This window comes from Methylobacterium guangdongense (assembly GCF_038442355.1).
GTDB classification, from domain to species: Bacteria; Pseudomonadota; Alphaproteobacteria; order Rhizobiales; family Beijerinckiaceae; genus Methylobacterium; species Methylobacterium guangdongense.
This window is the reverse complement of sequence record NZ_JBBXMX010000013.1, coordinates 1-56221: the sequence shown is the minus strand read 5'-3', so window position 1 is coordinate 56221 and position 56221 is coordinate 1. Positions and strand designations below refer to the sequence as shown.

Annotated in this window: 51 protein-coding genes and 1 pseudogene (1 of these 52 cut by a window edge); 28 read left to right on the top strand and 24 right to left on the bottom strand. The window is 70.4% G+C overall.

The genetic code is table 11. The features are described from left to right. Positions 1–916, bottom strand: the start of a protein-coding gene (gene ileS, locus AAHG09_RS21780) for an isoleucine--tRNA ligase (RefSeq protein ID WP_342109585.1). Its footprint begins 2051 nt before the window's first position; 916 of the gene's 2967 nt are visible here — the first part of the coding sequence; the start codon lies at positions 914–916; its stop codon lies beyond the left edge, outside the window. A gap of 336 nt (positions 917–1252) precedes the next feature. On the opposite strand from ileS, the gene AAHG09_RS21775 reads away from it, so the two are divergent. Further along, on the top strand, positions 1253–1522 hold the full coding sequence (locus AAHG09_RS21775; protein WP_342109584.1) for a hypothetical protein: 270 nt from the start codon (positions 1253–1255) through the stop codon (positions 1520–1522). A gap of 19 nt (positions 1523–1541) precedes the next feature. Here AAHG09_RS21775 and AAHG09_RS21770 read toward each other — a convergent pair whose 3' ends face one another. The 3 genes from AAHG09_RS21770 to AAHG09_RS21760 all read right to left on the bottom strand — a co-directional run bounded on the left by AAHG09_RS21770 (position 1542) and on the right by AAHG09_RS21760 (position 4261). After that, positions 1542–2489: a DMT family transporter gene (locus AAHG09_RS21770; RefSeq protein WP_342109583.1), complete on the bottom strand. Its 948-nt coding sequence runs from the start codon at positions 2487–2489 to the stop codon at positions 1542–1544. A 146-nt stretch (positions 2490–2635) separates the two neighbouring features. Further along, positions 2636–3004 carry a hypothetical protein gene (locus AAHG09_RS21765; RefSeq protein WP_342109582.1) on the bottom strand — a complete coding sequence of 123 codons (369 nt, stop codon included), beginning with the start codon at positions 3002–3004 and terminating at the stop codon, positions 2636–2638. Between the two features lie 414 nt (positions 3005–3418). Continuing rightward, the gene (locus AAHG09_RS21760) at positions 3419–4261 is read right to left on the bottom strand and encodes a DUF1932 domain-containing protein (RefSeq protein ID WP_342109581.1); all 843 of its coding nucleotides are present in this window, start codon (positions 4259–4261) and stop codon (positions 3419–3421) included. An 88-nt stretch (positions 4262–4349) separates the two neighbouring features. On the opposite strand from AAHG09_RS21760, the gene AAHG09_RS21755 reads away from it, so the two are divergent. Together AAHG09_RS21755 and AAHG09_RS21750 are read left to right on the top strand one after the other, a co-directional pair. Next, the gene (locus tag AAHG09_RS21755) at positions 4350–4571 is read left to right on the top strand and encodes an antitoxin MazE-like protein (RefSeq protein WP_342109580.1); all 222 of its coding nucleotides are present in this window, start codon (positions 4350–4352) and stop codon (positions 4569–4571) included. Next, positions 4568–4894: pseudogene (locus tag AAHG09_RS21750) on the top strand (type II toxin-antitoxin system PemK/MazF family toxin). Before AAHG09_RS21755 ends, AAHG09_RS21750 begins: the two are co-directional and overlap by 4 nt. Positions 4895–4973: 79 nt before the next feature. Here AAHG09_RS21750 and AAHG09_RS21745 read toward each other — a convergent pair. Beyond that, complete coding sequence (locus tag AAHG09_RS21745) at positions 4974–6176, bottom strand: pyridoxal phosphate-dependent aminotransferase (RefSeq protein ID WP_342109579.1); 1203 nt, start codon at positions 6174–6176, stop codon at positions 4974–4976. A 160-nt stretch (positions 6177–6336) separates the two neighbouring features. On the opposite strand from AAHG09_RS21745, the gene AAHG09_RS21740 reads away from it, so the two are divergent. The 4 genes from AAHG09_RS21740 to AAHG09_RS21725 all read left to right on the top strand — a co-directional run bounded on the left by AAHG09_RS21740 (position 6337) and on the right by AAHG09_RS21725 (position 9187). Further along, a complete protein-coding gene (locus tag AAHG09_RS21740; RefSeq protein ID WP_342109693.1) occupies positions 6337–6627 on the top strand; it encodes a ribbon-helix-helix domain-containing protein in 291 nt (96 codons plus the stop codon). After that, positions 6614–6949 carry a type II toxin-antitoxin system RelE/ParE family toxin gene (locus AAHG09_RS21735; protein WP_342109578.1) on the top strand — a complete coding sequence of 112 codons (336 nt, stop codon included), beginning with the start codon at positions 6614–6616 and terminating at the stop codon, positions 6947–6949. Before AAHG09_RS21740 ends, AAHG09_RS21735 begins: the two co-directional genes overlap by 14 nt. Positions 6950–7016: 67 nt before the next feature. Then, entirely contained in the window at positions 7017–8039 is a 1023-nt protein-coding gene (locus tag AAHG09_RS21730) for an LLM class flavin-dependent oxidoreductase (protein WP_342109577.1), read from the top strand. Between the two features lie 107 nt (positions 8040–8146). Beyond that, a complete protein-coding gene (locus tag AAHG09_RS21725; protein ID WP_342109576.1) occupies positions 8147–9187 on the top strand; it encodes a fumarylacetoacetate hydrolase family protein in 1041 nt (346 codons plus the stop codon). Between the two features lie 238 nt (positions 9188–9425). Here the strand turns inward: AAHG09_RS21725 and cysN are convergent, their stop codons facing one another. From cysN to AAHG09_RS21710, 3 genes are read right to left on the bottom strand one after another with little or no spacing between them, the layout of a single operon-like run. Then, a complete protein-coding gene (gene cysN, locus AAHG09_RS21720) occupies positions 9426–10832 on the bottom strand; it encodes a sulfate adenylyltransferase subunit CysN (RefSeq protein WP_342109575.1) in 1407 nt (468 codons plus the stop codon). Continuing rightward, positions 10832–11782, bottom strand: a complete 951-nt coding sequence (gene cysD, locus AAHG09_RS21715; protein WP_342109574.1) for a sulfate adenylyltransferase subunit CysD — start codon at positions 11780–11782, stop codon at positions 10832–10834. Before cysD ends, cysN begins: the two co-directional genes overlap by 1 nt. Next, entirely contained in the window at positions 11779–12603 is an 825-nt protein-coding gene (locus AAHG09_RS21710; RefSeq protein ID WP_342109573.1) for a phosphoadenylyl-sulfate reductase, read from the bottom strand. Before AAHG09_RS21710 ends, cysD begins: the two co-directional genes overlap by 4 nt. A gap of 265 nt (positions 12604–12868) precedes the next feature. Between AAHG09_RS21710 and AAHG09_RS21705 the strand changes: the two genes are divergently transcribed. The 4 genes from AAHG09_RS21705 to AAHG09_RS21690 all read left to right on the top strand — a co-directional run bounded on the left by AAHG09_RS21705 (position 12869) and on the right by AAHG09_RS21690 (position 19871). Next, positions 12869–13384 carry an Lrp/AsnC family transcriptional regulator gene (locus tag AAHG09_RS21705; protein WP_161393443.1) on the top strand — a complete coding sequence of 172 codons (516 nt, stop codon included), beginning with the start codon at positions 12869–12871 and terminating at the stop codon, positions 13382–13384. A 111-nt stretch (positions 13385–13495) separates the two neighbouring features. Further along, entirely contained in the window at positions 13496–15265 is a 1770-nt protein-coding gene (locus AAHG09_RS21700) for a diflavin oxidoreductase (RefSeq protein WP_342109572.1), read from the top strand. A gap of 270 nt (positions 15266–15535) precedes the next feature. Beyond that, positions 15536–17374, top strand: a complete 1839-nt coding sequence (locus tag AAHG09_RS21695; RefSeq protein ID WP_342109571.1) for an NADPH-dependent assimilatory sulfite reductase hemoprotein subunit — start codon at positions 15536–15538, stop codon at positions 17372–17374. Positions 17375–17687: 313 nt separating this feature from the next. Beyond that, entirely contained in the window at positions 17688–19871 is a 2184-nt protein-coding gene (locus tag AAHG09_RS21690; RefSeq protein ID WP_412760071.1) for a TonB-dependent siderophore receptor, read from the top strand. A gap of 91 nt (positions 19872–19962) precedes the next feature. Here AAHG09_RS21690 and AAHG09_RS21685 read toward each other — a convergent pair whose 3' ends face one another. The 4 genes from AAHG09_RS21685 to AAHG09_RS21670 form a co-directional block, all read right to left on the bottom strand. Then, positions 19963–20199: a hypothetical protein gene (locus tag AAHG09_RS21685; RefSeq protein ID WP_342109569.1), complete on the bottom strand. Its 237-nt coding sequence runs from the start codon at positions 20197–20199 to the stop codon at positions 19963–19965. 73 nt (positions 20200–20272) lie between these two features. Next, positions 20273–20518, bottom strand: coding sequence for a hypothetical protein (locus tag AAHG09_RS21680; protein WP_342109568.1), 246 nt, complete (start codon positions 20516–20518; stop codon positions 20273–20275). Positions 20519–20609: 91 nt separating this feature from the next. Further along, positions 20610–21425: a glycosyltransferase gene (locus AAHG09_RS21675; RefSeq protein ID WP_342109567.1), complete on the bottom strand. Its 816-nt coding sequence runs from the start codon at positions 21423–21425 to the stop codon at positions 20610–20612. Then, positions 21422–22585: a glycosyltransferase gene (locus AAHG09_RS21670; RefSeq protein WP_342109566.1), complete on the bottom strand. Its 1164-nt coding sequence runs from the start codon at positions 22583–22585 to the stop codon at positions 21422–21424. Before AAHG09_RS21670 ends, AAHG09_RS21675 begins: the two co-directional genes overlap by 4 nt. A 118-nt stretch (positions 22586–22703) precedes the next feature. On the opposite strand from AAHG09_RS21670, the gene AAHG09_RS21665 reads away from it, so the two are divergent. The 5 genes from AAHG09_RS21665 to AAHG09_RS21645 all read left to right on the top strand — a co-directional run bounded on the left by AAHG09_RS21665 (position 22704) and on the right by AAHG09_RS21645 (position 26587). After that, positions 22704–23561, top strand: coding sequence for a transporter substrate-binding domain-containing protein (locus tag AAHG09_RS21665; protein WP_412760070.1), 858 nt, complete (start codon positions 22704–22706; stop codon positions 23559–23561). A 79-nt stretch (positions 23562–23640) separates the two neighbouring features. After that, positions 23641–23868 (top strand): hypothetical protein, encoded by a 228-nt coding sequence (locus AAHG09_RS21660; protein WP_342109565.1) that lies wholly within the window; start codon positions 23641–23643, stop codon positions 23866–23868. Then, the gene (locus tag AAHG09_RS21655) at positions 23865–24143 is read left to right on the top strand and encodes a type II toxin-antitoxin system RelE/ParE family toxin (RefSeq protein ID WP_342109564.1); all 279 of its coding nucleotides are present in this window, start codon (positions 23865–23867) and stop codon (positions 24141–24143) included. Before AAHG09_RS21660 ends, AAHG09_RS21655 begins: the two co-directional genes overlap by 4 nt. Positions 24144–24271: 128 nt before the next feature. After that, on the top strand, positions 24272–25972 hold the full coding sequence (locus AAHG09_RS21650; protein ID WP_342109563.1) for a lysine--tRNA ligase: 1701 nt from the start codon (positions 24272–24274) through the stop codon (positions 25970–25972). A 3-nt stretch (positions 25973–25975) separates the two neighbouring features. Beyond that, positions 25976–26587 (top strand): pyridoxamine 5'-phosphate oxidase family protein, encoded by a 612-nt coding sequence (locus AAHG09_RS21645; RefSeq protein WP_342109562.1) that lies wholly within the window; start codon positions 25976–25978, stop codon positions 26585–26587. Between the two features lie 192 nt (positions 26588–26779). Here AAHG09_RS21645 and AAHG09_RS21640 read toward each other — a convergent pair whose 3' ends face one another. The 3 genes from AAHG09_RS21640 to AAHG09_RS21630 are packed head-to-tail and all read right to left on the bottom strand — an operon-like array spanning position 26780 to position 33505. Beyond that, complete coding sequence (locus AAHG09_RS21640) at positions 26780–27679, bottom strand: transglutaminase family protein (RefSeq protein WP_342109561.1); 900 nt, start codon at positions 27677–27679, stop codon at positions 26780–26782. Beyond that, entirely contained in the window at positions 27676–30213 is a 2538-nt protein-coding gene (locus AAHG09_RS21635; protein WP_342109560.1) for a circularly permuted type 2 ATP-grasp protein, read from the bottom strand. Before AAHG09_RS21635 ends, AAHG09_RS21640 begins: the two co-directional genes overlap by 4 nt. A gap of 13 nt (positions 30214–30226) precedes the next feature. Then, complete coding sequence (locus AAHG09_RS21630) at positions 30227–33505, bottom strand: transglutaminase family protein (protein ID WP_342109559.1); 3279 nt, start codon at positions 33503–33505, stop codon at positions 30227–30229. A 192-nt stretch (positions 33506–33697) separates the two neighbouring features. On the opposite strand from AAHG09_RS21630, the gene AAHG09_RS21625 reads away from it, so the two are divergent. Then, complete coding sequence (locus AAHG09_RS21625) at positions 33698–34882, top strand: zinc-binding metallopeptidase family protein (protein ID WP_342109558.1); 1185 nt, start codon at positions 33698–33700, stop codon at positions 34880–34882. Positions 34883–35428: 546 nt separating this feature from the next. Here AAHG09_RS21625 and mntR read toward each other — a convergent pair. After that, positions 35429–35890, bottom strand: coding sequence for a manganese-binding transcriptional regulator MntR (gene mntR, locus AAHG09_RS21620; protein ID WP_342109557.1), 462 nt, complete (start codon positions 35888–35890; stop codon positions 35429–35431). A 158-nt stretch (positions 35891–36048) separates the two neighbouring features. On the opposite strand from mntR, the gene AAHG09_RS21615 reads away from it, so the two are divergent. Then, on the top strand, positions 36049–37377 hold the full coding sequence (locus tag AAHG09_RS21615) for an Nramp family divalent metal transporter (RefSeq protein WP_342109556.1): 1329 nt from the start codon (positions 36049–36051) through the stop codon (positions 37375–37377). 119 nt (positions 37378–37496) lie between these two features. Next, complete coding sequence (locus AAHG09_RS21610) at positions 37497–37748, top strand: hypothetical protein (protein WP_342109555.1); 252 nt, start codon at positions 37497–37499, stop codon at positions 37746–37748. 604 nt (positions 37749–38352) lie between these two features. Here the strand turns inward: AAHG09_RS21610 and AAHG09_RS21605 are convergent. Next, positions 38353–38607, bottom strand: coding sequence for a type II toxin-antitoxin system prevent-host-death family antitoxin (locus AAHG09_RS21605; protein WP_342109554.1), 255 nt, complete (start codon positions 38605–38607; stop codon positions 38353–38355). Between the two features lie 79 nt (positions 38608–38686). Next, complete coding sequence (locus AAHG09_RS21600; RefSeq protein ID WP_342109553.1) at positions 38687–40375, bottom strand: thiamine pyrophosphate-binding protein; 1689 nt, start codon at positions 40373–40375, stop codon at positions 38687–38689. A gap of 252 nt (positions 40376–40627) precedes the next feature. Between AAHG09_RS21600 and AAHG09_RS21595 the strand changes: the two genes are divergently transcribed. The 3 genes from AAHG09_RS21595 to AAHG09_RS21585 all read left to right on the top strand — a co-directional run bounded on the left by AAHG09_RS21595 (position 40628) and on the right by AAHG09_RS21585 (position 43129). Beyond that, complete coding sequence (locus AAHG09_RS21595) at positions 40628–41776, top strand: acyl-CoA dehydrogenase family protein (RefSeq protein WP_342109691.1); 1149 nt, start codon at positions 40628–40630, stop codon at positions 41774–41776. Continuing rightward, on the top strand, positions 41773–42372 hold the full coding sequence (locus AAHG09_RS21590) for a cytochrome b (RefSeq protein WP_342109552.1): 600 nt from the start codon (positions 41773–41775) through the stop codon (positions 42370–42372). Before AAHG09_RS21595 ends, AAHG09_RS21590 begins: the two co-directional genes overlap by 4 nt. 466 nt (positions 42373–42838) lie before the next feature. Beyond that, a complete protein-coding gene (locus AAHG09_RS21585) occupies positions 42839–43129 on the top strand; it encodes a hypothetical protein (protein ID WP_342109551.1) in 291 nt (96 codons plus the stop codon). 380 nt (positions 43130–43509) lie between these two features. Here the strand turns inward: AAHG09_RS21585 and AAHG09_RS21580 are convergent, their stop codons facing one another. Together AAHG09_RS21580 and AAHG09_RS21575 are read right to left on the bottom strand one after the other, a co-directional pair. Then, positions 43510–43890: a VOC family protein gene (locus tag AAHG09_RS21580; protein WP_342109550.1), complete on the bottom strand. Its 381-nt coding sequence runs from the start codon at positions 43888–43890 to the stop codon at positions 43510–43512. 197 nt (positions 43891–44087) lie between these two features. After that, on the bottom strand, positions 44088–44306 hold the full coding sequence (locus AAHG09_RS21575) for a hypothetical protein (protein ID WP_342109549.1): 219 nt from the start codon (positions 44304–44306) through the stop codon (positions 44088–44090). Between the two features lie 273 nt (positions 44307–44579). On the opposite strand from AAHG09_RS21575, the gene AAHG09_RS21570 reads away from it, so the two are divergent. Next, complete coding sequence (locus AAHG09_RS21570; RefSeq protein WP_342109548.1) at positions 44580–46277, top strand: dihydroxy-acid dehydratase; 1698 nt, start codon at positions 44580–44582, stop codon at positions 46275–46277. A 313-nt stretch (positions 46278–46590) separates the two neighbouring features. Here the strand turns inward: AAHG09_RS21570 and AAHG09_RS21565 are convergent, their stop codons facing one another. Further along, on the bottom strand, positions 46591–47934 hold the full coding sequence (locus AAHG09_RS21565; RefSeq protein ID WP_342109547.1) for a dicarboxylate/amino acid:cation symporter: 1344 nt from the start codon (positions 47932–47934) through the stop codon (positions 46591–46593). 295 nt (positions 47935–48229) lie between these two features. Here AAHG09_RS21565 and AAHG09_RS21560 point away from each other — a divergent pair, with 295 nt between their 5' ends. From AAHG09_RS21560 to AAHG09_RS21545, 4 genes are all read left to right on the top strand, one after another. Next, positions 48230–50116: an ATP-binding protein gene (locus AAHG09_RS21560; RefSeq protein WP_342109546.1), complete on the top strand. Its 1887-nt coding sequence runs from the start codon at positions 48230–48232 to the stop codon at positions 50114–50116. Next, a complete protein-coding gene (locus AAHG09_RS21555; RefSeq protein WP_342109545.1) occupies positions 50113–51465 on the top strand; it encodes a sigma-54-dependent transcriptional regulator in 1353 nt (450 codons plus the stop codon). The genes AAHG09_RS21560 and AAHG09_RS21555 overlap by 4 nt, the downstream gene beginning before the upstream one ends. A 246-nt stretch (positions 51466–51711) precedes the next feature. Beyond that, positions 51712–52290 (top strand): hypothetical protein, encoded by a 579-nt coding sequence (locus AAHG09_RS21550; protein WP_342109544.1) that lies wholly within the window; start codon positions 51712–51714, stop codon positions 52288–52290. 286 nt (positions 52291–52576) lie between these two features. Then, entirely contained in the window at positions 52577–53581 is a 1005-nt protein-coding gene (locus AAHG09_RS21545; RefSeq protein ID WP_342109690.1) for a cation diffusion facilitator family transporter, read from the top strand. Positions 53582–53651: 70 nt separating this feature from the next. On the opposite strand, the gene AAHG09_RS21540 is transcribed toward AAHG09_RS21545, so the two are convergent. Beyond that, complete coding sequence (locus AAHG09_RS21540; RefSeq protein WP_342109689.1) at positions 53652–54281, bottom strand: PilZ domain-containing protein; 630 nt, start codon at positions 54279–54281, stop codon at positions 53652–53654. 436 nt (positions 54282–54717) lie between these two features. Here AAHG09_RS21540 and AAHG09_RS21535 point away from each other — a divergent pair, with 436 nt between their 5' ends. Beyond that, on the top strand, positions 54718–55011 hold the full coding sequence (locus AAHG09_RS21535; protein WP_342109543.1) for a hypothetical protein: 294 nt from the start codon (positions 54718–54720) through the stop codon (positions 55009–55011). 21 nt (positions 55012–55032) lie between these two features. Here the strand turns inward: AAHG09_RS21535 and AAHG09_RS21530 are convergent, their stop codons facing one another. Beyond that, positions 55033–55311 carry a 3',5'-cyclic-nucleotide phosphodiesterase gene (locus AAHG09_RS21530; RefSeq protein ID WP_412760069.1) on the bottom strand — a complete coding sequence of 93 codons (279 nt, stop codon included), beginning with the start codon at positions 55309–55311 and terminating at the stop codon, positions 55033–55035. A gap of 102 nt (positions 55312–55413) precedes the next feature. Further along, positions 55414–55653, bottom strand: coding sequence for a 3',5'-cyclic-nucleotide phosphodiesterase (locus AAHG09_RS21525; RefSeq protein WP_342109542.1), 240 nt, complete (start codon positions 55651–55653; stop codon positions 55414–55416). Positions 55654–56221: the final 568 nt, after the last annotated feature.

The window sequence follows — 56221 nt, the reverse complement described above, 5'->3', positions numbered from 1 at the left end:
CGCGCTCGAACGCCTCGACCCGGGCGGCCTTGGACACCGTGGCGGCGAGGCTGTCGGCGAGCACATAGGTCTGGCCGGGCACCGCCCAGTTGTCGGCCGGCGCCTCCGTGACCCGGTACAGGCCGTAGGCGATCTTCTTGGAGTAGGCGACGGCGCGGTTGCCGGGGATCGTCCACGGCGTCGTGGTCCAGATCACCACCCGGGCCTGGGCGAGGTCACCCTCGGCGCCGGACACGATCGGAAACGCACAGAAAATCGTGTCGCTGACGTGCTCCTCGTACTCGACCTCGGCTTCAGCGAGCGCGGTCTTCTCCACCACCGACCACATCACCGGCTTCGAGCCCCGGTAGAGCTGGCCGCTCATCGAGAACTTCATCAGCTCGTCGGCGATCACGGCTTCCGCCGGGTACGCCATGGTGGCGTAGGGATGGTCCCAGTCGCCGGTGACGCCGAGCCGCTTGAATTCCTCCCGCTGCACGTCGAGCCACTGGGCCGCGAAGGTCCGGCATTCCTGCCGGAACTCGATCACCGGCACGTCGTCCTTGTTGCGGCCCTTGGCGCGGTACTGCTCCTCGATCTTCCACTCGATCGGCAGGCCGTGGCAGTCCCAGCCCGGGACGTAATTGGCGTCGAAGCCGAGGGCCCCCTGCGAGCGCACCACCACGTCCTTGAGGATCTTGTTGAGCGCCGTGCCGATGTGGATGTTGCCGTTGGCGTAGGGCGGGCCGTCGTGCAGCACGAATTTCGGCCGGCCCTCCCCGCGGGCGCGCAGCTTGCCGTAGAGGTCCATCTGCTTCCAGCGCTCGAGGAAGAGCGGCTCACGGACCGGCAGGCCGGCGCGCATCGGGAACTCGGTCTGCGGCAGGAACAGGGTCTTGGAATAGTCGCGGGCGGGCGCGGTCTCGGGGGTGGTCATCGGATCTCGCATCGGCGGTCGGGCCGGCAGCGTCGGGCCGGCGGAATCGGGGCGGGCGGCAGGAGGATCCCGGACCTCCGCGCGGCCACGCTAGAGCGGGCCCTCAGGCGGAGGCCGGGCCGGTAATTCGAATCGGGCGGCGGACGCCGCGCAGGGCGCGCGAAGCGGGCATGAAGCGTTCTCTATCAGCCGCCCCGGCCCGAGGCCAGCGGCAGCGCGGATCACGCGCCCGTGACCTGGGATGGGACCAATCGGCGCCTGGATCGTTGACCACCACACCCTCCGTCCGCCGAGGCGGCGCGGAGCCGACCCAGATCCAAGCCCGGGAGTAGCCCTATGAAGAAGCTTCTGATCACGACCCTCGCCCTTGCGCCCATCGCCTTCGCGGGCGCCGCGCAGGCTCAGGGGACGGCGCGTGGCGCCCAGCGCGGCGCCGAGGACGGGGCCGCGGCGGCCGGCCCGGTGGGCGGTGTCGTCGGCGGCGCCGTTGGCGCGGCCACCGGCACGGTCGGCGGCGTGCTCGGCACCGATCCGGATCCGGCCCGCCGCGCCCGCGAGGATCGACGCGAGGAGCGGATGGAGCGCCGGGAGCGGACGGGCCGCTAAGCCGACAGGGCCGGTCGCCTCAGGCGGCCGGCCGCGCCTCCCGGCGGATCGTCTCCTGCGCCAGGAGGTAGAGCCCCGAGCCGACCACGATCATGGCGCCCGCCACGGTCCAGCGGCTCGGCAGGTCGCCGAACAGCAGGAAGCCGAAGGTCACCGACCAGAGCAGCTGCGTGTAGATGAACGGCGACAGCACGTTGGCCGGTGCGCGGGCATGGGCCAGCACCAGCAGCCAGTGGCCGAGCGTCCCGAACAGCGCGACGCCGATGAGCAGCGCCCAGTGGGTCAGGTTGGCCGGGTTCGTCCAGATCCAGGGCAGGAGCGGGGCCATCAGACCGAGGCCCGCGAGCCCCGTGTAGAACATGGTCGTGGCGGTCGAATCGTAGGCCGCGAGCTTGCGCGTGATGATCGCGTAGAAGGCGTAGACGATCACGTTGGCGACGCAGAGCAGAGCGGCCGGATGCATCCCGCCGACGCCGGGCCGGACGATCACCAGCACGCCGAGAAAGCCGACGCCGATCGCCATCAGCCGCGCCCGCGACGACCACTCGCCGAGCAGCGGCCCCGCGAGCAAAGCCACGGTGAGCGGCGCGGCGAACTGGATGGAGATTGTCTCGGCCATCTGCAGGTAGCGCAGGGCGAGGAAGTTGAGCGCCGTCGAGGCGAAGAGCAGCAGCGAGCGGATGATCTGCAGCGGCAGGCGCCGGCTCTTGACCACGCCCGGGGTGCGCACCGGGTTGATGAACAGTGAGATCATGGCGACGCTCGCCGCGTAGCGCATGAAGGTGGTGACCAGCGGATCGACGCCGCCCCGCGCCAGGGTCTTGGCGCAGGCATCGAGCCCGGCGAAGAACGCCACCGCCCCGCACATCAGCGCGATGCCGACGAGCCGCCGCCGTCCCGCCAAATCGGCCTCCGGGGCGGCGCGCGCGCTGTCATCGGTAACGGATGTCGCGAGCCGCGTGCCCATGCCTGCCAAACCTCGTGGAGGCCGACACTCCTGCCACGCTCGGGCCTGTCCGGGTATCGGCCGGCGCGCAGGGGAACCATGCAGCCGGCACGGTCCCCGCGCCGGTGCCGGCACGGTCCCCGCGCCGGGGCGGCTCAGCCCGCGGATCAGTGCTTGGCCGCAGCCTTCTCGACCGAGGCGGTCTTGGTGGTGGCCTTGGCCGCCGGCTTGGCGGCTTTCCTGGGCGGCGCCGCACCCGCCATCAGGGCGGCGAGATGGCTCTGGTCGAGCCCCGAAGCCGGGCCGGGGCCGGCGGCAGGGGCCGGGACCGCCGGGGCGGGCGCCAGGCTCGCGGCCGCGAGCGGAGGCTCGACCCGGCGCGGCGCGATCGATCCCGTGGCGACCGGATCGGGCACAGCGGCCGCGGCGACCGAGATGGCGGAGTCCCGCTGCACGCGCAGGGTCCAGTGGGCGGCGGTGGAGAGCGCGGCGACCGCCAGGATCGCCTTGATTCCGCTGGTGAGCAGGGCTCGCATGGTCTCAGGCCCGAATGAACGCGGTTACGCCGGACCGGATCCCCGGCCCCGCTGCATCATCGCGCGGGAGCGTGAACGAACCCGCAATCGGGTGGGGCGGCACCGTCCCGGAACGGGTCAGATGCATCCTGTGGCGGGGGATCGGGAGCGGGCGATATGTGGGCCTTGCGCCGGATCCGCGGTTCCTGTTCCCCGCGTGCCCGACACTCCTGCAGCGACTCGGCCCACTGAGCCTCACAGGAGCGGCCCAGAGAACTGGTCCGGACCATCCCGTCACTGCCGACCCCGCTGCCATGCAGGCCCGAGCGGGCTCGCGAAACCTTCAGGCGCATCGGCGGCCGGGGACAGCCCGTGTAGAGGGTGACAGTCGAGCCGGCAACAGAGGCGAGGCCGTTTCGAGGGCCCCCGCGGCGATCAGCGCGCCGCGGCCTCCGCGGCGAAGCGTATCAGCGCGGCGCTGTCGGCCTCCCCCGCCTCCGCGGCGAGGTGCCGGTAGAGGGCGGCATAGCCGGTGAAGACCTGACGGCCGGCCGCGTCCGGCCCGAGGAAATCGGCGATCTCCCCCATCTCGGGGGCCCAGCGATAGGCCTTGGGTGCCATGTCGGGCAGGCCCTTGGCGAAGCGGGCGAGGAGCGACGGGTCGTTTTCGGCGAGTTCGGCGAGCAAAGCCGCGCCGGCCCCGGCGCGCTCGGCGGCCAGGATCATGATCGCGGCGAGCGCGGTGAGACCCTTGTTGAGGCCGGCATAGCTCATCTTGAGGCTGGAAGCCGCGCCGACCTCGCCGGGACAGACACGCAGGTCGAGGCCGAGGTCGCTCAGGACCAGCGCCGGGGCGGTGTCGGCCCCGGAGACGTAGACGCGCGGCCCCTTCGTGCCGGGCTTCGGCGGCAGGCCGAGGATCGCCCCGTCGAGGAACGGCGCGCCGGTGGCCGCGACGATCTCTGCGATGCGTCCGAGCGTCTCCGGGCTGACCGCGTTGGCGTCGATATAGACCGGCTTTTTCGGGGCCGCCGCTAGGGCCGGCGCGAGCCTTCGGACCAAGTCCTCCGCGTCGGCGGGCGGCACGATCGAGAGCAGGAGATCTGCGGCGGCGAGGTCGGAATCCGCGGCGTGGACCATGCCGGCGGCCTCGGCCCGGGCGCGGCTCGCCGCCCCGCGCCCGTCGAGGGAGGTCAGGACGCGGGCGCCGTGCTCGGCAAGCCGAGCCCCGATGGCGCTGCCCATGGCGCCGGGGGCGATCACCGCGATGGTGGGCATGGCGAGACTCTCCAAGGCACGTGATCCCACCATAGTAGTCAGCAGGGCCGGCAGAGCCCAGGATGCCAAACGATCGGATTCCCCGCCCATGACTCAGACCAAGCCAAGGGAAGGGTCGCCGAAGAACTTGCGCTATCGCCGCGTGCCGCAACGCGACGGCATGAAGCTCATATGCCTCTGGGTGCCTGATCCGGCGAGGCCGGACTTCATCGAGGAGGCCGCCCGGCAAGCCGCAATTCTGAGGGGGGCCCCCGAGGAAGCCGAAGCTCTCGACTTCATCGAATCCGCGTTCGACTGGCCCGAACCGTGACGCGCGGTGACATCGTCACCGTCTCCCCGCCAGGGGCTTACGGCAAGCCGCGTCCTGCCGTCGTCGTGCAATCCGACTGACTCACAGGGACCGATAGCATCCTTGTCTGCCTCATCACGAGCACGCTCCGCGACGCACCGCTCTTCCGGCTGACCGTCGAGCCGAGCCCCGCCAACGGCTTGCGCAGCACTTCGCAGATCATGGTCGACAAAGTTATCGCGCTGCCACGGGCGAAATGCGGTGCCCTCATCGGCCGACTTGAACGCGACACCCTCGCAGCCCTGAGCCGGATGCTCGCCATCGTGCTCGGCCTTGCCGACTGATACAGCGATCTGGTTCCGCACGCTCGATCCCGCGGGCGTGGAACGCTCCGCGGGATGACCGACAGCAGGGCTCCTGCTCCTACCGCAGCGAGCCGCAGAACCGCTGGATGCGCCGGCAGGCCTCCTCCAGCACCGCGTTCGAAGTGGCGTAGGAGATGCGCAGGTTCGGCCCGAGCCCGAAGGCCGAGCCGTGGACCGCCGCCACGCCCTCGGCCTGGAGCAGTTCCGTGACGAAATCCTCGTCGGTCTCGATCGTCTTGCCGGCTTCCGTGGTCTTGCCGATCAGCGCCGCGCAGGACGGGTAGACGTAGAACGCCCCCTCCGGCGTCGGGCAGGTCAGGCCGTTGGTCTGGTTGAGCATCGACACGACGAGGTCGCGCCGGCCCTGGAAGGCCGCGCGGAACTTCGCCAAGTGATCCTGCGGCCCGTCGAGGGCGGCCACCGCGGCCCATTGCGCGATCGTGCTGGCGCCCGACGTCTGCTGGCCCTGGACGAAGTCCATCGCCTTGATGAGCTTCTCCGGCCCCGCCGCGTAGCCGATCCGCCAGCCGGTCATGGCGTAGCCCTTCGAGACGCCGTTCATGGTCAGCGTCCGCTCGATCAGCTGCGGCTCGACCTGGGCCGGCGTGACGAATTCGAAGTCGCCGTAGGTCAGGTGCTCGTAGATGTCGTCGGTGAGAATGTGCACGTCCGGATAGCGCAGCAGCACGTCGGTCAGCGCCTTCATCTCGGCGCGGGAATAGGCGGCCCCCGACGGGTTCGAGGGCGAGTTGAGGACGATCCACTTGGTCTTCGGCGTCAGGACCCGGTCGAGCTCCTCCGGCTGGAGCTTGAAGCCATGGTCCATGTCGGTGTCGGCGAAGACCGGCGTGCCGCCGCACAGGCCGACCATCTCCGGGTAGGACACCCAGTAGGGGCGGGGGATCACCACCTCGTCGCCCGGGTTCAGGGTGGCCAGGAACGCGTTGTACAGCACCTGCTTGCCGCCGGTGCCCACGATGGTCTGCGAGACCTTGTAGTCGAGCCCGTTCTCGCGCTTGAACTTGCGCACGATCGCCTCGCGCAGGGGCACGATGCCGGAGACCGGCGGGTAGCGGGTCTCGTTGCGGTGGATCGCCTCGATCGCCGCCTGCTTGATGTGCTCGGGCGTGTCGAAATCCGGCTCGCCCACCGACAGGCTGATGACGTCGACGCCGGAGGCCTTCAGGTCCCGGGCCTTCTGGGTCATTACGATGGTCGCGGACGGCTTCACCCGCGAGAGGACGTCGGCGAGGAAGGCCATGGCGTTCGGTGCTCCGGATTTTCGAGGTCGGGCGCCGCCTCTTCGCGGCGCGGCGGACCCTAGGCCCGGGACGGTGAGCCGGCAAGCGTGAGACGCCGCGGCGGCGCGCGGGACCCCGTTTTCTGCTATGCTCGCGCGAGTCGTGATGAAACGAAAGACCCTGCCGATGGGCGAGACCATCAGCATCACCCTGGCGCCGGACACGCTCCGGGCCGTGCGCGAGAGCGTCGAGGCCGGCGAGTACGCTTCGGTGGACGCCCTGCTCGACGAGGCCGTGCACGCCCTGCAACGCCAGCGCCGGGAGACGGCCGAGCGGCTCGATGACATCCGCGCGCGCATCCGGCGATCGTTGGACGATCCGCGGCCTTCGTTGAGCATCGAGGAGGTCGAGGCGCACATCGACGCCCTGCATGCCCAGACTCTCAAGGCTCACCAGGATGCAGCCCGTTGAGGTCGTCTTCGGAGCGGAAGCCGAGACCGACCTGCTTCAGATCTATCGCTGGGTCTATGATGCGAGCCGCGATCCGAACGTAGCCGGCCAATTTCTGGACAGGCTCGTCAGCCGGTGTGAGCGCATCGGCGATGCGCCCCGTGGCAGGCGCCCGCGCCACGATCTGGAACCGGGCCTCCGAACCGTGCCGTTCGAGCGATCCGCCGTCATCGCCTATCGGGTCGAAGCCGACCGGGTGACGATCACCAACGTGTTCTACGGCGGCCGCGATTTCGAGGCGCTGTATCAGACCGCTCGTCCGGACGATGAACCCGCACCATGACGCGTCTGGACGGGTGCGGATCGCCATGCCCTCGCGCCGGCCGGCTCACACCCCCATCTCTCCCGGCATGACACCGCTCTCCGTCCTCGACCTCTCCTTCGTCAGCGCCGACTCGACCCCGGCGCAGGCGCTGCACGACACCCTGGCGCTCGCCCGGCACGTCGACGGCCTCGGCTACCGGCGCTACTGGCTGGCCGAGCATCACGCGCTCCCCAACGTCGCGAGCCCCGCCCCCGAGATCATGATCGGCCAGATCGCCGCCGCGACCCGCAACCTGCGGGTCGGCTCGGGCGGGATCATGCTGCCGAACCACGCGCCGCTGATGGTGGCCGAGCGCTTCCGCGTGCTGGAGGCCCTGTTCCCGGGCCGGATCGATCTCGGCCTCGGCCGGGCGCCCGGCACGGACGGCCTCACCGCGCGGGCGCTGCGCCGCCGGGAAGCCCCGGGGGAGGGCGGGGACGACTTCCTCGACCGCCTGCAGGAATTGCTGTTCTGGGACGGCGGCTTCCCGGAGGGGCACCCGTTCGCCCGGATCACGGCGAGCCCGGCGGACGTCCCGCTACCGCCGATCTTCCTGCTCGGCTCCTCCGATTACAGCGCCCGGCTCGCCGCCGAGATCGGCTGCGGCTTCGGCTTCGCGCAGCACTTCTCCGGCATGCCGGCCGAGCCGCCGATGCTGGATTACCGGAACCGGTTCCAGCCGACGCGGCTCGGCACGCAACCCCACGCGATCCTGGCGGTGGCGGCGATCTGCGCCGCCACGGATGCGGAGGCCGAGCGCTTGGCGGCCAGCGCTCGCTTGGCGACGCTGCGTCGGGAGCGCGGCGAGTACCGGCCGCTGCCGAGCCTCGCCGAGGCGCTGGCCTATCCGTATTCGGACTTGGAGCGGATGCAGATCGCGCGCGGCCGTGACCGCCTGCATGTCGGCGGCCCCGAAACCCTGCGGGCGCAGCTCGCCGACATCATCCGGCGGACGCAGGCCGACGAGCTGATGATCGTCTCGGCCATCCCCGATCAGGCGGCACGCCACGAATCCTACGCGCTGCTGGCGCAGGTCTGGGGCCTCGGCGCGACCTCACAGGCGGCCTGAGCCGTCACCCGCCGCCCGCCGCGGGTGCTGGCGGCGGCGGCGCCGGCCGTGCAGGCTCCCCCCGGTTCACGCCCGCGACCAGACGGGCCGACCGGAGGAGAAGCAGCATGGGCAACCGACGCGAATTCCTGACCGCTACTGCCGCGGGCCTTGCCGCCGCCGCGGCGCCGGCCCGGGCCGCCGAGGAGCGCACGGCGGCTCCGAAGACCGCGCCCAATACCGCGCCTGCGGCGGCACCACCCGTCGGCATGCCCCGCGACATGGTCCTCCTCAACATGCGCCGCAGCGACGGCTACGCCCTGGGCGTGAAGACGAAGGACGGCGTCCTCGACGTCGCCGCCGCCGGCCGGGCGCTCGGGATGCCGGTCCCCGCCGACATGGACGACCTCCTCCAGAACGGGCGCGGCCCGGCCCTGCGCGCCCTGATCGACGCGGTCGAGGCCGCCCCCGACGGGCGCTTCGTGCTGGCGGAATCCGGCATCGCCTACGCGCCGGTGGTCACGCGGCCCGAGAAGATCATCATGATGGGCTTCAACTACCGCCACCACGCGGAGGAGACCGGCACACCGATCCCCAAGGACCCGCCGCTGTTCAACAAGTACAACAACGCCCTGAACCACCATGGCGGCACGATCACGCTGCCGACCCAGGCGGCGCGGGAATTCGACTACGAGACCGAGCTGGTGATGGTGTTCGGCCGCGAGTGCCGGAACGTCTCCGAAGCGGACGCCCTCGACTATCTCGCCGGCTACTGCACGGGCAACGATTTCAGCGCCCGGGACCTCCAGACGCTGACCTCGCAGTTCATGATCGGCAAGACCTCGGACGGATTCGCGCCGCTCGGCCCCTATCTGGTGACCGCCGACCGGGTGAAGGACCCGAACAACCTCAAGCTCAAGACGCTGGTCAACGGCCAGGTGCGCCAGGATTGGAGCACCAACGACATGATCTTCAATTGCCGCCAGCTGATCAGCTTCGCGTCCAAGGTGATGACGCTCAGGCCAGGCGACATCTTCTACACGGGCACGCCGCAGGGGGTGATCTTCGACGAGAAGACGCCGCGCAAGGACCGGGCGTGGCTGAAGCCCGGCGACGAGGTGGTGTCGGAGCTGGAAGGGCTCGGGGAGTTGCGCTTCAGGCTGGTCTGATCGCGTTGCGCGACGGCGCGGTCCGCTGCGCCTACACGGGCGCGGCAAGCGACCGGCCCCCTCTCCCGTGCGGGAGAGGGTTGGGGTGAGGGACGAGACGCCACAGGATCGAGCCCGTCCTTGCCGCGCAGTCAGGTCGAGCCGTCTCCGGACAGACCCGATCCCTCACCCTGTCCCTCTCCCGCACGGGAGAGGGGACCCGCGCCCGATCCTGAAGCAGTCGCGCGCCCGGCCGGCCTCAACGCCCGAACAGGCGACCGAGCCGGGCGAGGAAGCCGCCGCCTTCCGCAGGTTTCGCATCGGGCGTCGCCGGCTTGGCCGCTTCCGTCTTCGGCGCCAGGACCAGCCCGAGCGCCGCCGTGTCGGTGGTCTCGCGGTCGATCAGGATCAGGCTGCCGGTCTCGCGGTTCTCCGCGTAGGCATCCACCGCCACCGGCCTGTCGAGGCGAAGCGCCACGTCGGCAATGTCGTTGGCCGACAGGCGCTCGGCCGGGCCGGGCCTGCCGGTCTCCGGGTCGATGCGCGAGATGATCCGCTCCACCGTCGCGGTGACCGTGGCGGTGCCGATCTTGGCGAACAGGCTGGCACCCGGGTTGAGATCGGTCTCGGCCGCCCAGAATAGGCGGGCGTCGAGGGTCTCGGTGACCCGCATCGGCGCGTCGGTGGCCACGATCACCTGACCGCGGGAGGCGTCGATCTGGTCGGCCATCACCAGGGTGACCGACTCGTCCTCGCCGGCCTCGGGCAGGTCGCCGTCGGCGGTGTAGATCCGCGCCACCGTGGAGGTCCGGCCGGAGGGCTGGACCGTCACCGAATCGCCCGGCCGCACCCGGCCGCTGGCGATCCGGCCGCTATAGCCGCGGAACTCGGAATTGGGCCGGTTGACCCACTGCACCGCCATGCGGAACGGGGCGTTCAGCGCCTCGGCGCGGACCGGCACGGTCTCCAGGTAGGCGAGCAGGGGGCCGCCCGTGTACCAGGGCGCCGCGATGCCCGGCTCCACGACGTTGTCGCCGTTCTTGGCCGAGAGCGGGATCGCCTTGACCTCGGCGAAGTTCAGATCCCGGGCGAAGTCGGAGAAGCCCGCGACGATGCCGTCGAAGGTGCCCTGCGCCCAGCCGGCGAGATCCATCTTGTTGACCGCCAGCACGACCCGGCGGATCCCGAGATTCGAGACCAGCAGCGCGTGGCGACGGGTCTGGCGGGTCAGGCCCTGGCGGGCATCGACCAGGATCACCGCCACGTCCGCCGTCGAGGCGCCGGTGGCCATGTTGCGGGTGTACTGCTCGTGGCCGGGGGTGTCGGCCACGATGAACGAGCGCCTGTCGGTGGAGAAGAACCGGTAGGCGACGTCGATGGTGATGCCCTGCTCGCGCTCGGCCTGGAGGCCGTCCACCAGCAGCGCGAGATCCACCTCCGCGCCCTGCGTCCCGTGCTTGCGGGAATCCCGCTGGAGCGCCGAGATCTGGTCGTCGAAGATCTGCTTGGTGTCGTGCAGGAGCCGGCCGATCAGGGTCGACTTGCCGTCATCCACCGAGCCGCAGGCGATGAAGCGCAGCACCGCCTTGTTGCGATGGGCGGTGAGGAAGGCCGCATAGCCGGCCGCGCGCTCACCGAAGGCGTTGGGGGCCTGATGCACCGTCATCAGAAGTAACCTTCCTGCTTCTTGCGCTCCATGGCGCCCGCGCCGTCCTTGTCGATCACCCGGCCCTGGCGCTCCGAGGTGCGCGCCGCCAGCGTCTCGCCGATGATCTCGGGCAAGGTGGCGGCGTCGCTCTCCACCGCGCCGGTCAGCGGGTAGCAGCCGAGGGTGCGGAAGCGGACGAGGCGCTGCTGCGGGGTCTCGCCGGGGGCGAGCGGCAGGCGCTCGTCATCGACCATGATGAGCTGGCCGTCCCGCTCCACCACCGGCCGTTCCTGGGCGAAGTAGAGCGGTACGATCGGAATGTTTTCCTGCTCGATGTAGAGCCAGATGTCGAGCTCGGTCCAGTTCGACAGCGGGAAGACCCGCAGGGACTCGCCGCGCTTCTTCTTGAGGTTGTAGAGGTGCCAGGGCTCGGCGCGCTGGCGCTTCGGGTCCCAGCGGTGCTGCGCGGTGCGCAACGAGATGATCCGCTCCTTGGCGCGGCTCGCCTCCTCGTCGCGGCGGGCGCCGCCGAAGGCCGCGTCGAACTTGTGCTTGTCGAGGGCCTGCCGCAGGGCCTGCGTCTTCATCACGTCGGTGTGGACCTCGGAGCCGTGGCTCACCGGGCCGACACCGCGGGCGAGCCCGTCCGGGTTGGTGTGGATCAGGAGATCGAGGCCGAGTTCCTTGGCGCGGGCATCGCGGAAGGCGATCATCTCGCGGAACTTCCACGTGGTGTCGACGTGGAGCAGCGGAAACGGCAGGCGCCCGGGCGCGAAGGCCTTGAGGGCCAGGTGCAGCAGGACCGAGGAATCCTTGCCGATCGAGTAGAGCATCACCGGGTTCTCGGTCTCGGCGACCGTCTCCCGGAAGATGTGGATGGCCTCGGCCTCCAGCCGCTTGAGGTGGCTGAGGCGGTCGGCGGGGGAGGGGGCGCTCGGCTGCACGGCAGCGGCGAGGGCGGCGCTCATCGGGCGAACTCCGGCTGGCGATGGGTGTCGGTCTGGATGGTCTCGAACGCGGCGGGCTCCTGACCCGGCTGCACCGACGCCCCGGGACGTCCGACATGCAGGCCGCATTCCTTCTTGTCTTCCTGCTCCCACCACCAGCGGCCGGCGCGCTCGGGCTCGCCGAGCTTCACCGCGCGGGTGCAGGGGGCGCAGCCGATCGACGGGAAGCCGCGATCGTGCAGGACGTTGTAGGGCACGAAGTTGTCTCGAATGAATCCGTCGATCTGCGCCCGGGTCCAGTCGGCGAGCGGGTTCAGCTTGATCAGGCCGCGCGCGGCGTCGAATTCGGCCAGCGGCGTCTCGGCGCGGTTGGCCGACTGGCCGGCGCGCAGCCCGGTGAGCCAGCCGCTCGCCCCCTCGAGGGCGCGGCCCAGCGGCTCGACCTTGCGGAAGCCGCAGCAGGCCTGCCGGGCGGCGACCGAGCGCCGGAAACCGTTGATGCCCTCGTTGCGCACGAAATCCTCCGCGGCCGCGCGCTCGGGCGCGTAGGCGGCGATGCGGATCCCGTAGGCCGATTCGGTCTCGGCCCAGGTGTCGTAGGTCTCGGCGAACAGGCGGCCGGTATCGAGGGTGACGATCTCGACGCGGGCCTTCGCCTGCCCCTCAACGAGCTTGGCCATCGCCAGGGCGTGGGTCAGCGCCTGATCCTCGACGCCCAGGCTCGTGGTGAACACGAGCCGGCCGGGAATCTCGGCGGCGATCAGGTGGAGGCGGCTGGTCAGGTCGAGCCCGGACAGCCGCTCCGCGAGGGCTTCGGCCGTCTGTCGGTCCGGACGGGTCATCGAGACGGTCCCGGGTTTGAACGTGGATCCTGGGCCGGCGCGTGCCGGACCCTGTTGTCGAACGGTCGAGATGTTCGCTATACCGAACGAAGTCAAGGCGCTTCGGTTCGCGTGTCGGGTCTGGAAGCGGGGTTCGGCGTGCGGTTGCGCACAGGCCCCGCCGGGTCCGATGGCGTCCCGGATGAAAGAATCTTCTTAACGCCCCCTGAGAGACCCTGTACCGGATGCGGGCGGGCCCGCCCGGACGGATCCTATGGAGACAGTCTTGGACGCGATCGATCTCAAGATTCTCGCCCTGCTGCAGACGGACGCGACGCTCTCCATCGCGGCGATCGGGGAGCGCGTGGGCCTGTCCCAGACCCCGTGCTGGAAGCGCATTCAGAAGCTGGAGGCCGACGGCGTGATCGACCGGCGCGTGGCGGTGCTCGATCCGGTAAAGCTCGGCCTCGGGCTGACGGTCTTCGTCTCCATCGAGACGGCCGACCACTCCCAGGACTGGCTGCAGCGCTTCGCCGCAACCGTTTCGGCCATGCCGGAGGTTCTGGAATTCTACCGCATGGCCGGCGACGTGGATTACATGCTGCGCGTCGTGGTCGCCGACATGCAGGCCTATGACAGCTTCTACAAGCACCTGATCGCCGTGCTGCCCCTGAAGAACGTCACTTCGCGCTTCGCCATGGAGAAGGTGAAATCCACAACGGCCCTGCCGCTCCCGGCGCCCCCGAAGAACGGGCGGCACCTGCCGGGGACCGGCCCCGTCCTCGCGGTCGTCGGAGAATAGTTTTCTCTTCTGCCGCGCCGCAACGAACGAGATGTCCTACGCTCCGCCCGTTCTGCAAAACGAACGTTTTTCGATTGACACGGGCCCTCCCGGCCCCGACATGGTCAGGTAATGTCCCGCCCCAATCTCCTCCCGCGCACCGCCCCGTTCGGGGATGGCGAGCGCGCCAGCCTCGACGCGGTGCTCGGCACTGCCAGCCCCACGCAGCGCGCGTGGCTCGCCGGCTTTCTGGCGGGCCTCGACGCCGCGGGCGGCCAGCCCGCCGCCGTCCCGGCCGCCCCGCCCAAGGCCGCCGCGCCGCTCACCGTGATCTACGCCAGCGAATCGGGGAATTCCGAGGCGCTGGCCGGCAACGTCGCCAAGCTCGCGCGCAAGCAGGGCTTCAAGCCGAAGGTCGTGGATTTTGCCGATCTCGACCTCGCGACCCTGCCCAAGGCCGGCAAGCTGATCGCCATCGCGGCGACCTGGGGCGAGGGCGAGCCGCCGGCCCGGGCCGTGCGGGCCTATGGCGAGCTGATGGGGGAGGGCGCCCCGCGCCTCGACGGCGTGGAGTTCGCGGTCCTGTCCCTCGGCGACACCTCCTACGCGGAGTTCTGCGCCATCGGGAAGGCGCTCGACGCGCGCTTCGAGGCGTTGGGGGCTAAGCGCGCCGCCGAGCGCGCCGACCTCGACCTCGACTTCGAGAAGCCCGCCGCCGACTGGATCAAGGGCACGCTCAAGGCGCTGGCCCCGGCGGACACGTCCGACAACGTCGTGGCGGTGGATTTCGCCCGCGCCGCCCCGGGCGAGGACGACGAGGCCGAGCCGAGCCGCGAGCCCCTGGTGGTCGAGGTCGTCGAGCACGTGAACCTCAACTCCTCGCGCTCCGACAAGGAGACGATCCACCTCGCGCTCGCCTTCGAGGACGGGGCGCCGGCCTACGAGCCGGGCGACTCGCTCGAGATCTTCCCCGAGAACGATCCGCAGCTCGTGGACGAGATCCTGAACGCCGCGGGCCTCTCGGGCGACGAGGCCCTGCGCAAGGCCCTGCTCGCCGAGCGGGACATCACCACGCTCTCGGCCGCCACGATCGAGCGGTTCGTGAAGGCCACCGGCCACACGGAGGCGCAGACGCTGATCGACAGCGGCGAGGCCAAGGCCTGGATCGAGGGCCGGCACCTGATCGACCTGCTGACGGCGTACCCGGCCAAGCTCACGCCCGAGCACCTGAACACGATCACCCGGCCGCTGCCGCCGCGGGCCTACTCGATCGCCTCCTCGCGCAAGGAGGTGGGCGACGAGGTCCACCTCGCCATCGTGGCGGTGCGCTACGAGGCCCACGGCCGCGCCCGCTCAGGCGTCGCCTCGGTCCACGTGGCCGACCGGATCCGCGACGGCGCCAAGCTGCGGGTGCGGCTGAAGCCGAACCGCCACTTCCGCCTGCCGCAGGATCCGGCCACCGACATCATCATGGTCGGCCCCGGCACCGGCGTCGCACCGTTCCGCGCCTTCGTGCAGGAGCGCCGGGCGATCGAGGCCCCCGGCCGGTCCTGGCTGTTCTTCGGCGACCGGCACTTCCTCCACGACTTCCTGTACCAGCTCGAATGGCAGGATGCCCTGGAGGACCGGTCGCTCACCAAGATCGACGTGGCCTTCTCGCGGGATCAGCCGGAAAAGATCTACGTGCAGGACCGGATCGTCCAGAACGCGAAGGAGCTGGTCTCCTGGCTGGACGGCGGCGCCCATTTCTACGTCTGCGGCGATGCCAAGCACATGGCCAAGGACGTGCGGGCCGCGGTGGTGAAGGCCTACGAGACCGTCAAATCCTTGAGCGCCGCCGAGGCCGAGGCGCAGGTCGCGGCTTTGGAGCGCAGCCACCGCTACCAGCAGGACGTTTACTAGGGCAGCTCCCCCGCGGGTGCGGGGGACGCCGGACTTTTACGGAGCCGGATCGGGCGCGGGTCCCCTCTCCCGTGCGGGAGAGGGACAGGGTGAGGGATCAGGTCTGTCCGGAGAGGGCACATCCCTCACCCGGCTTTCTGCGAAAGCAGACCTCTCCCGCACGGGAGAGGGGGCCGGTCGCGGATCCCGTTGATGTCCTGCACCGGCTTCGCTCCGCTCGACGCCTTCCCCATGGGAAGGGAGACGCGTTCAGACAGACGGATTCACCCCATGGACGACCACAGCCCCCGCGACACCGCCGAGACCCCGGCCTCCGCTCCGGCCAAGCGCGTCTACGAGACCCCGCCGACCGAGCGGCCGATCACCGACGCCGAGGCCGCCCGCGCGGCCCAGCTCGCCGCCAACGAGCACATCAAGATCGCCAGCGGCTACCTGCGCGGCACCCTGGCGGACGGGCTCCTGAAGCACGCCACCGGGGCGATCTCGGAGGATGACGGGCAGCTCGTGAAGTTCCACGGGATGTACATGCAGGACGACCGCGACCTGCGCCCCGAGCGGACCAAGAAGAAGCTCGACAAGGCCTACAGCTTCATGATCCGCCTGCGCATCGCGGGCGGCGTCATCACGCCGAAGCAGTGGCTGGCCCTGGACCATATCGCAGTCACCTATGCGGGCAGCGCCCTGCGGGCGACCACGCGCCAGACCTTCCAGTATCACGGCGTGATCAAGGCGAACCTGAAGCGCACGATGGCGGCGATCGACGCCGCGCTCCTCGACACGATCGCGGCCTGCGGCGACGTCAACCGCAACGTCATGGCGGCGACGAACCCCGCGCAGGTCGGCGCCCACAAGGCCGCCTACCAGCTCGCCAAGGACATCTCCGACTCGCTGCTGCCCAAGACCAGCGCGTGGCGCGAGATCTGGCTCGACGGCGAGCGGGTGGTCGGCGGCGAGGACGCGGCCGAAATCGAGCCGGTCTACGGCCGCACCTACCTGCCGCGGAAGTTCAAGACCGTCATCGCGGTGCCGCCCTCCAACGAGGTCGACATCTTCGCCCACGATCTCGGCTTCATCGCGATCCTCGACAAGAAGAACCAAGTCACCGGCTGGAACGTCACGGTCGGCGGCGGCATGGGCATGACCCACGGCGAGCCCGACACCTTCCCGCGCACCGCCGACGTGATGGGCTTCGTGGCCCCCGAGGACGCCATCAAGGTCGCGGAGGCGGTGATGACCGTCCAGCGCGACTGGGGTAACCGCAAGAACCGCAAGAACGCCCGGCTCAAGTACACGATCGAGCGCTACGGCCTCGACGCCTTCCGGGCCGAGGTGGAGAAGCGGATCGGCAAGCCGCTCGGCGCGCAAAAGCCCTTCGCGTTCACCGACAACGGCGACCGCTACGGCTGGGTCGCGGGCGACGACGGGCGCTTCCACCTCACCCTCTACGTGCCGTCCGGCCGGATCAAGGACATCGTGGACGGGCCGCAATTCCTGACGGGCCTGCGCCGCATCGCCGAGGTCCACCAGGGCGATTTCCGCCTCACCGGCAACCAGAACGTCATCATCGCCAACGTCCCGGCCGAGAAGCGCGCCGAGATCGACGGGCTGGTCGACCAATACGGCCTGACCCGGGGTGCGAGCGCGCTGCGGCGCAATTCGCTGGCCTGCGTCGCCCTGCCGACCTGCGGCCTCGCGCTCGCCGAGAGCGAGCGCTACCTGCCCGACCTGATGACCGAGCTGGAGGCGAGCCTCGCGTCCCACGGGTTGGCCGAGGAGCCGATCACGATCCGCTCCACCGGCTGCCCGAACGGCTGCGCCCGGCCGTTCATCTCCGAGATCGGCCTCGTGGGCCGCGGCCCCGAGCGCTACCACCTCTATCTCGGCGCCGCCCATGACGGCTCGCGGCTCAGCAAGCTCTACAAGGAGGACGTGGCGGCCTCCGAGATCCGCAACACCCTCGACCCGCTCTTCGCCGACTACGCGAAGGACCGGCAGCCGGGCGAGCATTTCGGCGACTACCTGATCCGGGCCGGGCACGTGGCGCGGACCTCCAACGGCCCGGACTTCCACGCGCGCACCGGCGCCCTCAAGCCGGCTGTGCAAGGTTAATTCGAGTCTGCACGGGCGGCACGTTGCGCCGCCCGTGCAGAGAACGCGCCGCCGTCATCGGACGATCCTGACGATTGAGCACGGGCCGACGCGTTGCAGGTGTAGATCTCCAGCATTGCTGCACTTTCCGGTCGCCAGCACCCGGAAACATTAAATTATTCCAATGTGATCATGTGACCACACCGCCACGTTCGGGAAGTTCCGACCGAATCTGGGCGGTGCTGTGTGCGCACGCATTGAAAAAGCAGAGCCCTTCCCCTCAAGGATCCGTGCGCCATGGCGGTGCGGATCTTCTTGAGAGCGATTATAAACGATGTCGGGGCACGGGGGCCGCAGCCTTTTCAGCACTTCGAACGCGCGCAGCAACAGTCTAACCCTCTATACTGCACTGACGACATCACTGCTTGTGGTCTCGACGACTCTGGCCAATGCAGAAAATGCCAGCGCAGTCGAGGATGTCACCCTCTCGGAACTGAGCGTCACCGGAAACGGCCCCGCGGTCGAGCGGGCCGGTGGCCCGGTGATCGGCTATCGGGCCACGCGTTCGGCCACCGCGACCCGTACCGACACGCCCCTGCGCGACACGCCGCAATCGGTGCAGGTGGTGCCGCGGGACGTGCTGGTCGATCAGCAGGACATCCGCTTGAGCGACGCGTTGCGGAACGTCAGCAGCGTCCAGCCCGGCGGCACGATCCAGGGGCGGAGCGACACCTTCATCATCCGCGGGTTCAGGACCCAGACCTACGCCATCGACGGCGTGCTCCTGAACCAAGCCGGCAACTTCTCCGCGGTGACCCGCGATCTGGCGGACGTGGAGCGGATCGAGGTGCTGAAGGGTCCGGCCTCGGTGCTTTACGGGCGCGGCGATCCCGGCGGCCTCATCAACATCGTGACCCGGCAGCCGACCTTCGCGCCCTCCGGCGACATCAACCTGCAGGGTGGCAGCTTCGGCTTCCGGCGGGTGCAGGGCTCGGTGTCGAGTGCGATCGAGGGGGTGGAGGGCCTGGCCGCCCGCCTGAGCTTCGCCGGCGAATCGGATCCGACATTCCGCAACTTCTACGGACGGGACAACGCGCGGACCTTCGTGGCCCCGGCCTTCACCTGGAATCCGGGTCCGGACACGCGCGTCACGTTCCTCGGCGAGTTCACGCGAGTCGATAACCAGTACGACGAGGGGCTGATCGCCCGGAACGGTCGCGTGCCGCTCGACAACATCGCGCGCTACTACGGCGAGCCGTTCTCCCGCTACAACGGCAACGCCAATTTCGGCCTGCTCAAGGTCGAGCACGATCTCAACGCCAACATCACCCTGCGCGAGGTGCTCAACGCCCAATGGGGCGGGTTCGACTTCCTGGCGACCCGCGCCACCGGCCTCACGAATCGGAACACGCAGGTGACCCGGCGCGAGACCGCGGGCTACTCGACCTACGCGGCCGTCGACAGCCAGACCGAGATGATCGCCAAGTTCGACCTGCTCGGCTTCCGGCACACGGTGCTCACCGGGGTCGAGTACACCAACGGCTATCGGCGGGCCTACACGACCCAGAGCACGAACTTCCCATCGGTGAGCTTCCTCACTCCCGTCCCCGGCGCCTCCATCGTCGGCCTCCAGTTCCAGTCGGACCTGAAGCAGAAGAACGCGTTGACCGGGCTCTACGTGCAGGACCAGATCGATCTCGGCCTCGGCCTGCAGATGCTGGTCGGGGTCCGCTACGACACGGGCACGCAGTACTATTTCAGCCGGACCCCGACGTCGCGCACCATCCCGCCCGACCAGCAATTGTCCGGCACGTCACCGCGGGTCGGCCTCATCTACCGGCCGGTGGAACCGCTGACGCTCTACGCGAGCTACGCGACTTCGTTTAAGCCGCAGACGGACAACGTCCTCAACACCAGCAATCCGCCGCCCGAGACCGGCGAGCTCTACGAGATCGGCAGCCGGCTCGACCTCAGCCCGGACCTGACTCTGTCGACGGCGGCCTTCCGGATCATCCGCAACAACGTCGCGGCGACCGATCCGGTCAATACGGGCTTCTCGGTGATCACCGGGCAGCAGCGCTCGGAGGGCGTCGAGGCCGACCTCGCCGGCCAGATCCTGCCGGGCTGGCGGGTCATCGGCGGGATCAGCTTCCTCGACGCGCGGATCACCAAGGACACGACCTTCGCGGTGGGCAACCGGCTGGTCGGGGCGCCGGCCTTCAGCGGCAGCATCTGGTCGACCTATCAGGTCCAGGAGGGCTTCCTGCTCGGCTGGAACGTGGGGGCCGGGATCACCTATGTCGGACGGCGCGCCGGCGACCTGAACAACAGCTACTCGGTGGGCGGCTACGCCCGCATCGACGCGGCCGTGTTCTACGACGTCAACGAGCACGCCCGGTTCTCGATCAACCTGCGCAACCTGACCGACCGGCACTACATCGAGCAGCCGTTCAACCAGTTCAACAACCAGCCCGGCGCGCCGTTCTCGGTGTTGGCGACGATCACCGCGCGGCTGTGAGCCGGACGGTCGGGCTCCGCCGACGCCCCGCTCCGGGACCGCCTCCGAGGCCGTTCGTCAAAGTCGCGTCCGCCGTGTCGTCGGAGACGCGTCAGGTTCGGGCGCCGCCGCGCTCGCGTACCTGCTCGGCCTGCAGGGCGTTGAGATAGCCGGTCAGGCGCCCGCTCACCGCCGGATCGGCGCATTGCACCCAGAGGGGGGCCGGCAGGGCCCGAACGGGCAGGCGCAGCAGGAAGGCCTCAGCCGACAGGGCCGCTTCCCGCTCGGAGGCGGCGGCCAGCAGGCGAGCCCCCGCCTGCGTACCGATCAGGATCGCGATCGTGGCCATGATGACGATCCACGGTGACAAGGTAACCCAGGAGGACAACGACGCGGAGGCGCCAAGCGTTGCGCCGGCCTCATCAGCTCGTCGGCCGGATGCAGAGCGGCTCCCGGGCCAGCGCCAGGCTGAACCACCACAGGATCCGCCCGAGCGAATCCGTCAGCACCGCGCCGGTCAGGAGCATGCCGGCGGCTCTGACGCAGATCTCCCGGGCCCCGCGGATCGCGGCCTCCGCGTCGTCCGCCTCCAGGCTGTCGCTGGCGAAGGCGAGGCCGCAGCGGCCGTCCGCGTGCTCCAGGGTGCGGCGGAGCTGATAGGCCGGCATCGCACAGACCTCCCCGCACCGCATCGCCACCGGCCCGCCGCGCGGGCACGCGCCGCCATAGGCGCGTCCTGTCCGGCCCGATTGACCCAGGTTAAGAAACGGCGCGTCTCCCGGCCGCCCGCATGCCGCGCGCCATCCCATGATGTCGCAGACGGCCGCTTCGGGAGGTGCGCGCCAGGCCGTGCCGGGTCTTGTTCCAGCGCTCCGGGGCGCGGACCAATTCGATCAGCGCCAGCCAGGCGGCCAGGCTGACGAGCAGGAAGTAGACCGGCATCCCCAGGGCGCAGAGGGCGAGATCGCCCGAGCCGCGGCGGCGGCCGCCGACCAGGGCCGGCAGGACGAGGGCGCCGAGCCCCGTCCCGAACAGGGTGAGCGCGAGCCCCGTGCCGAGATTGTCCAGGAACACGGGGGCGGCCGGGATCTCGAGGATCAGGAAGGACCAGATCGCCCCGGCGAGGCAGGCCGGGTAGGCCAGAGCCGAGACCACCGTGCCGGGGACCAGGGCCGCGGCGCAGAGCGTCTCCAGCCCGCCGAGGCGGCGTGCGTTCGCCAGCGGGCGGCGCCCATGGGTGAGGCTCGTCTGGGCAAGCCCCTTGAGCCAGCGGATGCGCTGGCCGAGCCAGGGCCCGAATCGGCTCGGCGCCTCCTCGATGGTGGCGCTCGGCAGGTCGCCGACCGTGTAGCCCGCGAGGGCCAGCCGCATCCCGAGATCGGCGTCCTCGGTGACGTTGTAGGCATCCCATCCGCCGAGCGCCCGGAGCACCCGGACGCGCAGGTGCATCGACGTGCCGCCGAGCGGGACCGGCAGCCGGCACCGGGCCAGCGCCGGATTCAGCACGTCGAACAGGCCGGCATATTCCAGCGCGTAGGCGCGGGTGAGCCAGGAATCGTCGGCGTTGTCGATCACGAGCGCCCCTGGAGGCAGGCGGTCCGCGCGGGCAGGCGCGCGAACAGCGCGGCGGCCAGGCGCAGCTGCCCGGGATCGGGGAAGTCCTCGGCGTCGTAGACCGTGAGCAGGTCCCCGCGGGCCAGCGGCAGGCCGGCATTGAGCGCCCGCGGCTTGGTGCGCGGCCCCCCCGGCGGGACCGTGATCACCTCGAACCGGGCGGGCAGCAAGACCGGGGCGAGCGCCGCCCGCGTCTCCCGATCGTCGGCCTCGATCAGCAGCTTGATGTCGAGCTTGGCCGGCGGGTAGTCGAGGGCCGCGAGGGCCCGCAGCAGGCCCGGCACCACCGCCGCCTCTCGATAGAGCGGGACCAGGATGGTGTAGACCGGCAGGGCGGTCTCGGCGAGCGGCGGCACCGTGGCCGCGGCCGGGGCGGTGACCGGGGCGTCAATCGCCACGGCGGCGAGGCGGACGGTCGTCATGGCCAGGAACAGGCACTGCGCGGCCAGCATGACCGCGCGGGCGAGCGGCGCCGGGAGCGCAGCGTAGAGGCTGAAGCCCGCGGTCAGGGCGAGGCCCAGGACCAGCAGCCACCAGACCGTCGGCTCGCACGCGGTCGCCCGCTCGGGCATGCGCCGCGCGAAATCGTGCGCGGCGTGATCCGCCACCTGCTCGGGGATCGCGGTGAACACGGCCTCGCGCAGGTGGGTCGGGCTGGTGATGGCCGGCGGGCGGGTCCAGAGCGCACTGTCGAGCAGGGCCGTGATCGTCCGGCCCCGGGGTGCGAGCACCCAGGCCGCCGCCGATCCGGGCGCCAACGGCGCGCGACCGGCCACCAGGGTCTCGGGAAAGTGCAGGCCCGGACCGAACGGGATCGGCCCGTCCAGGTAGGAGGCGCCGAGGGTCCGGGCGAGGGCCCGGTAATAGGCCGTCTCCTCCACCAGGCCGGCGTTCAGCAGCGCGGTCGCGGCATCCGTGCCGGCCTCGGCGGCGGCGGCGGCGGCCCGGATCAGCACGCGGTCCTCGACGCCCTCCGCCCGCAGGAAGGCGATGTCCGGCGGCAGGGCGGCCCGCGCCGCCGACGGGTGCTGGAACGCCACGCCACGCTCCCCCGGTGCCCCCAGGACGTGATAGGGACGGCGGGTGAGCCAGTCCCCGCCCCCGCGCTCCGGCAGGAGCACCGCCCCCGTCCCAGAGCCGGTTCTGGGGCTTCGCTTAGGCCCGCTCTCTTGCGCTGGCCTTGCGTCCCGCCCGGGGAGCGTCCGCGCATCGAAATCCGGCTGGCGGCGCGCGCCCATCTTGCTCGCGGCGGCCGGGATCGCCCTGCTGGGCCTCTGGGGTGGACCGCCGCGGAGCGCCGCCGCCGCCGAACCCCAGGCCGCGACACCCAGCGTCACGGTGCCGGACTTCTGGAACCCGCGCAGCCGCGGCGAGCGGGTGGAAGCCCCGCAGACCGGCCGGGCGGTCCGCTTCCTCACGGACGACGAGTTCCCGCCGCTGCACTTCGCCGGCCCCGACGGCAACCCGACGGGATTCGTGGTCGAGCTCGCCCGGGCGGTCTGCGAGAAGCTGGCGATCACCTGCACGGTGCAGGCGCGCCGCTTCGACACGCTGCTGGACGCGCTCGACAGCAAGCAGGGCGACGTGGTCGCCGCCGCGATCCCCCTGACGGCGGGCCTGCGGGAGAAATTCCTGGCGACCCGGCCGTATTTCCGCTGGCCGGCGCGCTTCGCGGCCCGGACCGACAAGGGCCTGCCGGTCCCCTCGGCGGCGGGGCTCGCCGGCCGCAGCGTCGGGGTGATCGGCAACAGCGCCCACGCGGCCTACCTGAAGGCGTTCTTCCCGAAGGTGGTGCCCAAAGATTTCACCGACCTCGCGGCGGCCGAGAGCGCGCTCAAGCGCGGCGAGATCGACTACCTGTTCGCCGACGGCCTGAACCTCGCCCTCTATGTCGGCGGTCAGGACGCGGAAAATTGCTGCGCGCTCATCGGCGGCGACTATCTGGAGAACCGCTATTTCGGGGAGGGGATCGGCCTGATTACCCGCCAGGAGGATGCGGCGCTGTCCCGGGCGCTGGACGACGCGCTCCAGCGGGTCTGGGACGACGGGAAGTATACGGAGCTGTACCTGCGGTTCTTCCCCGTCAGCCCGTTCTGAGGGGGCGCCGGGGCTTCCGCCGGCATCGCGAATCGGGGATCCTGCACGCCGTCGGATCTCCAGGGATCAGGAGCGGCGCATGACGGATCTGCTCGAAAAGGCTGTGGCGAAGGCACGGGTTCTCGCCCCGGAGATGCAGGACGAGATCGCCCGCCTCATGCTGGCCTTCGTGGATGACGGAGCCTCCCTCTATCGGTTCACGCCGGAGGAGGCGGCCGAACTCGACGAAGCCGAAGCGGCGGCTGCACGGGGCGACTACGCCACGGATGCGGAGGTGCGCGCCATTTGGGCCAAGCATGGGCTGTGAGACTGCGGCTTACCCGCCCCGCGGCCGACCAGCTCGATCGCCTGCTCACCTATATCGCCCAGCGGAACCCGCACGGCGCACGTCGTGTGCAGAAGCGTCTGCAGGCGCTCATGGACCTTTTGCTGCACCATCCATTCGTGGGTTCGATGACGGCCCGCGGCGGCGTCAGGCGCGTCGTGGCGCGTCCCTATCCCTACGCCATCACCTATCGCGTTGTGGATAACGACATCCTCGTCCTCGGGATTCGCCACACCGCTCGGCAGCCGCGGGCTTGAACGCCGGCGCGGGCGCCGTGTCGCCCCGCTCGCACAACCCTGGAACCCCGCCCTGCACACCCAGGCGTTCCGCTCCGGCGCGAACCGCACTAGGGTGCGCGCTTCGCGTTTTCCTCACATCCGAAGACATGTCCGCCGCACCCCCAGCCCTGACCCTCGACCCCGACACCATCGAGGCCGCCGCCAACGCCGCCGCCTGGCCCTTCGAGGAGGCGCGCAAGCTCGTGGCCCGGCTGGAGAAATCCGGTAAGCGCGAGGTGCTGTTCGAGACCGGCTACGGCCCCTCGGGCCTGCCGCATATCGGCACGTTCGGCGAGGTCGCCCGCACCTCCATGGTGCGCCACGCCTTCCGGGTGCTCACCCGCGACGCGGTGCCGACCCGGCTGATCGCCTTCTCGGACGACATGGACGGGCTGCGCAAGGTGCCCGACAACGTCCCGAACCGGGAGATGCTGGCCGCCCATCTCAACCAGCCGCTCACCCGCGTGCCGGACCCGTTCGGCACCCATGACAGCTTCGGGGCGCACAACAACGCCGAACTGCGCCGCTTCCTCGACGCCTTCGGGTTCCGTTACGAGTTCCGCTCGGCCACCGAATGCTACCGCGCGGGCGTGTTCGACGCGACGCTCCTGCGCGTGCTGGAGCGCTACGATGCCGTGATGGAGATCATGCTGCCGTCCCTGCGGGCCGAGCGCTCGGCGAGCTATTCCCCGTTCCTGCCGCTCCACCCGGTCACCGGCCACGTGATGCAGGTGCCGATCGACGAGGTGAAGGCCGAGAGCGGCACGATCGTGTGGCGCGATCCCGAGACCGGCGAGCGCTACGAGACGCCGGTGACCGGCGGCCACGCCAAGCTGCAGTGGAAGCCCGACTGGGCGATGCGCTGGGTCGCGCTCGGCGTCGATTACGAGATGGCCGGCAAGGACCTGATCGATTCGGTGAAGCTCTCGGGCAAGATCGCCCGGGCGCTCGGCGGCGAGCCGCCGGAGGGGTTCAATTACGAACTGTTCCTCGATGAGAAGGGCCAAAAAATCTCGAAGTCGAAGGGCAACGGCCTGACCATCGACGACTGGCTCAAGTACGGCACGCCGGACTCGCTCGCCCTGTTCATGTACAACAAGCCGCGCGAGGCCAAGCGTCTGTTCTTCGACGTGATCCCCCGGCACGTGGACGAGTATATCGGCTTCCTCGACCGCTATGCCGGCCAGGACGCGAAGCTGCGGCTGGGCAATCCGGTCTGGCATCTGCACGCCGGCACCCCGCCCGAGCCCGAGCGGGTCGAGGGCGCGAGCCTGACCTTCGCGATGCTGCTCAACCTCGCCGCGGTGGCCAACACCGAGGATCCGGCGGTGCTGTGGGGCTTCATCCGCCGCTACGCGCCGCAGACCGGGCCGGAGACGCATCCGGGCCTCGACCGGCTGGTGAAGCACGCGCTGACGTACTTCTCGGATTTCGTGCGACCGGCCAAGACCTACCGGGCCCCGACCCCCGAGGAGCGGGCGGCGCTGGAGGACCTGTCGGAGACCCTCAAGGCGCACACCGGCTCCACCGATCCGGAGGCCCTGCAGGCGGCGGTCTACGAGGTCGGCCGGCGCCACTTCCCCGACACGTCCGGCAAGGCCAAGAGCCCGGACGGGCGGCCCGGCGTGTCGCAGGCGTGGTTCACGAGCCTCTACAACGTGCTGTTCGGCGAGGCGCGGGGGCCGCGCTTCGGCTCCTTCGTGGCCCTCTACGGGGTGGAGGAGACGCGCGGGCTGATCCAGGCGGCCCTGTCGGGGGCGCTGGTGGCCGAGCACGCGGCCTTCGCGGCGGGCAAGGCGGTCGCGTAGGCGATGATCGTCGACAGCCTCGCCGCGCTGGAGGCGATCTACGCCGCGCCCCCGGCGCCCGCCTCCACGAGGAAGGTGGCGGCCTCAGTCACGCCGGACTACGCGGCGCTGATCGCGGCCTCGCCCTTCGCGGTGCTGGCGACCTCCGGCCCGGAGGGTCTCGATTGCAGCCCGCGCGGGGACCGGCCGGGCTTCGTGCGGGTCGCCGACCCGCGCACGCTGATCCTGCCGGACCGGCGGGGCAACAACCGGATCGACTCGCTGCGCAACATCGTGCGCGACCCGCGGGTCGCGCTGCTGTTCCTGATCCCCGGCTCGGGCACGACGCTGCGGGTGAACGGGCGGGCGGTGATCTCGGCCGATCCGGATCTCCTCGCCGCCTTCAGCGTCGACGGCCACGCGCCGCGCACCGCGATCGTGATCACGGTGGAGGAGGTCTACTTCCAGTGTGCACGGGCGATCATCCGGGCGCAGCTGTGGGATCCGGCTTCCCGCGTGGACCCGGCAGACCTGCCGAGCCCGGGGGCGATCCTGGCGGCGCTCACCGCGGGCGAGGTCGGCGGCCAGCGCTACGATGCGGACTGGCCGGAGCGGGCCGCGAAGACGATGTGGTGAGGGTGGGCACCGGGAGCTAGCCTATCCAAATCTCCACCTCATCCTGAGGTGCCGGAGCGCAGCGGAGGCCTCGAAGGAGGGCTCCAGGGATCGCAGCGCTTTCTGGAGGCCTCCTTCGAGGCCCGCTGGCGCGGGCACCTCAGGATGAGGCAGTGGGTAGGAGTTTCAGGTGCAGTCCGACAGCGAACTCCCTCACCCCACCAGCGCCAGATCCTGCGTCTCGGTATCCGGAATCACGTCCACCTCGACCTTGAGGCGCTGCTTGCCCGAGCCGCTGACGATGCCGTCGACGGGGGCCACGTCGCCGTAGTCTCGGCCGCGCGCCACCACGATGTGGTCGTCCCGCACCGGCACGCCGTTGGTCGGGTCGAGGCCGAGCCAGCCCGCGCCGCACCAGACCGCCACCCAGGCGTGGCTCGCATCCGCCCCGCGCAGGCGCGGGCGGCCCGGGGGCGGCACCGTGCGCAGGTAGCCGCTGACATAGGCCGCCGGCAGGCCCATGCCGCGCAGGGCGGCGATCATCACGTGGGCGAAGTCCTGGCAGACCCCGGCCCGCAGCGCGAAGGATTCGGAGAGCGGCGTGTAGACGTTGGTGGCCCGGGCATCGAAGCGGAAATCCCGGCCGATCCGCAGCATCAGGTCGTGGGCCGCCCCGTAGGCGCTGCGGCCGGCGGCAAAGCTCGGCCGCGCGTAGTCGGTCACCTCGGGCAGCAGCGGCACCCGGCCGCTCGGAAACAGGAAATGCACCGGCGCCCGCCCGCCGAGGTCGCGCCCCGCCACCACGGCGTCGCGGACCCGCTCCCACGCCATCCCGGATTCCGGCGGCGGCGGCTCGGGGCGCTCGACCCGCACGGTGGACAAAGCCTCGACGCTGAAGGTGGTGTGGGGCGTCTCCAGGGTGATCGCCAGCGCGTCGATCCCGAAATAATCGTGCCGCGTCACCGCGGTGGCGGGGCTCGGGTCGATCGTGACGGCGCTCGCCAGCACGCTCTGGCCCTCGCAATCCTGCGGCTTGAGCCGCAGGCTGCAGCGGGCGAAGCGCACCGGCCGGCCGTAGCGATAGGTCGTGCGGTGACGCAGCGTGTAGATCACGCGAGGCCCATCAGTTTTTCCGGCCGCAGGGCGTTCGGCCCCGTCGGGAAGTAGCGCGCCGCGATGCCGTCGGCGAGGCGTTCGAGGTCGGACTCCAGGGCGGTGAGGCGCACGGCGTCGAAATCGGCCGCCTCGCCGCTGTGCAGATCCGCCAGGATCCGGGTCGCGAGGCGGTGATGCGGCTCCGGGATGCCGTCGGCGGCGAGCGCCGGCAGGTCGGCGAGGTGCCGGGTGATCGCCTCCGCCTGGAAGGCGATCGAGCGCGGGTTGTAGGGGTCGAGCAGCACCATGTCGCGCACGGGGTCGAGGGCCGCCCCCTGCAGGTAGCGGCGCCCGTAGCTGATCTGCGAGTCGCAGAGCGACAGCATCACCCCGAGGCAGCCCGGCGTCGCCTCGTCGTTGGCGAAGGCCAGCGCGAAGGTGCAGGTGTTGATCGCCCGCTCGATCCGCCGGCCGAGCTCGACGAAGTGCCAGCCCTCCGCCCGGCTCATGTTCTCGTGGGTCAGGCCCGAGAGCGCCGCGAGCTGGCTCAGCGCCCGCTCGGCGCGGCCCGTGAGCTGGGATTCGGTCAGCGCCCGCTCGGTGTCGAGGGCGAGGGATTCGCTGAGATCCGCCAGTACCCGCCAGACCTCGCCGGAGAGACGGGCGCGCAGGGCGGCGGCGTTGCGGCGGGCCGATCCGATATGGGCCCAGGCCGAGCCCGGCCGCGCGCGCCCGGAGAGCGCCTCCTGGGCGAGGCGGGCGGTGGGCAGGTCGGCCGCGCCGATGGCGGCCCACTCGTACAGGAGCGCGCGCACCGCCAGGGCGGCCGGCGTGTCGAGGGCGCCCGAGATGTCGGTGCCGACCGCGTCGCCGACGCTGCGCAGATGGGCCAGCACCAGCCGGATCACCGCCTCGGCGCGCTCCAGGTAGCGGCCGAGCCAGAACAGGCCGTCGGCCGCCCGGGCGGGGAGGTGGCCGCCGACCCGGCGCACCCGGGGGGCCGCCTGCGTGACGATCAGGGGCGCGGCGATCGGCTTTTCCGACAGCACCCAGACATCGGCCGAGCGGATGCCGAGCCGCAATTCGATCGGATCGACCTCCTCGCGCTCCGCGAACCGGCAGAAGCCGCCCGGCATGACCTGCCAGCCGAGGGGCGTCCGCGTGGCGAAGACCCGGACCACGAAGGGGCGGGGCACCAGCGAGAGGCCGTCCGGGCCGCGTTCCCAGCCCGGCATGGTCGAGAGCGGCGCGGACTCCTGGGCGACGTAGTCGAACGGCCGGTCGCGCAGGGCCGCGACCACCCGCTCCCGCTCCGCCGCCAGGGCCGGGCCCGCCAGGATCGCGTCGCGGGCCGCCCCGCGCTGGGGCGTGGCGGCCGGGCGCAGGGTCAGGCTGTCGAGATTCGCCTGGGCATAGGCCAGGCCCTCGAGGTCGCCGCACCACCATGTCGGCGGATGGCCGAGCCGCAGGGGCTCGCCCAGCACCCGGCGGGCGATGCCGTCGAGATAGGGGGCGAGCGCCGCCGACTCGACGAGCCCCGAGCCCGGCATGTTGGTCACCACCAGGGAGCCGTTGCGCAGGGCCTCCAGGATGCCGGGGACGCCGAGCCGGGAGGCCGGGTTCAGCTCCAGGGGATCGAGGAAGTCGGCGTCGATCCGCCGCCACAGGGCGTCGGCGCGCTTCAGGCCCGAGACGGTGCGCACGTGCAGGCGCCCGTCCTGCATGACGAGGTCGTCGCCCTCCACCAGCATCAGGCCGAGATAGCGGGCGAGCGCCGCCTGCTCGACATAGGTGCTGCTGTAGGGGCCGGAGGTCAGCAGGCAGATCCGCGGGTCGATCCGCTCCGCGCCGAGCGTCAGCCCGTCGCGAAACGCCTGGAAGAAGGCCGGCAGGCGCTCGACATGGAGGTCCTGGACAAGGTCCGGGAAGGTCCGGGCCAGGACCATGCGGTTCTCCAGCGCCCAGCCGAGGCCCGAGGGCGCCTGCGTCCGGTCGGCCAGGACCTGCCAGCGCCCGTCCGGGCCCCGGCCGAGATCGGCGGCGTAGAGCTTCAGGTAATGGCCGCCGGGGGGCATGACCCGGTGGAGCGGGTGCAGGAATTCCGGCGTGCCGGCCACGATCGCGGCGGGGAGCAGACCCTCCTCGACCAGCCGTCCATCCCCGTAGACGTCGGCGAGGATCGCCTCCATCAATTCCGCGCGCTGGACGATGCCGGCGCTCAGCGCCTCCCATTCGGCCCCTTCGATCACCAGGGGCAGGCAGCCGAGCGGCCAGGGATGCTCGCGCTGGTCGCCGGCGATCCGGAACGAGATGCCGGCATCCCGGATGTGCCGCTCCGCCGCGACGAAGCGGGTCGTGATCTCCGGCTCGGTCAGGGCGCCGAGCCGGTCGAGCAGGCGCGGCCAGGCCCCGCGGGGCTGGCCGTCCGAACCCAGGAACTCGTCCGTCCGGCCCGGGGCCGGGCGGTAATCCGCGGCCCAGCGGGCGACGCGCGCCCCCGGGCTCTCCGCCGGATCGGTCCCGGCGACGCTGTCGGCGAGCGCCGCCGCCATCACGGTCCCCCGGTCATTGCGGGGCCGGCGTGCGCAGGTCGAGGGTCAGGGGGAATTCCGCGCTCGATTCCGGCCGGGGCATCGCGATCCGGCCCGGGGTGTGGCCGTGCGGCTGGAACCGGGCGAGGCGCCGCCCCTCCGCCTCGTAGGCGTTGACCGGGTGGGTCTCGTAGTTGCGGCCGCCCGGATGGGCGACGTGGTAGCGGCAGCCGCCGAGGGAGCGCCCGCTCCAGGCATCGAGGATGTCGAAGGTCAGCGGCGCGTGGGCGGGGATGGTCGGGTGCAGCGAGGAGGCCGGCTGCCACGCCTTGAAGCGCAGCCCCGCCACGGCCTCGCCGCCGCGGCCGGTGGAGGTCATGGGCAGGCGCCGGCCGTTGCACGCGATGACGTGCCGCTCGGGCACGAAGCCCTCGACCTTGACCTGCAACCGCTCGACCGAGCTGTCGACGAAGCGCACGGTGCCCCCGCTGGTCCCTTCCTCGCCCATCACGTGCCAGGGCTCCAGCGCCTGGCGCAGCTCCATCCGGACCCCGCCCTGCTCGATCGTGCCGAACACGGGGAACCGGAACAGGGCCTGCGCCTCGAAGGCGACCGGGTCGAAAGCGTAGCCCGCCGCCCGCAGATCCTCCAGCACCGAGAGGAAGTCGGACCAGAGGAAATGCGGGAGCATGAACCGATCGTGGAGGTTCGTGCCCCAGCGGACACAGCCGCCGGTCTGCGGCTCGCGCCAGAGCCAGGCCACGAGGGCCCGCAGCAGCAATTGCTGGGCGAGGCTCATCCGCGCGTCCGGCGGCATCTCGAAGGCGCGGAATTCCAAGAGCCCGAGGCGCCCGGTCGGCCCGTCCGGCGAATAGAGCTTGTCGATGCAGATCTCGGACCGGTGGGTGTTGCCGGTGACGTCCACGAGGATGTTGCGGAAGATCCGGTCGACCAGCCAGCGCGGGATGTTGGGCGCGTCGGGGGCCGGCACCTGTGCCAGCGCAATCTCCAATTCGTAGAGCCCGTCATGGCGCGCCTCGTCCATGCGCGGCGCCTGGCTTGTCGGCCCGATGTAGAGGCCGGAGAACAGGTACGAGAGGGCCGGGTGGCGCTGCCAGTAGAGCACGAGGCTCTTCAGCAGGTCGGGCCGGCGCAGGAACGGGGAATCGTCCGGCGTGACGCCGCCCATGACCACGTGGTTGCCGCCGCCGGTGCCGGTATGGCGCCCGTCGACCATGAACTTTTCCGCGCCCAGCCGGGTCTGGCGGGCCTCGGCGTAGAGGTCGGTGGTGATCGCCACCGCCTCCCGCCAGGAGGCGGCGGGATGGACGTTCACCTCGATCACGCCGGGATCGGGCGTCACCTTGATCACGCCGATGCGCGGATCGTAGGGCGGTTCGTAGCCCTCGATCTGGATCGGCAGGTTCAGCTCCGCGGCCGCCGCTTCGAGGTAGCCGGCGAGTTCGAGATACTCGTCGGCGCGCTGCACCGGCGGCATGAACACCCGCACCACCCCGTCCCGGGGCTCGATCGACAGGGCCGTGCGCACCGCGACGCCGGTGATGCCGGCGCCGTTGGCGGTCGTCTCGCCGGGATGGCCGTCCGGCAGGGCGGCGCGGGGCTCCAGCGGGTCCTGCGGCTGGTAGTAGGGGTAGTGCTCCGGGGGCACGTAGGGCAGGGACGACAGGGGCAGGCGGAAGCCCACCGGCGAGTCCCCCGGCACCAGGAAGGCGGCGCCGCGCCGGAACTCCCAACGTTCCGAGATCCAGACCCGGTCGGCATCGCCGTCCTGGCCGGTCGGCAGGCTCGCGAGCGGCAGGACGTAGCCCGCGGCCTCCCCGAGGCCTCGCGCGTAGACCCGCTTGATCCGGGCGTCGAACTCCACCGAGCCGGAGCGCGCGGCGGCGGGCGCGACGTTGACCGGCAGCGCCGCGACCTTCTTCTCCCAGAGCTCGCCGTCCTCGAAGGCCGGGAAGACGTAGTCGGCGAGGTGCAGGCGGCGGGCGACCCCGTCGGCCAGCGCCTTGGCCTGCGCGATGGTGGCCTGGCCTTCCTCGCCGGCGATCACCTCGGGGGCGATCAGGTCCGGGTTCCGCCAGATCGGCTTGCCGTCCTTGCGCCAGTAGAGCGCGAAGGCCCAGCGGGGCAGGCTCTCGCCGGGATACCACTTGCCCTGGCCGTAATGCAGCAGGCCGCCCGGCCCGAACCGGTCGCGCAGGCGCCGGATCAGCTGGTCGGCGCGGCTGCGCTTGGTCGGGCCGACCGCGGCGATGTTCCATTCGGGCGATTCGAAATCGTCCACCGACACGAAGGTCGGTTCTCCGCCCATGGTCAGGCGCACGTCCTGCGCCGCGAGGTCGGCATCGACCCGCTCGCCCAGCGCGTCCATGTCGGCCCAGATCGCCTCCGAGAACGGCTTGGTGATCCGCGGCGTCTCGGCGACCCGGGTGATCGCCATCCGGAAGTCGAACTCGGTCTTGGCCGGCTCCATCGCCCCCGAGATCGGCGCGGCCGAACGGTAATGCGGCGTCGCGGCCAGCGGGATATGGCCCTCGCCGGTCAGCAGCCCCGAGGTCGCATCCATGCCGACCCAGCCGGCGCCCGGCAGGTAGACCTCGGCCCAGGCGTGCAGATCCGTAAAGTCGGCGGACGCCCCAGTCGGGCCGTCGACCGCGGTGGTGTCGGGCACGAGCTGGATCAGGTAGCCGGAGACGAACCGGGCCGCGAAGCCGATCCGGCGCAGCACCTGCACGAGCAGCCACGCGGAATCCCGGCACGACCCGCTCTTGAGCCGCAGGGTCTCGGCGGGCGTCTGGACGCCGGGCTCCATGCGGACGCCGTAGGCCGTCTCCCGGGCGATCTGGGCGTTCAGCGCCACCAGGAACTGGACGGTGTTGGGCTCCGCGGGCAGCCGGGCGAGCAATGCCTCCATCTCGGGGCACTCCGCATCGACGGGGGTGCGGTAGGGGGCGAGTTCCTCGGCGAGGTCCGGGTCGTACGCGAAGGGGTGGGTCTGGGCGTAGTCCTCGACGAAGAAGTCGAACGGGTTGATCACCGCCATGTCGGCGGTGAGATCGACCTCGATCTTCAATTCGTCGGTCTTCTCCGGGAAGACGAGGCGGGCGAGCCAGTTGCCGCTCGGATCCTGCTGCCAGTTCAGGAAGTGGTTGGCGGGCGTCACGGTCAGCGCGTAGGCCGGGATCTTGGTGCGCGCGTGCGGGGCCGGGCGCAGGCGGATCACCTGGGGACCCAGGCTGATCGGCCGGTCGTAGCGGTAATGAGTGACGTGGTGCAGGGCGGCTTTGATCGACACGATGGCTCCGTCGAAAGGATCGAACGCGGTTCTCGATGCCGGTCCCGGGCGCCGGACCCCACCGCGCCGTTATGCGCTACAGACCGACCGACAAGCAATTTCCGTGCGGCGGCCTCGAGTTTCTGGCAGGAACTTTGCCACGCCGCTCCGCTTGACCGGCGAGTGGGCCGGATGCCGGCCCGGGACGGCCCGATGAAGATCTTCCAGTGCCAGGCCTGCGACCAGCCGGTCACCTTCGAGGCGACCGCCTGCGAGAGCTGCGCCCGGCGGCTGGGCTACGTCTGTGCCGTCCACGAGGTCTCGGCCCTGGAGCCGCAGGGGCTGTCGGCGCACCCGCTGATGGGCGGCGCGCAGGTGTTCCACGCCTACGCGGATCCCGGCGGGCGCTACCGCCTGTGCAACAACGCCCTCTCGGAGGCCTGCAACTGGCTGGTGCCGGAGGACAGCCCGGACATCTTCTGCACCGCCTGCCGCCACAACCGGGTGGTGCCGGACCTGTCGCGGAGCTGGAACCTCACCCGCTGGCGCCAGATCGAGGCGGCCAAGCGCCGGCTGTTCTACTCGCTGCTGCGCCTGGAACTGCCGCTCGCCACCCGCGCCCAGTACACGGACGGGCTGGCCTTCGACTTCCTGGTCGACCCGAGCGAGAGCTTCGCCGGCGGGCCGCCGGTGCTGACCGGGCACATCAACGGCCTGATCACCATGAACATCGCCGAGGCCGACGATGTCGAGCGGGAGCGGCGCCGGATCCTGTTCGGCGAGCATTACCGCACCCTGCTCGGCCACTTCCGGCACGAGATCGGGCATTACTTCTGGTATCTGCTGGTGCTGAACAGCCCCACCTGGGAGCCCTTCCGGGCGCTGTTCGGCGACGAGCGCGCGAACTACGTCCAGGCCCTGCAGGACCATTACGCGCGCGGAGCGCCGGCCGACTGGGATGAATCCTACGTCTCGGCCTACGCCACGGCCCATCCGTGGGAGGATTTCGCCGAGACCTTCGCGCATTACCTGCACATCGTCGACACGGTGGAGACCGCCTCGACCTTCGAGCTGCACGTGCGTCCGCGCCTGCGCCACGGGACCCAGGCGCCCACCGTGATCGATTTCGATCCCTACAACACCCTCGACCTCGACCGGCTGATCGCCGCGTGGCTGCCGCTGACCTACGCGATCAACTCGCTGTCCCACAGCATGGGCCAGCCGGCGCTCTACCCGTTCAAGCTGACGCCCACGGTGATCGCCAAGCTCGCCTTCGTGCACGAGCGGATCTACGCCTCGCGCACCGGCTCCCTGCCGGATGCCGGCGAGGCGGGGGCCGAGATGCTGCGGGCGGTGATCATGGGGTTGCGCCAGAAGGTGGCGGCGGCGACGGGGTGAGGGTGGGGCGGGCAGCTCCGACAGGCCGTCTGTGCGCGCGAGACAGTCCATCCGCCGATACGAGCGCTCCTTCGGCTTCGGAGATCTTGAGATTCGAGAGCCGTTCCCGCTCGTCGAAGGCCGCTGCGCCCTCCCTCCCCCCTCTGCGGGGGAGGGAGGCCCCCGGAGGGGGTCGGGAGAGGGGAGCGACGGTGCAGAATGGAGTGCTGCTCCTCCTGAAGGTCACGCCTTTTCCTGAACCCGGGTTCCCCCCTTGCGGAACTTCGTTCCGACCCGACCCCTGCTGACGCAGGGGCCACCCTCCCCCGCAGAGGGGGGAGGGAGATGCGCGGAGCCCTTCACACCTGTCCGATGAAGAAGTGTGACCATCGTCGCCCGTTCGGGAGAGGAGCACGTCGCCGCCCGCAGGACCCGGACGCGATCGAGCTCGCGAACCGGCTCGTTCGAGTCAGCCCCATTGGGCGACACCGACATTGTCGGAAGCTGGACACCCGTGGCGCACACGATAGCCCTGTCTTCCCCGCACGCAACGCGTCCCGTCGCCCCTCACGTTCCCCCATGCCGCTCCACGAAGGTGCGGAACGCCTCCAGCGTCTCGGCGCTGACATGGTGCTCGATCCCCTCGGCGTCCCGGCGGGCGGTCTCGGGGCTCACCCCCAGCGCGCAGAGGAAGCGCTCGACGATCCGGTGGCGCTCCCGCGCCTGGGCGGCGAGCCGCCGGCCGGCCTCGGTCAGGAACACGCCGCGATAGGGCCGCTGCTGGACGAAGCCGTCCTCGCACAGGCGCTTGAGCATCTTGGCGACGGTCGGCTGCGCCACGCCGAGGCGGGCCGCGATGTCCACCTGCCGCGCCTCGCCGCCATCGCCGATCAGGTCGTCGATCAGCTCGACGTAATCCTCGACGAGTTCCGAGCGCCGCGCCTCGCGGGCTTGGCGAAAACTCTCCACGTGGCGCTCGGGATCGACCAGCGCGGTCTCGGGCGCGCCCTGCTCGGACGGTTCCTGCATGGGCTCTCCCTCTCGGCACGCACGCGCCGCCCCGCGCCTGTCTAGCAAAAACCCGCACCGGCAGGGGAGTCCCGCATACGCGATACGAACCCCCTTGAATCCGACGGCCGAAGCCCTGAATATAGCCTGCGCTATATTTTTGAGGAGAGGGTCTGAGCATGGTGGCGCCGAACGCCGCGACCGCCCCGGTTCGCGCCGCGCCGGGGGCGATGAGCCGGCGGACTGAGGGCGCGATCCGCGACGTCCTCGACGGGCGCCGGGGCGGCCGCGGCCGGTTCCTGCTGTTCGTGGGGCCGGCCGTGACGGCCTCGATCGCCTACATGGACCCCGGCAACTTCGCGACCAACATCCAGGCCGGCGCCCGCTACGGCTACGCCCTCCTCTGGGTGGTGCTGCTCGCCAACCTCACCGCGATGCTGTTCCAGGCGCTCTCGGCCAAGCTCGGGATCGTCACGGGGAAGAACCTCGCCGAGCATTGCCGGGACGCCACGACCCGCCCGGTGCGCCTCGCCCTGTGGGGGATCAGCGAGGTCGCCGCCATGGCGACCGATCTCGCGGAGTTCTTAGGGGGCGCCATCGGCCTGTCCCTGCTCACCGGCATGCCGCTGATGGCCGGCATGGCGGTCACCGCGGTGGTCACCTACGCGTTCCTGCTCCTGGAGCACGAAGGCTTCCGGCCGCTGGAGATCGCCATCGGCGTCATGGTCGGCACGATCGGCCTCTGCTACGCGGTCGAGCTGCTGGTGGCCCCGGTGGCCTGGGGCGAGGCCGCGAAGGGCCTCGTCACCCCAAGAATCCCGGACGCGGAGGCGCTGACCATCGCGGTGGGCATCATCGGCGCCACCGTGATGCCGCACGCGCTGTTCCTGCATTCGGGCCTGACCCAGGGGCGGGGCAACCCGCGCAGCGAGGCCGACCGGCGCCTGCTGGTGCGCTACTCCAACCGCGAGGTGGTGGTGGCCCTGATGCTGGCGGGCCTCGTCAACATGGCGATGGTGATCATGGCGGCGGCGGCCTTTCATCTCGGCCACAGCGAGGTCGCCGAGATCGGCGAGGCCTACCGGACCCTGACGCCGCTGCTCGGGCCCGCCGCGGGGGCGGCCTTCCTGGTGTCGCTCCTCGCCTCCGGGATCTCCTCCTCGGTGGTGGGGACGCTCGCCGGCCAGATGGTGATGCAGGGCTTCACCGGCTGGCGGATCCCGCTCCTCGTGCGCCGGCTCGCGACCATGCTGCCGGCCTTCGTGGTGGTGGCGATCGGCATCGACCCGACCCGGGCGCTGGTCCTGTCGCAGGTGGTGCTGTCGCTCGCCCTGCCGGTGCCGATGGTGGCGCTGGTGGTGTTCACCCGCCGCCGGAGCGTGATGGGGCCCTTCGCCAACGGGCCGCTCACCCAGGCGGCGGCCGTGGCGGGGGCCGCAGTGGTGCTCGCGCTCAACGCGGTGCTGCTGGCGGCGGCGTTCGGGGTGCCGGTGCCGGGATTGGGGTGAGTCCGGTTTTCCGGCATCGTCACGGCCATGGGGGCCGGCGATCATCAGTCGAACGCCGGCGTCGGCCCGCAAGCGTGAGCCTCGCGGAAGATCTACGTCCGTGCTATGAAGGCCACATCATGAGCGTGAGCAAATTCAAAGTCAGCTATCCGGCGGCCACACAGCTCGCGTTACTGGCGAATGCCGAAAAGGCAGCGTTGAAGCGCCTGTTCTCAAGCACTGAGATCGAACAGCCGGGAACGACAAAGCCAATCAGCGATGGCCGGTTCGTATCCCGCCTTGGAAGCAAGCGCGTGCTTTGGCGGCGACAATCCGACGACAGTCAGCCAGAGATCCTCTCGATCGTCGACCATTCGTTCGCTCAAGCCTGAATGAGCAGCTTCGAAAAAGAAAGATACAAACATTCAATAAACAATCTCAACTTATCAACTAAATCTTCCCTCAGCAATCAATTCATCCAAAATTCTCTTTGACTCTTTCACGGCTCGGTCAAGAACGATTCTTGTCTTACCTTGATCGATCATTTTCCTGCATTCAGATACAGACTTGAATTGCGCATTTGTGCACCGACGTGGTGTCCCTGTAATTGCAATTTCAAATCTGACTACAAATTTTCCATCAACCAGGATAACATATAAATCGTCACATTGATCAGGCGTGTGCGCTACAATGTGAAATACAGATCCACCTCCACAAAGGTATCGTGCAAATTCTATGGCTAGGTCAGGTTTTGTGCCTTTCCTATACAAAAATAATCTCGGTTCAAATTTATCTGCAATCCGCCCCATGACTCTGACAACACATTACAAAGTTCACTTAGAGTAAATCCCGCCTATGGCAAGGATCGATATCACATCCACGTTAGACAATTCAACACGCCAAAGCACGAAATTGTCATCATTTTGACGAAAAACATGTCAAAAAAGCGCGTTGCACGCACAATTTCCAACGATGATACAGCATCTCATCCAGCGTTCATTTCGAGATTGCCAAGTGCAGGACACTTAGAGGCAGCTCGAAATCAATCTCGATATCGCCGACGCCCTCCATGTCGAGCGCGTCGAGGATGGTGCCGGGCACCGCCTTCATACGTGCGTAGGCACCATAGGGCAGAACCGCCATGATCGGCTTACCGCCCTCGGTGATGATCACGGGTCCCTCGGCCGCCGCCCGCCTGATGCGGCCGGGCTCGCGATTGAATTCGCGGCTGGTAAAGGTCGATTCGGTCATGCTGCGCCTCGCCGATCGCGACATCCAGACATCGGTGGCGTGACCGGGCCTGTCAAACGGTCTCGAGCGGCGCCGCCGCTCACGTCGCCCGCACCACCACCTCCACCAGATTGGCGCCCCCCGACCGGATCCCCGCCTCGATCGCCGGGGCGATGTCGGCGGCGGCGGTTACCCGCCGGGCCGGCACGCCCATCGAGGCGGCGAGCGCCAAAAAATCGATCCGCGGATCGGTGAGGTCCATGGCGATGAAGCGGTTGGCGCGCACCGAGGCGTAGTGCGCCTGACCCTTCATGAAGGTCTTGAGGATGTTGTACTCGGCGTTGTTGATCACCACGAAGGTGACCGGCAGTTTTTCATGCGCGGCGGTCCAGAGGGCCTGCGGCGAGTACATCGCGGCGCCGTCGCCGACCACGCAGACCACCGGCGCCCGGTCGAGGCCCAGGGAGAAGCCGACCGCCGCCGGCATGCCCCAGCCGAGCACGCCGCCGCGCATCGCCGCGTATTGATGCGCCGAGGGGCTGTCGAGGAAGGTGCGCAGGTGGGTGAGCGTCGCGGGCGCCTCGTCCACGATGGTGGTCTCGGCCCCGACCGCGCGGGCGACCTCCCGGGCGGCCACCAGCGGCGCGATCACCGGATCCGCGAAGGCCGCATCCGCGGCGGCGGCGAGCTTCGCCCGGCGCTCGACCCGGGCGGTCACGGCCTGGGCGCGCAAGGCAGCGAAGGCATCGGCCCGGTCGGCGAGGCGGGGGGCGAGCAGCGGCAGCAGGGCATCCAGCGAGGCGCGGATGTCGCCCACCGTCGACAGGCTGGTGGCGTAGGTCCGCCCGAGGTCGCGCACGTCGGCCGAGAGCTGGAACACCTGCACCCCCGGCGGCACCGCCGAGACCTCCGAGTAGAGCACGGTGATCAGCGACTTGCCGCCGAGGGCGAACACCGCATCGTAGCGCCCGAGGATCTCCGCGATGGCATCGGCCCGGGTCGGCAGGTTGCCGGCCCAGAGCGGGTGCGCGGTGGGGAAGGGGATATGGGCCGGCCAGGACGAGCCGTAGACCGGCGCCGCCAGGAGGTCGGCCAGCGCCACCATCTGCGCGGACGCGTCCGAGGCGTCGATCTCGTCGCCCGCGATCAGGGCGAGGCGGCCCGGCGCGATCGCGGCGAGTTCTTGGGCCAGCCGGTCGAGGGAACCCGCCACCGCCCGCTGGTCGATGGTCGAGGTCTCGCCGGCCGGCACGGCGGTCATCGCCTCCATCACGTCCATGGGGAGCGACAGGAAGACCGGGCCGGAGGGGGCGGCCCCCGCATCGTGAAAGGCGCGGCGCAGCAGGATCGGGATCTGGTCGGGGCTCGTCACCTCGCGGGCCCATTTCATCACCGGGTCGGCGATGGCCACGAGGTCGCCCATCAGCAGCGGGTCGGTCAGCGCGTGGCGGAGATCCTGCTGCCCGGCCGTGACCACGAGCGGCGTGCCCGAGACCTGGGAATTCACCAGCCCGCCCATGGCGTGGCCGAGGCCGCCCGCCGTGTGCAGGTTGAGGAAGGCGGGCCGCCGCGCGCCCTGCGCGTAGCCGTCCGCCATCGCCACGGCGGTCGCCTCCTGCAGGGCGAGGATGTAGGCGATGTCGGGCGCCTCGGTGAGCGCGTCGATGAGCGGCAATTCGGTGGTGCCGGGATTGCCGAAGATGTAGCGCACGCCCTCCGAGCGCAGCACCTCCACCAGGAGGTCGGCGCCCCGGCGACGGCCCGCCGCGTCCACCCGTTCGATCGACATGCCCGGCCTCCGGTAGAATCGGACGGGAGGCTAGACCATGGGCACTCCGGGGCAAGACCGAGCATCCGCCCGGGGGCAGACCGGCCCCGCAGGCCGTGGGAGGCGCGGCCCTTGGTCTGCTTGCGCCGCTCTCGGTCACGTGTTGCAACGCCTCACGAACCCGTGAACGGGGATATCCTGCCGGCCGGCGGGGTTGGCCGGCAGAGCGGCCGGAAGCCCCTGCCGCGCGACGTCATCCGTCGGAAGGACACCATGGACCAGCGGACGCCGCCCGATCTGAGCCGCGACGCCGAAGCGGCCGCGCGTGCGGTGTCCCTGTCGGCGGCGCGGCGCGCCGGCGCCCAGGATCGCGACGACGGGTTCCCCGGCGAGGACATCGCCGACCTCGCCCGGCTGGGCCTGCTCGCCGCGCCGGTGCCGGTCGCGGAGGGCGGGGCGGGTCTCGGCGCGGAGCCCGGCGCCGGGGCGCTGGCCGAGGTGCTGCGCCTCGTCGGCTCCGGCAGCCTCGCCCTCGGGCGGCTCTACGAGGGTCACGTCAACGCCCTCCAGCTCATCGCCCAGTATGGCGAGGCCGGCCAGCGCGCGCGCCTGTTCGCCGATGCCCGGGCGGGCCACCTGTTCGGCGTCTGGAACACCGAGCCGGCCGGGGCGGGCCTCGCCCTGGCGGCGGCGGGGGACGGGCTGTCCCTGAGCGGCGCGAAATCCTTCGCCTCGGGGGCGGGCTTCGTGACCCGGGCCCTGGTCACGGCCGGGTGTCCGCGCGGTGGCGGGACCCTCATGCTGGTGGTGCCGCTGGAGCCGGGCAGCCGGGCCGATCTCTCGGCGTGGCGGGCGCAGGGCATGCGGGCCTCGGCCACCGGCACCCTCGATTTCGGCGGGATCGCCCTCTCCGACGACGACATCCTCGGCGGGCCGGACGACTATTTCCGCCAGCCGGCCTTCTCGGGGGGCGCGTGGCGGTTCCTGGCGGTACAGCTCGGCGGCATCGAGGCGGTGTTCGACGCGTGGCGGGCCCATCTCGTCCGCCTCGGCCGGGGGGCCGATCCCCACCAGCTCGCGCGCCTCGGGGAGGGGGCCATCGCGGTCGAGGGGGCGCGGCACTGGGTGACCCGGGCGGCCGCCCTGGCCACCGGCGGGACGCTGCCGGCCGCGCGCGTCGTCGCCTTCGTCAACCTCGCCCGGCTTGCGGTGGAGAAGGCCGGGCTCGACGTGCTGCAGCTCGCCCAGCGCTCCGTCGGCCTCCCGGGCTTCCTGCGCGGGCACCCGTTGGAGCAGCGCGCGCGCGACCTCGCCACCTACCTGCGCCAGCCGGGACCCGATCGGGCGCTCACCGGCGCGGCGGAGGAGATTTTGGCGGCCGGGGAGGGGGTGGCCGACCTGTGGGACGAGGGCGCCCCATGAGCGAAGTCGTGAGCGGGGTCGCGACCGCGCGCGCAGGCTCCCCCGCACCGGCGCAGGCCGTCTGGCGCGACGCACCGCAACGCTATGGCCGCGTCAGCCGCCTCTTCCACTGGCTGATGGCGGCCCTGTTCGCGTGGCAGTTCGCGGGGGCGCTGCTCTATGTCGGTCTGGGCGACACGGCGGTGACGCGCTTCGTGGGCGGCAGCCACTTCACCCTGGGGGCGACCCTGTTCGCGCTGGCGCTGCTGCGCGGTGCCTGGGGCCTCGCCAACCTCCCGCGCCGCCCACCGCATCCGGGTCGCCTCGGCCGCGCCGCGGTGACGGGCCATGCCGTGATCTACACCCTGATGGTCGTCGTCCCGGGCCTCGCGCTGCTGCGCCAGTACGGGTCGGGCAAGCCGTTCACGCCCTACGGCATCCCGCTCATGCCGGGCCGGGACAGCAAGATCGACTGGATGGTGGCCCCGGGCGACCTGCTCCACCACTGGCTGGCCTTCCTGCTGCTGGCGATCCTGATCGGCCACGTCGCCATGGCGGTGCTGCACCGGGCGCTCTGGAAGGACGACGTGCTGGCGCGGATGACCGGGCGTTCCTGAAGGCACCCGCAGCGCCGCCATGCGGCTGTCCGGGCCGGTCTGCGGCCGCCCCCGAAGCCCCCCCGCGCCCCATGAAGTCCCGCCTCCCGTCCCGGCAAGACCGAAAGCTTTTGGGCGCGTGGTCTGCCGAAGAATGACAGCCGCGCCGGCGATCTCATCGGGGCCGACGCGCGGGGCGTCGGAGGACATGTGATCCGCGGCTTCTGGAGACGCTGCGCAGCACACAGTGTTTGTAAGATCGGATTTTCGGGGACCGAACTCTACGCGGCCGGATTTGGGCTTGAGGACATCACCCGGTTACTGCCATTCTTCGCACGGGTCGCGTTTTCGCCGCAAGACGCTCTTCCGAAGAACGAGAACGTCCGGGTCTCGGATGGCGGCGGCAGTCGAGCGACCGCGCAGTCAGATAACAGTCTCAGCCGTTTCGAGGACCGCCGGTCGTTATGTCCTACGTCGTGGTATAATCGTGGACACATGGAATCACATCTATATTATATTGGAATCAGCAAAGAGGCGTGAGCAAGCGCTCAAGAAGCAGGCCGAGGAAGAATCCGAGAAGGTCGAAGCGTTGAGAATCGTCGTGTCGGCACTCACGGCCAGCACCGGCTGGTTTGGGCTCAACCGCACGAAATTCAAATCCCTCATTGCCAACGCCGCCCGTCAGACGCCGAATTCCGGCCCGGCAGCGATCAGGCACAGCGTTTTTCTCGCCGAGTCGACCAGAATTCTTTGCGGAGACGCGTTTGAAAGGCCGTGAGGCCAGCCCTTTTAAGGTGTTTGGCGGTCTGATCGGATGCATAACCCTTTTCCCGGGCGCATGCAGCGTCAGCGGAATGCGACCCGGGACCCAGCGCACGACGTCGCGCAGCGTCGATCGGGATCGACCTGTGCCGCGGGCGCGGCACTTCTTATGCTGGATCCCGGATCAGGTTCCGCTGACGCTCCACCTGTCCGGGAAAGGGCGCGCGGTGCCCGCGATGCACGCTCGGCCAAACACCTTAAAAAGGCTGGGCCGTGAGGCCTGTCGCCCCCCGGCCAGGGGCGCCCCGTCGGCCGCGGCCGGGCTGGCGCGCGAGACCGGCACGGAGACGATGCGAGCAGGGGAGGGGGCGCTGGCGCGCGACCCTCCCCGACCGCTCAGCCGAGCCGGTGCAGGGCGCAGAGCTTGTTGCCGTCCGGATCGCGCAGATAGGCGAGGTACAGGCGGCCGGCCGGTCCGTTGCGCTCACCCGGCGGATCCTCGATCGCGGTCCCGCCATGGGCCGTTCCGGCCTTGTGCCACGCGTCCGCCTCGTCCGGCGACGCGACGTTGAAGCCGATGGTGCTGCCATTCCCCGCCGTCGCGGTCTGTCCATCCAGCGGCTTGCTGATGAGGAAGATCGCGCCGCCATGCATGTAGACCACGCGGCCCAACGGATCTTCCTTGCCGGGGCGGCCGCCCATCGCGGCGAACAGGGCATCGTAGAAGGCCTTCGACCGGGCCATGTCGTTGGTGCCGACCATCATGTGGCTGAACACGGGCAATCTCCTCCTTTTGGAGTTGCCTCAGGTAGCCGCGAAGACGGGAGGATCAACCTGCGATTCAGAGCCTCTCAGAAGACTTCCGCCGCGCTGTCGCGGTCGGAGATGCCGGCCACACGGACGGGCCTGCCGGCGTGATCGGCGCCCCGATGACGGGGGAGGCCCGGCCGGTCCGACGGCCGGGCCCGACGCGTTCACCTGTAGACGATGCAGCTGTCGGCATCGCCGACCGGCAGGACCTCGCAGTTCGTGGCGAGCGGAATGACGCCGTCATCCGTCAGGGTTGCGACCGCCGCCTCGCTGGTGGGCGGGGACGTCAGCATGACGGTGCCGAACGCCAGCGAGGCGGCGGCGAACGCGAGTGCGAGTACCAGAAGGTTGCGCCGGAGCGCGGGGAGCGTGACAGAGGCCATAGGGTGTCCTCCCGGACGGCGCGGTTGAAGCGCCGGAGGGAAGGCTATGTTCAGGGATGGGTCACCGCATCCCCTGAATCGATGAGTCCGATCGGGGCCGCGTATCCGTCGGCCGATACGCTGTCCGGGATCGCGTGAGACCGGGCGGCGACGGCCACCGGGATGGCGGCACGCCCGGCACCGAAGCACGGGGCGCGTCGCCGGGAGCCCGGCGACCGCTGAGACAGACCGGGCGGCCGGGGAGACCCGGACCGCCCTCGCGAGGAGACGACCATGACCGACGAACCGCTTGGGCTCGACCGCGGCCTGACCAACTACGGCGACCGCGACTTCGCCCGCTACCTGCGCCGCTCCTTCGCGCGCTCCATGGGCATCTCGGTCGGCCTCCTGAACAAGCCGGTGGTCGGCATCGCCATGACGCCGTCGGGCTTCAACAACTGCCACCGGGGCATGCCCGAGCTGGTGGAGGCGGTCTCCCGCGGCGTGCTGGCGGCCGGGGCCCTGCCGCGGCCGTTCCCGACCGTGTCGCTCGGCGAGGTTTTCCTCAACCCGACCAGCATGATGTACCGCAACCTGATGGCCATGGACACCGAGGAGATGATCGGCGCCCAGCCGATGGACGCGGTCGTCCTGATCGGCGGCTGCGACAAGACCGTGCCGGCCCAGCTCATGGGCGCGGCGTCGGCCGACCTGCCGGCGATCCAGCTCGTCACCGGCCCGATGTCGACCGGCCGCCATAGGGGCCAGCGGCTCGGCGCCTGCACGGATTGCCGGGGCTTCTGGGCCAAGTACCGGGCCGGCACCGTCGACGCCGAGGAGATCGCCGAGGTCGAGGGCCGGCTCTCCGTCACGGCCGGCACCTGCGCGGTGATGGGCACGGCCTCGACCATGGCGTGCATCGCGGAGGCGCTCGGCATGTCGCTGCCGGGCACCGCGGCGATCCCGGCGGTGCATTCCGACCGGCTGGTGGCCGCCGAGGAGACCGGCCGCGCGGCGGTGCGGCTGATCGAGACGCGGATCCGGCCCTCGCAGGTGATCACAGGAAAGTCGGTCGAGAACGCGATCCGCGTGCTGATGGCGGTGTCGGGCTCGACCAACGCCATCGTGCACCTCACCGCCATCGCCGGGCGGCTCGGCATCCGGATCCCGCCCGAGCGCTTCAATGAGATCTCCGACGAGACGCCGGTGCTGGTCGACCTGAAGCCCGTGGGCCAGGGCTACATGGAGGATTTCCACGCCGCCGGCGGCATGGGCGCGCTGCTGCGCGAATTGCGCCCGCTCCTCCACCTCGACACGGTGGACGTGGAGGGCCGGACGCTCGCCGAGCGCCTGGACGAGCCGGAGGGCTGGGTCGACCGCGCGATCATCCGCACCGCGGCGGATCCCGTGTCGCCGGTCGGCGGCCTCGTGGCCCTGTCGGGCAGCCTCGCGCCCGACGGGGCGATCTTCAAGCGCGCGGCGGCGACGCCCGACCTGTTCGAGTCGGAGGGCCGGGCGGTGGTGTTCACCGGCCTGGAGGACCTCTCGGCCCGCATCGACGATCCCGCGCTCGACGTGGCGCCCGGCGACATCCTCGTCCTGCAGAATGCCGGCCCGCACGCGGCCGGCATGCCGGAGGCGGGCTACCTGCCGATCCCCAAGAAGCTGGCGCAGGCGGGGGTGAAGGACATGGTGCGCATCTCCGACGCGCGGATGTCGGGCACGGCCTTCGGGTCGATCGTCCTGCACGTGGCGCCCGAGGCCGCTGTCGGCGGGCCGCTGGCGGCGGTGCGCGACGGCGACCGCATCCGCCTGTCGATCAAGGACAAGCGCGTCGATCTCCTGGTCGCGCAGGACGAGATCGCCCGCCGGCTCGCCGACCACCGGCCGCCGCCGGTCCCGGCCCGGGGCTACAAGGCGCTTTACCGGCGCAGCGTCACGCAGGCCCCGGAGGGCTGCGACTTCGACTTCCTCGCCAAGGCCGAGGGCTGACGGACCGGGCCGTCCTGTCCGGGCGCGACTGAAGGGGGCGATCCATGCCCCCGCCCGGCTCCACCGCCGACCGGCTGCGCGACTTCGCCGGCGCCGTCACAGGGGCCGGCGGCAGGCCGGAAGCCGAACCCGATCTCGCCGCCGACACCCGGGTTCAGGCGGATCTCCGGGGGCACCCGTCGCACGGCGTCCCGGTACGCCCGCGGGCCGCTCGAGACCCGCGCGGATCCCGCGACCGCCATCGGTCCAGCGGCGGCCCGTGGGCTTGCGCCGCGCGCAGTCGGTCGCGCGACGCGACCGACTGCGGTGTCGGTCACTCGGCCGGCTGCAGCACGGCCGCCGGGGCGGCCTCGGGCGTGCTCCGTCCGGCGAGGGCGGCGGCGAGCTTGGCCTCGTCGACCTCGTTCTCCCAGCGCGCCACCACGATGCAGGCCACCGCGTTGCCGATGAAGTTGGTCAGCGCCCGGCACTCGGACATGAATCGGTCGACGCCTAGGATCAGCGCCATGCCGACCACCGGCACGGAGGGCACCACCGCCAGCGTCGCCGCCAGGGTGATGAAGCCGGAGCCCGTCACCCCCGCCGCGCCCTTCGACGACAGCATGGCGACGAGGAGCAGCAGCGCCTGCTCGCCGAGGCTGAGCGGCGTGTCGGTCGCCTGGGCGATGAACAGGGCCGCCATGGTCATGTAGATGTTGGTGCCGTCGAGGTTGAACGAGTAGCCCGTGGGCACCACGAGGCCGACCACCGGCTTCGAGCAGCCGGCCCGCTCCATCTTCTCGAGCAGCGAGGGCAGCGCCGATTCCGACGAGGAGGTGCCGAGCACGAGCAGCAGCTCCTCCTTGATGTAGCGGATGAGCTTGATGATCGAGAAGCCGTTGTAGCGGGCGACCGCGCCGAGCACGACCAGCACGAAGATCGCCGAGGTCAGGTAGAAGGCGCCGACGAGGTAGGCGAGGTTGGCGAGCGAGCTGATGCCGTACTTGCCGATCGTGAACGCCATCGCGCCGAAGGCGCCGATCGGGGCGACCTTCATGATGATGTTGACGACGCCGAAGATCGCCTCGGACAGGACCTTGATGATGTCGAGCACCGGCTTGCCGCGGTCCCCCAGGAAGGCGAGGCCGAAGCCGAACAGCACCGAGAAGAACAGCACCTGCAGGATCTCGCCGCCCGCGAAGGCGCCCACCGCCGTGCTGGGAATGATGTTCATCAGGAAGTCGACGATGCTCTGCTCCTTCGCCTTGCCGGCGTAGGTGGCGATCGCCTTCGGATCGAGGGATTTCGGGTCGATGTGCAGGCCGTTGCCCGGCTGGAGCACGTTGGCCACGATGAGGCCGACGATCAGCGCCAGCGTCGAGAACGTCAGGAAGTAGATCAGCGCCTTGCCGCCGACCCGGCCGACCTTCTCGAGATTGGTCATCCCGGCGATGCCGGAGACTACGGTGAGGAAGATCACCGGGGCGATGATCATCTTGACGAGCTTGATGAACGCGTCACCGAGCGGCTTCATCTCGGCGCCGAGCTGCGGATAGACGTGTCCGAGCAGGATGCCGATCGCGACGGCGACCAGGACCTGGAAATACAGGGTCCGGTAGATCGGCTTCGGCTTGGCGGGCGGATGAGGGGCGGTGAGGGGGGATGGTACGGCAACCACGGGTCGTTCTCCCTAGGGTCAGGTGCGATCGGGGCGGCTGGCGCCGGCGCAATCCGGCAGCGTCCGCACTTGGTCTTGGCCTTCCGGCTCACAGCTTTGCTTCGCGCGCAGGGCTGTGTTTCATTCCGGGAATGGCAACCGCCATGCCATGCGGAAGGCGCACGACGATTTTTATCAAGACCTTGTTTTTCAACATCTTTTCGATGAAGCGTTCGGATCGCCGCGGGGTCCGCCGTGCGGAAATCCGCCCCCGCGGGGCCGGAGCGGTCCGGTTTTCCGCGCGGGCGAGCAGCCGGTGATCGGGGCTTCCGAACCCGGCCGGGGGCGGGCGGCCCGCCTCCTGCCGGTCCGCGGCCTCGTCCTCCTGGCCTGCGTGGGCGCCGTCATCGGCGCGGCCTGGCTCGCCGGACGCATGGCGGAGCGCTGGGCGCTCGCGGACCTGCGGCGCGGCGCCCGCTCGGCGATCGGCCTCCAGGTCGGCCTGCTGCGCGCCGAGATGCAGAAGCAGGCCTCCCTGCCCCTGGCGCTCGCCGCCGACCCGGAGGTCGCCGCCGCGGTCGCGCCGGGCGCCGGGCGCGACCTTCTGGACCGCGTCGACCGGCGTCTGTCCGAGGTGGCGGCGGCCACCGGTGCGGCGGTGATCTATGTGATCGGCGCCGACGGGGTGACGGTCGCGGCCAGCAATGCCGGCGGGGCCCGGAGCTTCGTCGGACGCGACTATGCGTTCCGGCCGTATTTCCGGCAGGCGCTCGCCGGGGGCGCCGGCTCGCAATTCGCCCTCGGGACCGTCAGCGGCCGGCCCGGGCTCTACCTCGCCCGGCGCATCGGTGCGGCGGCCGGAGTCGTGGTGGTCAAGGTCGAGTTCGACGCCGTCGAGGCGGCGTGGCGGGCGGCGCAGGAGGTCACCTTCGTCACCGATGCCCGCGGCATCGTCCTCGTGACGAGCGAGCCCGGCTGGCGGTTCGGGAGCCTCGGCCCGATCGACGCGGCCGAGCGCGCCCGGATCGAGGCCGGGCAGGAATTCGGTGCCGCGCCCCTGGCGCGGCTGCCCCTGCATGCCACCGACCGGGCCGATCTCGTCCGCGTCGGCCGGGGGGCGCTGCCGGCCTGGACCGCGGTCGCCACGACGGCCCCGGTGCCGGGGACCGACTGGCAGCTGCACGCCCTCACCCCGCTCGGGACCGCGGTGGAGCGGGAGCGGCTGCAGGCCTGGATCATCGCCGCCCTGGCCACGGCGCTGGCGGGCGTCGGGGCGGCCGCCGCGGTCGACCGGGGCCGGCGGACGCGGGCGCGGCTGGCGGAGGCGGCCGCGCGCCGGGCGGAGCTGGAGAGCCGCGTCGCCGAGCGGACCCGCGCCCTGCGCGAGGCCAACGGGCAGCTGCGTGCCGAGATGGAGGAGCGACAGCGCGCCGAGGCCGAGCGCGAGCGCCTGGGACGGGAGCTGGCCCAGGCCGGCCGTCTGGCGGCCCTCGGCCAGTTCGCCGCCAGCATGGCGCACGAGATCAACCAGCCGCTCGCGGCGATCCGCTCCTACGCCGACAACACCGCCATCCTGGTCCGGCGCGGCCGGAGCGCGGACGCCGCCGAGAACGCCGCCGCCATCGGCCGGCTGACCGACCGCATCGCCGGCCTCACCCGCCAGCTCAAGGGGTTCGCCCGGCGCGCCTCCCCGCGGCGGGAGCCGGTCCCCCTCGGCGCGGTGCTGGACAACGCCCTGGAGCTGGTCCGCGCCCGGGCCGCCGCCCTGGGCGTGCCCCTGGAGGCCGACGCGCCCGATCCGGACCTGCGGGTCCTGGGGGATGGGCCGCGGCTGGAGCAGGTTCTGGTCAACCTGCTCCAGAACGCCCTCGACGCGGTGGCGGGCCGCCCGGACGCCCGCGTGCGCCTGCGCATCGGCTCCGAGGGCGCCGAGCGCGTGGCCGTCGAGGTGGCCGATACCGGCCCCGGGATCCCCGCGGCGGAGCGCGGTCAGGTGTTCGACGCGTTCTTCACCAGCAAGGACGACGGCCTCGGGCTCGGCCTCGCCATCGCCCGCGGGATCGTGGAGGATTGCGGCGGGAACCTGACCCTGGTGGACGCCCCGGGGGATGGCGCGGTCTTCCGGATGGCGCTGCTCCGGGCGGCGGCCTCCGATCGGGCGGCGGGGGCGCGTGCGGGGACGCGTGCGGGGGCAGTGCAATGAGCGCAGACGCGGACGGCGCGCTCGGGCGCGTCGTGTTCATCGACGACGAGGCCGAGGTGCGCCGGGCCAACGGCCAGAGCCTGGAGCTCGAGGGCTTCGCCGTGGAGGCCTTCCCGGCGGCCGAGCCGGCGCTTGCGGCGATCCTGGCGGCGCCACCCGGCGTCGTGGTCAGCGACGTGCGCCTGCCCGGCCTCGACGGGGTCGGCCTGCTGGCGCGGCTGCGCCGGGTCGATCCGGACCTGCCGGTGATCCTGATCACCGGTCACGGCGACATCCGCATGGCAGTGGCCGCCATGCAGGGGGGCGCCTACGACTTCCTGGCCAAGCCCTATCCCGCCGAAGCCCTCGTCGCCTCGGTGCGCCGGGCGCTGGAGCGGCGGCGCCTCGTGATGGAGAACCGGGCCCTGCGCGCCCGCCTCGACGCGGCGGTGGAGGAGGACCCGGCCTTCCTGGGCGATTCCCCCGCGATGGTGCGCCTGCGCGCCCTGGTGCGCGAGGTTGCGCGGGCCGATGTCGACGTGCTGATCTTCGGCGAGACCGGGTCCGGCAAGGAGGTGGTGGCGGGCGCCCTGCACCGCTGGAGCCGGCGCGCCGGGCGCAACTTCGTGGCGATGAATTGCGGCGCCCTGCCCGACAGCGTCGTGGAGAGCGAGCTGTTCGGGCACGAGGCCGGCGCCTTCACCGGGGCGGTCAAGCGGCGGGTCGGCCGCATCGAGCACGCCCACGGGGGCACCCTGTTCCTCGACGAGATCGAGAGCATGCCGCTGCCGCTTCAGGTCAAGCTCCTGCGGGTGCTGCAGGAGCGCACCGTGGAGCCGCTGGGCACCAACGAGGTGCGGCCGGTGGACATGCGGGTCGTGGCCGCCACCAAGGTCGATCTCGGGCAGGCGGCGGCGCAGGGCACGTTCCGGGACGATCTCTACCACCGCCTCAACGTCGTCACGGTGGCGATCCCGCGCCTGTCCGACCGGGGCGACGACGTGCTGCTGCTGTTCCAGCACTTCCTGCGCCGGGCGGCCGCGCGCTTCGAAAAGCCGGTGCCGCCGATCACCGCCGCGATCCGCGATCACCTGCGCGACCACGCCTGGCCCGGCAATGTCCGCGAGCTCGGTCATTTCGCCGAGCGCTGCGCCCTGGGTCTCGTGGCGCTGCCCCAGGCCGCCCCCGAGGCCGCGCCCGCCGGCACCCTCACCGAACAGGTGGACGGCTTCGAGCGCCGGCTGATCCGGGACGAGCTGCGCGTCGCGGGCGGTGACGTGCGCGCCGTGGCCGAAGCCCTCGGCCTGCCGCGCAAGACACTCTACGACAAGATGACCCGGCACCGGCTCAATCCGGCCGATTACCGATGACTGTATGCTCCGCGTGGCCGGATCCGAAAAGCGACGGGCTGATTTGCGCATTCTGACATCGGACCCGCGGAATGCAGGCCGATCTTTCCGGCCCGCGGCCTTGCACGGCCTTCGCGGGGGGCGGACGGCGCCGTCGCCGTATCGGGGGCGGCTCTCTTTTGCGACGGCGCGGACGTAATTTCGCCTGCACGTCGGGACAACGATGGTGACTGACTGCCTCGTCCGGTTGCAGCGCGTCCCGCCCCCATGAACACACCGCCCAGCAAGCCTCCGACCCGGTTTGGGCGCCTGCCGAAGCTGGTGGGCCACACACCAGAGGGCCGCTTCGACTCGGGGCTCGCAAACGACGATTTCCTCTTGGCCATCGGCCGGATCGTCACGTTTTTCCCCCTGCTCGAGCGGAGCATGAGCGAGATCATGTCCGAGCTGATCGGCGGCTACGACGCGCCGGTGCGACAGATTTTCTACAGCATTACGAAACAACAAGATCGCATCGAAATCATGCGCTCATTGCTGGAAGAGGCCCAGGTCAATCAAAATAGGGGTGCGACTTGGGACTTCATCATCGATAATTTCGCAACCATCAGCACAAGCCGCAACGACTATGCCGATGGAATCTGGTGGACCCACGAGACGGGACGCATCTTCCTGGAACCGCCCAACCCCTCATCCAGGGGCGCGTTCAACAAACGCGAGGTCAATCTGACTGAGCTGAACGACGTGATCGACAGGATGAACGATCTCGCGAGCCGATTGCACGATGTGATCATCGAACGTCTTGAGAAGCTCGCGGCCCGGCATCGCGGGGAGGGCCCCCACGCTTAGAGACTGGGGCAAAATCCGTTTGCGCGGGTTGTTCGGGTCCGGGCGCTCCCAACGACCTGTGGGCGGTGATCGCGGCCGTCATCGACGGACTCGATCTCTGTGACCCTGCACTGACGTCGACCTTGGACCACCGCGTGGGGCCCGATCAATCGGAACGGCACGCGGTTCGACGTTCCCATGTCGCGAACGCGGCAGCAGACGCGCTGCAAACGACCAGATCCTGCTGAACGCCGGACGTCCGCGCCTCAAGCAGCGGCCCCGGAGCGAGTCTTCGTCGAGCGGGTTGATGCGCGTGCGGTCCGCCTGCCGTGCGCGTTTACCCGGGAGAGCGACCTTGAAGCGAGATCGAGAGGCAAGCGGCGGTGGATCCAACATCGCCGTTTGGGGCGCGCTCGCCGCCAACCTCGCCATCGCCGCCGCGAAGTTCGGTGCGGCCGCCTTCACCGGCTCGTCGTCGATGCTCTCGGAGGGGTTCCACTCGGCGGTGGACAGCACCAACGAGATTCTCCTCCTCTACGGCGAGCACCGCTCCAAGCGCGCGCCCGATAAGTCCCACCCGTTCGGCTACGGCCGCGAACTCTACTTCTGGAGCTTCGTCGTCGCCCTGATGATCTTCGCGGTCGGCGCGGGCCTCGCGCTGTACGAGGGCTATTCGCACATCGTGCAGCCGGAGCCGGCGGGCGACCCCTTGGTCAACTACGCCGTGCTCGGCCTTGCATTACTGTTCGAGGGGACCTCCTGGGTGATCGGCATCCGCAAGATGGCCGCCAGCAAGGGGGAGCGCGGCTGGTGGGAGGCGGTGCGCGCATCCAAGGATCCCTCGACGCTGGCCGTGGTGTTCGAAGACTCGGCCGCCCTCATCGGTCTCGTCATCGCCGCGCTCGGCGTCTACCTCAGCGAGGTGCTGCATGAGCCTCGCATCGACGGCATCGCGTCCCTCGTGATCGGGGGCTTGCTGGCGGTCGTGGCCGCGCTGCTGGCGCGGGAAGCCAAGGGGCTGCTCATCGGTGAACCGGCCGACGACGCGTTGATCGCGCGGATGACACGCGTGCTTGAGGCCGACGACGCGATCCTGAGGGTGAACCACATCCGTTCGGTTCACATCGCACCCGACGCGGTGTTCACCGCCATCAGTGCCGACTTCCGGGACACCGTGACGATGCGCGAGGGGGAGGAACTGATCGAAGCCCTGGAGCGGCGCTTGCGCGATGAGGCGCCCGAGCTGGCCGAGATCTACATCCGCCCGGAGAAGGCATCGCGGGCGAGTACGGGGTTCGGGGCCGGATCGTGACGGCGCCGGTCGCAGCCCTCGCCGGAGCCCCCCGCGCGGCGCGGGGACCCGATGGGCCGCGCGTCCGGGGTCATGGGCGGACGCGGTCATCGAAGAGGTGCGACGGGAACGGTTCAAGAAACTGAACGGCGATACCGGTCTCGATGAGGCGCATGACGGTCGCGAAACGGCGACCCACGCGCACCCGCGACCCGACGAACGGTGGCTCGGCCCCGTTCAGATCGATGGCTGCTCCGGACAGCGAGATGTCGCGGATCGTGCCGCCGAGCACGATCCGCTCCCCGAGCCGCACCTCGACGGTGCGGTGCAGCGGCACGATCCGGGGTGCCCGTTCCAACTGGTTCGCCAGCTTGCGCTCGGCTTCGTGCCATTTGAGGCGCGTGGCGATCTTCTCGCGTCGGCCTTCCTTGACCATGAAGGCCACGCTGAAGCTGGCGACCGACACCGCGGTGATCTTTCCGACGAGGATGCCGATGTTGTCGAGGGCGCAGATCACGATCTCGCCGGGCAAGACTTTGGACTGCACGCGAATGTCGCCCTGCAACGGCGAGCGCATCAGCGCGGTGCAGGACAGCTCGTCGCCGTTGGCGAGGAGGACTCGGCCGGCAATCGGCTCGCACGTTGGGGCGGGATCTTGTTCAGGCGAAGGGGCGCGCGCTCGCGATTCGGATTGTACCCTCCCCATGCTCATGTTGGGCATCGTCAAGCGCCGTATCGTTCGATCTTGGGGCTGCCCGACGACACACGTTGCTCACGGCCCGTGTGACCGCAACCCAAGGTATAAGCTGAAGTTGAATATTTAATCGAAGATGAACTTATGAGCCGTAAGTCCGCCTCCGTGGAGTGCATTCATAATTCCAGATCTTCGACTGACCTAAGTCCATAGTATGTTTGTGCCAGTATCGGGCTATCGTCCTCGCGCGCACCGACGGAAAGACAATCATCTTGTAGGCGGATCGGGCCAGAGGTCACCTCGCCGGGGCGCTTGACGCTGCTCCGATGCGTCCCCAGCAGGAGACGTGGCTCTGGATGCTGCCTGGCGGCTCCGCATCTCCCCCTGCGGCTTTTGAAGCCGGCGTTGCATCAGGCGTCCGGTCAAGCTTAGGACGGGGTCGCAGAGCGAATAGGAGGCGTGGTTGGAAGAACCCGAACAGGGCAGCGCAGAGGCGGTCTACGTCTCAGCCATGGTGGGCGAGATGATGCAGCGCGTCCTCGAGGATGCGCTCGCCGAACTCGCGAGGACCAGAGGCGCTGCCTACCTGGACATGTTCGTGGAGCGTGAACTGGCCCGCTCCGCGGATTTGTACCGGGAGCGACCGGACGACACGCCTGAAACCACCAGCCTGTTGCGCGCTTGGTTCGCGATGGAGGGCAGCGCAGCCTTGCGGGCAGTGGTCGAGCGCGCGAGCACCGAGGCGCGACGCGACTGAACGGGCTCCGCGCAGACCTTCTTACTTGCCTGTCCCGCCCTTGTAGGCCGCGATCGCGCGCCGGCAGTTCTCGGAAATCTTGTCCATATTCTTCTTGAAGCAGGCCTCCATCTCCGGGCTGTCGGGATCATCGCCGCTGCAGAACGTGACCGCGTCGCCGGAACAGTAGGTCTTCAGGTCTTTGTTGCCCCGCTTCGAGGCCGCCGCATCGGGGGCTGCAAGGGCAGGGGCGGCTACGGCGATGAGGCCGATGGCGAGGATGAGGCTTCGCATTTTGGATACCTTGTCGAAGGTGTTCATTGACGCGCGGATGGTTCGGCCCGGCTATCGATCCCTGCCGCTCACGGGGCAGAGGCTCGCCTTGCTCCGCGACAGGCGGGCTGTGACCGAACGATCGACCGGCTACTGACCGCCGGCCTTCTTGTAGGCATCGATGGCGCGTCGGCAATTCGGCGTCATCCGGCTCATATTCTTCTTGAAGCAGGCATCCATCTGCGGGCTGTTCGGATCGATGCCGGCGCAGAACTGCAGGGCATCGCCCGCACAATTGGTCTGCAGGTCCGCGTTGCCGCGGTTCGGAGCCTGCGCGGAGGCGGGCGCGGCGACAGCGATGAGGCTGAGGGCGAGGATGAGGCTGCGCATTCTTGGTCTCTGACCGGAGCAATTTGTCCAGGCCCTAACAATCTCGACGCCGGTTGTATCCATCCCGCCGCTGAATCCTCGCGCATCGGCATCCTCACAGATGCAGTCCGGGCCGGTTGATCGCACGAGCCAGCAGGCTGCCAGCACCGTCAGAAGCACCGTGAAGCCGACGCGTGACCCCGTGCTGCCGACCTGCGCGAAAAGCCGGTCGCCCACCGAACCGCGCCCTGTCCCCGACCAAGCCCTCGAACACAGGTTTGATGGGCATGACTGCGCGGGCAAGGACATCTTAAAGGTTGACCGGCCCTGTCGGAACAGCGCTCAGGACAGGGGCGCAGGCGCAGCCCCAGGGCATCGCGTTCGAGGGCGTGCAACGCGTCCGCGGACGAGCGCTTTCAGTTGCCCAGCACGGCAGCTACTTCTTTGTCACACCAGCGACTAAGCTCGACTTTGGCCATCATGCGGCGTGGCAGAGAGCATAGGCCCAGGGCGCGGGCAACCGGAAGCGGGGTTTTGTTCGGGCGCGTCGGCGCGGTGATGTTGCCAAAGTCCGCTCACGCCAGATCGC

Excerpts from the sequence above, each read along its gene's own strand:
- AAHG09_RS21660 (WP_342109565.1), top strand. The coding sequence starts at position 23,641 with ATGACGGATCTGCTCGAAAAGGCTGTGGCGAAGGCACGGGTTCTCGCC.
- AAHG09_RS21695 (WP_342109571.1), top strand. The coding sequence starts at position 15,536 with ATGGACGACCACAGCCCCCGCGACACCGCCGAGACCCCGGCCTCCGCT.
- AAHG09_RS21625 (WP_342109558.1), top strand. The coding sequence starts at position 33,698 with ATGAAGATCTTCCAGTGCCAGGCCTGCGACCAGCCGGTCACCTTCGAG.
- AAHG09_RS21680 (WP_342109568.1), bottom strand. The coding sequence starts at position 20,518 with ATGCCGGCCTATCAGCTCCGCCGCACCCTGGAGCACGCGGACGGCCGC.
- AAHG09_RS21600 (WP_342109553.1), bottom strand. The coding sequence starts at position 40,375 with ATGTCGATCGAACGGGTGGACGCGGCGGGCCGTCGCCGGGGCGCCGAC.
- AAHG09_RS21550 (WP_342109544.1), top strand. The coding sequence starts at position 51,712 with ATGAACACACCGCCCAGCAAGCCTCCGACCCGGTTTGGGCGCCTGCCG.
- AAHG09_RS21710 (WP_342109573.1), bottom strand. The coding sequence starts at position 12,603 with ATGACCCGTCCGGACCGACAGACGGCCGAAGCCCTCGCGGAGCGGCTG.
- AAHG09_RS21570 (WP_342109548.1), top strand. The coding sequence starts at position 44,580 with ATGACCGACGAACCGCTTGGGCTCGACCGCGGCCTGACCAACTACGGC.
- AAHG09_RS21615 (WP_342109556.1), top strand. The coding sequence starts at position 36,049 with ATGGTGGCGCCGAACGCCGCGACCGCCCCGGTTCGCGCCGCGCCGGGG.
- AAHG09_RS21735 (WP_342109578.1), top strand. The coding sequence starts at position 6,614 with ATGCAGCCCGTTGAGGTCGTCTTCGGAGCGGAAGCCGAGACCGACCTG.
- AAHG09_RS21595 (WP_342109691.1), top strand. The coding sequence starts at position 40,628 with ATGGACCAGCGGACGCCGCCCGATCTGAGCCGCGACGCCGAAGCGGCC.
- AAHG09_RS21645 (WP_342109562.1), top strand. The coding sequence starts at position 25,976 with ATGATCGTCGACAGCCTCGCCGCGCTGGAGGCGATCTACGCCGCGCCC.
- AAHG09_RS21730 (WP_342109577.1), top strand. The coding sequence starts at position 7,017 with ATGACACCGCTCTCCGTCCTCGACCTCTCCTTCGTCAGCGCCGACTCG.
- AAHG09_RS21540 (WP_342109689.1), bottom strand. The coding sequence starts at position 54,281 with ATGCCCAACATGAGCATGGGGAGGGTACAATCCGAATCGCGAGCGCGC.
- AAHG09_RS21635 (WP_342109560.1), bottom strand. The coding sequence starts at position 30,213 with ATGGCGGCGGCGCTCGCCGACAGCGTCGCCGGGACCGATCCGGCGGAG.
- cysD (WP_342109574.1), bottom strand. The coding sequence starts at position 11,782 with ATGAGCGCCGCCCTCGCCGCTGCCGTGCAGCCGAGCGCCCCCTCCCCC.
- AAHG09_RS21725 (WP_342109576.1), top strand. The coding sequence starts at position 8,147 with ATGGGCAACCGACGCGAATTCCTGACCGCTACTGCCGCGGGCCTTGCC.
- AAHG09_RS21575 (WP_342109549.1), bottom strand. The coding sequence starts at position 44,306 with ATGGCCTCTGTCACGCTCCCCGCGCTCCGGCGCAACCTTCTGGTACTC.
- AAHG09_RS21610 (WP_342109555.1), top strand. The coding sequence starts at position 37,497 with ATGAGCGTGAGCAAATTCAAAGTCAGCTATCCGGCGGCCACACAGCTC.
- cysN (WP_342109575.1), bottom strand. The coding sequence starts at position 10,832 with ATGACGGTGCATCAGGCCCCCAACGCCTTCGGTGAGCGCGCGGCCGGC.
- AAHG09_RS21760 (WP_342109581.1), bottom strand. The coding sequence starts at position 4,261 with ATGCCCACCATCGCGGTGATCGCCCCCGGCGCCATGGGCAGCGCCATC.
- AAHG09_RS21545 (WP_342109690.1), top strand. The coding sequence starts at position 52,577 with ATGCGCGTGCGGTCCGCCTGCCGTGCGCGTTTACCCGGGAGAGCGACC.
- AAHG09_RS21605 (WP_342109554.1), bottom strand. The coding sequence starts at position 38,607 with ATGACCGAATCGACCTTTACCAGCCGCGAATTCAATCGCGAGCCCGGC.
- AAHG09_RS21700 (WP_342109572.1), top strand. The coding sequence starts at position 13,496 with ATGTCCCGCCCCAATCTCCTCCCGCGCACCGCCCCGTTCGGGGATGGC.
- AAHG09_RS21755 (WP_342109580.1), top strand. The coding sequence starts at position 4,350 with ATGACTCAGACCAAGCCAAGGGAAGGGTCGCCGAAGAACTTGCGCTAT.
- AAHG09_RS21765 (WP_342109582.1), bottom strand. The coding sequence starts at position 3,004 with ATGCGAGCCCTGCTCACCAGCGGAATCAAGGCGATCCTGGCGGTCGCC.
- AAHG09_RS21650 (WP_342109563.1), top strand. The coding sequence starts at position 24,272 with ATGTCCGCCGCACCCCCAGCCCTGACCCTCGACCCCGACACCATCGAG.
- AAHG09_RS21590 (WP_342109552.1), top strand. The coding sequence starts at position 41,773 with ATGAGCGAAGTCGTGAGCGGGGTCGCGACCGCGCGCGCAGGCTCCCCC.
- AAHG09_RS21555 (WP_342109545.1), top strand. The coding sequence starts at position 50,113 with ATGAGCGCAGACGCGGACGGCGCGCTCGGGCGCGTCGTGTTCATCGAC.
- AAHG09_RS21530 (WP_412760069.1), bottom strand. The coding sequence starts at position 55,311 with ATGAACACCTTCGACAAGGTATCCAAAATGCGAAGCCTCATCCTCGCC.
- AAHG09_RS21775 (WP_342109584.1), top strand. The coding sequence starts at position 1,253 with ATGAAGAAGCTTCTGATCACGACCCTCGCCCTTGCGCCCATCGCCTTC.
- AAHG09_RS21745 (WP_342109579.1), bottom strand. The coding sequence starts at position 6,176 with ATGGCCTTCCTCGCCGACGTCCTCTCGCGGGTGAAGCCGTCCGCGACC.
- AAHG09_RS21690 (WP_412760071.1), top strand. The coding sequence starts at position 17,688 with ATGTCGGGGCACGGGGGCCGCAGCCTTTTCAGCACTTCGAACGCGCGC.
- mntR (WP_342109557.1), bottom strand. The coding sequence starts at position 35,890 with ATGCAGGAACCGTCCGAGCAGGGCGCGCCCGAGACCGCGCTGGTCGAT.
- AAHG09_RS21685 (WP_342109569.1), bottom strand. The coding sequence starts at position 20,199 with ATGGCCACGATCGCGATCCTGATCGGTACGCAGGCGGGGGCTCGCCTG.
- AAHG09_RS21770 (WP_342109583.1), bottom strand. The coding sequence starts at position 2,489 with ATGGGCACGCGGCTCGCGACATCCGTTACCGATGACAGCGCGCGCGCC.
- AAHG09_RS21525 (WP_342109542.1), bottom strand. The coding sequence starts at position 55,653 with ATGCGCAGCCTCATCCTCGCCCTCAGCCTCATCGCTGTCGCCGCGCCC.